Source organism: Stenotrophomonas sp. (assembly GCF_050737575.1).
Classification (GTDB): domain Bacteria; phylum Pseudomonadota; class Gammaproteobacteria; order Xanthomonadales; family Xanthomonadaceae; genus Stenotrophomonas.
Map to the genome: position 1 here is coordinate 630,574 of NZ_JBOHXW010000001.1, position 57,671 is coordinate 688,244.

Annotated in this window: 42 protein-coding genes and 1 pseudogene (1 of these 43 running past the window's edge); 26 read left to right on the plus strand and 17 right to left on the minus strand. The window is 64.0% G+C overall.

What is annotated here, in order from left to right; translation table 11 throughout:
• Positions 1-20 precede the first annotated feature (20 nt).
• Together ACREP4_RS02910 and ACREP4_RS02915 are read left to right on the plus strand one after the other, a co-directional pair.
• Entirely contained in the window at positions 21-917 is an 897-nt protein-coding gene (locus ACREP4_RS02910) for a tetratricopeptide repeat protein (RefSeq protein ID WP_431594686.1), read from the plus strand.
• A gap of 103 nt (positions 918-1,020) precedes the next feature.
• Positions 1,021-1,704 carry a pentapeptide repeat-containing protein gene (locus tag ACREP4_RS02915; protein ID WP_431594687.1) on the plus strand — a complete coding sequence of 228 codons (684 nt, stop codon included), beginning with the start codon at positions 1,021-1,023 and terminating at the stop codon, positions 1,702-1,704.
• A gap of 76 nt (positions 1,705-1,780) precedes the next feature.
• Here the strand turns inward: ACREP4_RS02915 and ACREP4_RS02920 are convergent, their stop codons facing one another.
• The gene (locus ACREP4_RS02920) at positions 1,781-3,112 is read right to left on the minus strand and encodes an alpha-hydroxy-acid oxidizing protein (protein WP_431594688.1); all 1,332 of its coding nucleotides are present in this window, start codon (positions 3,110-3,112) and stop codon (positions 1,781-1,783) included.
• A gap of 413 nt (positions 3,113-3,525) precedes the next feature.
• On the minus strand, positions 3,526-3,708 hold the full coding sequence (locus ACREP4_RS02925; protein ID WP_431594689.1) for a hypothetical protein: 183 nt from the start codon (positions 3,706-3,708) through the stop codon (positions 3,526-3,528).
• Between the two features lie 56 nt (positions 3,709-3,764).
• On the opposite strand from ACREP4_RS02925, the gene ACREP4_RS02930 reads away from it, so the two are divergent.
• Entirely contained in the window at positions 3,765-3,926 is a 162-nt protein-coding gene (locus tag ACREP4_RS02930) for a hypothetical protein (RefSeq protein ID WP_431594690.1), read from the plus strand.
• 100 nt (positions 3,927-4,026) lie between these two features.
• Here ACREP4_RS02930 and dapE read toward each other — a convergent pair whose 3' ends face one another.
• The 6 genes from dapE to ACREP4_RS02960 form a co-directional block, all read right to left on the minus strand.
• The gene (gene dapE / locus ACREP4_RS02935; protein WP_431594691.1) at positions 4,027-5,154 is read right to left on the minus strand and encodes a succinyl-diaminopimelate desuccinylase; all 1,128 of its coding nucleotides are present in this window, start codon (positions 5,152-5,154) and stop codon (positions 4,027-4,029) included.
• 84 nt (positions 5,155-5,238) lie between these two features.
• Positions 5,239-5,595: a Spx/MgsR family RNA polymerase-binding regulatory protein gene (locus ACREP4_RS02940; RefSeq protein ID WP_431594692.1), complete on the minus strand. Its 357-nt coding sequence runs from the start codon at positions 5,593-5,595 to the stop codon at positions 5,239-5,241.
• Positions 5,596-5,860: 265 nt separating this feature from the next.
• Complete coding sequence (dapD, locus tag ACREP4_RS02945; RefSeq protein WP_431594693.1) at positions 5,861-6,946, minus strand: 2,3,4,5-tetrahydropyridine-2,6-dicarboxylate N-succinyltransferase; 1,086 nt, start codon at positions 6,944-6,946, stop codon at positions 5,861-5,863.
• On the minus strand, positions 6,946-9,594 hold the full coding sequence (locus ACREP4_RS02950; protein ID WP_431594694.1) for a [protein-PII] uridylyltransferase: 2,649 nt from the start codon (positions 9,592-9,594) through the stop codon (positions 6,946-6,948). The genes dapD and ACREP4_RS02950 overlap by 1 nt, the downstream gene beginning before the upstream one ends.
• Positions 9,591-10,367 (minus strand): type I methionyl aminopeptidase, encoded by a 777-nt coding sequence (gene map, locus ACREP4_RS02955; protein WP_152982680.1) that lies wholly within the window; start codon positions 10,365-10,367, stop codon positions 9,591-9,593. Before map ends, ACREP4_RS02950 begins: the two co-directional genes overlap by 4 nt.
• The gene (locus ACREP4_RS02960; protein ID WP_431594695.1) at positions 10,352-10,633 is read right to left on the minus strand and encodes a hypothetical protein; all 282 of its coding nucleotides are present in this window, start codon (positions 10,631-10,633) and stop codon (positions 10,352-10,354) included. The genes map and ACREP4_RS02960 overlap by 16 nt, the downstream gene beginning before the upstream one ends.
• 95 nt (positions 10,634-10,728) lie before the next feature.
• On the opposite strand from ACREP4_RS02960, the gene ACREP4_RS02965 reads away from it, so the two are divergent.
• The 19 genes and pseudogenes from ACREP4_RS02965 to ACREP4_RS03055 all read left to right on the plus strand — a co-directional run.
• Complete coding sequence (locus ACREP4_RS02965) at positions 10,729-11,247, plus strand: Csu type fimbrial protein (RefSeq protein ID WP_431594696.1); 519 nt, start codon at positions 10,729-10,731, stop codon at positions 11,245-11,247.
• Between the two features lie 13 nt (positions 11,248-11,260).
• Positions 11,261-12,058, plus strand: coding sequence for a fimbrial biogenesis chaperone (locus ACREP4_RS02970; RefSeq protein WP_431594697.1), 798 nt, complete (start codon positions 11,261-11,263; stop codon positions 12,056-12,058).
• Positions 12,009-14,399, plus strand: coding sequence for a fimbria/pilus outer membrane usher protein (locus tag ACREP4_RS02975; protein WP_431594698.1), 2,391 nt, complete (start codon positions 12,009-12,011; stop codon positions 14,397-14,399). Before ACREP4_RS02970 ends, ACREP4_RS02975 begins: the two co-directional genes overlap by 50 nt.
• A 77-nt stretch (positions 14,400-14,476) precedes the next feature.
• Positions 14,477-15,427: a Csu type fimbrial protein gene (locus ACREP4_RS02980; RefSeq protein WP_431594699.1), complete on the plus strand. Its 951-nt coding sequence runs from the start codon at positions 14,477-14,479 to the stop codon at positions 15,425-15,427.
• A gap of 299 nt (positions 15,428-15,726) precedes the next feature.
• Complete coding sequence (gene rpsB / locus ACREP4_RS02985; RefSeq protein WP_431594700.1) at positions 15,727-16,536, plus strand: 30S ribosomal protein S2; 810 nt, start codon at positions 15,727-15,729, stop codon at positions 16,534-16,536.
• A 134-nt stretch (positions 16,537-16,670) separates the two neighbouring features.
• Positions 16,671-17,549 carry a translation elongation factor Ts gene (gene tsf, locus ACREP4_RS02990; RefSeq protein WP_431594701.1) on the plus strand — a complete coding sequence of 293 codons (879 nt, stop codon included), beginning with the start codon at positions 16,671-16,673 and terminating at the stop codon, positions 17,547-17,549.
• 178 nt (positions 17,550-17,727) lie between these two features.
• Positions 17,728-19,233 carry an HDOD domain-containing protein gene (locus tag ACREP4_RS02995; protein ID WP_431594702.1) on the plus strand — a complete coding sequence of 502 codons (1,506 nt, stop codon included), beginning with the start codon at positions 17,728-17,730 and terminating at the stop codon, positions 19,231-19,233.
• A 107-nt stretch (positions 19,234-19,340) separates the two neighbouring features.
• Positions 19,341-20,069: a UMP kinase gene (pyrH, locus tag ACREP4_RS03000; RefSeq protein ID WP_431594703.1), complete on the plus strand. Its 729-nt coding sequence runs from the start codon at positions 19,341-19,343 to the stop codon at positions 20,067-20,069.
• Positions 20,070-20,147: 78 nt separating this feature from the next.
• A complete protein-coding gene (frr, locus tag ACREP4_RS03005) occupies positions 20,148-20,705 on the plus strand; it encodes a ribosome recycling factor (RefSeq protein ID WP_431594704.1) in 558 nt (185 codons plus the stop codon).
• Between the two features lie 15 nt (positions 20,706-20,720).
• Positions 20,721-21,482: a polyprenyl diphosphate synthase gene (gene uppS / locus ACREP4_RS03010; RefSeq protein ID WP_431594705.1), complete on the plus strand. Its 762-nt coding sequence runs from the start codon at positions 20,721-20,723 to the stop codon at positions 21,480-21,482.
• A complete protein-coding gene (locus ACREP4_RS03015) occupies positions 21,479-22,300 on the plus strand; it encodes a phosphatidate cytidylyltransferase (protein ID WP_431594706.1) in 822 nt (273 codons plus the stop codon). Before uppS ends, ACREP4_RS03015 begins: the two co-directional genes overlap by 4 nt.
• A gap of 1 nt (position 22,301) precedes the next feature.
• Positions 22,302-23,498 (plus strand): 1-deoxy-D-xylulose-5-phosphate reductoisomerase, encoded by a 1,197-nt coding sequence (locus tag ACREP4_RS03020; protein ID WP_431594707.1) that lies wholly within the window; start codon positions 22,302-22,304, stop codon positions 23,496-23,498.
• Between the two features lie 26 nt (positions 23,499-23,524).
• Positions 23,525-24,883 (plus strand): RIP metalloprotease RseP, encoded by a 1,359-nt coding sequence (gene rseP, locus ACREP4_RS03025; protein ID WP_431594708.1) that lies wholly within the window; start codon positions 23,525-23,527, stop codon positions 24,881-24,883.
• Between the two features lie 71 nt (positions 24,884-24,954).
• Positions 24,955-27,420, plus strand: coding sequence for an outer membrane protein assembly factor BamA (gene bamA / locus ACREP4_RS03030; RefSeq protein ID WP_431594709.1), 2,466 nt, complete (start codon positions 24,955-24,957; stop codon positions 27,418-27,420).
• Between the two features lie 398 nt (positions 27,421-27,818).
• Positions 27,819-28,841: a UDP-3-O-(3-hydroxymyristoyl)glucosamine N-acyltransferase gene (gene lpxD / locus ACREP4_RS03035; RefSeq protein WP_431594710.1), complete on the plus strand. Its 1,023-nt coding sequence runs from the start codon at positions 27,819-27,821 to the stop codon at positions 28,839-28,841.
• A complete protein-coding gene (gene fabZ, locus ACREP4_RS03040; RefSeq protein WP_431594711.1) occupies positions 28,838-29,296 on the plus strand; it encodes a 3-hydroxyacyl-ACP dehydratase FabZ in 459 nt (152 codons plus the stop codon). Before lpxD ends, fabZ begins: the two co-directional genes overlap by 4 nt.
• Positions 29,297-29,313: 17 nt before the next feature.
• On the plus strand, positions 29,314-30,105 hold the full coding sequence (gene lpxA, locus ACREP4_RS03045; RefSeq protein WP_431594712.1) for an acyl-ACP--UDP-N-acetylglucosamine O-acyltransferase: 792 nt from the start codon (positions 29,314-29,316) through the stop codon (positions 30,103-30,105).
• Positions 30,102-31,403: a lipid-A-disaccharide synthase gene (gene lpxB / locus ACREP4_RS03050; RefSeq protein ID WP_431594713.1), complete on the plus strand. Its 1,302-nt coding sequence runs from the start codon at positions 30,102-30,104 to the stop codon at positions 31,401-31,403. Before lpxA ends, lpxB begins: the two co-directional genes overlap by 4 nt.
• A gap of 29 nt (positions 31,404-31,432) precedes the next feature.
• Positions 31,433-32,047: pseudogene (locus tag ACREP4_RS03055) on the plus strand (ribonuclease HII); the annotation flags it as partial.
• Between the two features lie 29 nt (positions 32,048-32,076).
• Here ACREP4_RS03055 and ACREP4_RS03060 read toward each other — a convergent pair.
• Both ACREP4_RS03060 and ACREP4_RS03065 read right to left on the minus strand, forming a co-directional pair.
• Positions 32,077-32,535, minus strand: a complete 459-nt coding sequence (locus tag ACREP4_RS03060; protein WP_431594714.1) for a hypothetical protein — start codon at positions 32,533-32,535, stop codon at positions 32,077-32,079.
• Positions 32,536-32,579: 44 nt separating this feature from the next.
• Positions 32,580-34,817 (minus strand): winged helix-turn-helix domain-containing protein, encoded by a 2,238-nt coding sequence (locus tag ACREP4_RS03065; protein WP_431594715.1) that lies wholly within the window; start codon positions 34,815-34,817, stop codon positions 32,580-32,582.
• A 150-nt stretch (positions 34,818-34,967) separates the two neighbouring features.
• Here ACREP4_RS03065 and ACREP4_RS03070 point away from each other — a divergent pair, with 150 nt between their 5' ends.
• From ACREP4_RS03070 to ACREP4_RS03080, 3 genes are all read left to right on the plus strand, one after another.
• Entirely contained in the window at positions 34,968-35,621 is a 654-nt protein-coding gene (locus ACREP4_RS03070) for a hypothetical protein (protein ID WP_431594716.1), read from the plus strand.
• Positions 35,622-35,832: 211 nt separating this feature from the next.
• A complete protein-coding gene (dnaE, locus tag ACREP4_RS03075) occupies positions 35,833-39,426 on the plus strand; it encodes a DNA polymerase III subunit alpha (protein WP_431594717.1) in 3,594 nt (1,197 codons plus the stop codon).
• 72 nt (positions 39,427-39,498) lie between these two features.
• Complete coding sequence (locus ACREP4_RS03080; RefSeq protein ID WP_431594718.1) at positions 39,499-40,458, plus strand: acetyl-CoA carboxylase carboxyltransferase subunit alpha; 960 nt, start codon at positions 39,499-39,501, stop codon at positions 40,456-40,458.
• 403 nt (positions 40,459-40,861) lie between these two features.
• Here ACREP4_RS03080 and ACREP4_RS03085 read toward each other — a convergent pair whose 3' ends face one another.
• From ACREP4_RS03085 to ACREP4_RS03105, 5 genes are all read right to left on the minus strand, one after another.
• Complete coding sequence (locus ACREP4_RS03085; RefSeq protein WP_431594719.1) at positions 40,862-42,115, minus strand: DUF819 domain-containing protein; 1,254 nt, start codon at positions 42,113-42,115, stop codon at positions 40,862-40,864.
• Positions 42,116-42,451: 336 nt separating this feature from the next.
• Positions 42,452-43,702, minus strand: coding sequence for a DUF819 domain-containing protein (locus ACREP4_RS03090; RefSeq protein WP_431594782.1), 1,251 nt, complete (start codon positions 43,700-43,702; stop codon positions 42,452-42,454).
• A gap of 197 nt (positions 43,703-43,899) precedes the next feature.
• A complete protein-coding gene (locus tag ACREP4_RS03095; protein ID WP_431594720.1) occupies positions 43,900-44,136 on the minus strand; it encodes an SHOCT domain-containing protein in 237 nt (78 codons plus the stop codon).
• A gap of 102 nt (positions 44,137-44,238) precedes the next feature.
• Complete coding sequence (locus ACREP4_RS03100) at positions 44,239-46,305, minus strand: prolyl oligopeptidase family serine peptidase (RefSeq protein WP_431594721.1); 2,067 nt, start codon at positions 46,303-46,305, stop codon at positions 44,239-44,241.
• A 557-nt stretch (positions 46,306-46,862) separates the two neighbouring features.
• Positions 46,863-48,854 (minus strand): OPT family oligopeptide transporter, encoded by a 1,992-nt coding sequence (locus ACREP4_RS03105; RefSeq protein WP_431594722.1) that lies wholly within the window; start codon positions 48,852-48,854, stop codon positions 46,863-46,865.
• A 213-nt stretch (positions 48,855-49,067) separates the two neighbouring features.
• Between ACREP4_RS03105 and ACREP4_RS03110 the strand changes: the two genes are divergently transcribed.
• The gene (locus ACREP4_RS03110; protein WP_431594723.1) at positions 49,068-50,831 is read left to right on the plus strand and encodes a peptide MFS transporter; all 1,764 of its coding nucleotides are present in this window, start codon (positions 49,068-49,070) and stop codon (positions 50,829-50,831) included.
• Positions 50,832-50,905: 74 nt separating this feature from the next.
• Here the strand turns inward: ACREP4_RS03110 and ACREP4_RS03115 are convergent, their stop codons facing one another.
• Together ACREP4_RS03115 and ACREP4_RS03120 are read right to left on the minus strand one after the other, a co-directional pair.
• Positions 50,906-51,925 (minus strand): OmpA family protein, encoded by a 1,020-nt coding sequence (locus tag ACREP4_RS03115; RefSeq protein WP_431594724.1) that lies wholly within the window; start codon positions 51,923-51,925, stop codon positions 50,906-50,908.
• Positions 51,926-51,936: 11 nt separating this feature from the next.
• Positions 51,937-57,671: the 3' portion of an SdrD B-like domain-containing protein gene (locus tag ACREP4_RS03120; protein ID WP_431594725.1), read on the minus strand. It continues 5,437 nt past the right edge of the window; the window shows 5,735 of its 11,172 coding nt (coding positions 5,438-11,172); its start codon lies off the right edge, out of view; it ends in the stop codon at positions 51,937-51,939.

A 57,671-nucleotide genomic window follows, 5' to 3' on the forward strand; every position in this document is an offset into this window, starting at 1 on the left:
TCCTCGCCCGGACCTCATGGATGACCCTCTTCTCACCCCGCGTGATGCTCTGCACCTTTTCCCTGTTCATCTTGACTGCCTGCGGCGCGACCGCGCCAACCCGGCCGATCAGTGACACCGAGCGCGATGCGCTGGCCGCAGCGGCGGATGGTCAGTTCGACTCGGCGATGCGCGTGGCCAGGATGTACCAGGCCTGGAACGACCCGCGTGCGCTGGACTGGTACGCGCGCGCCGCCGCGACCACGCCGCGCACCCACCACACCACCAGTGCCGAAGAACGGCTCGGCACCATTCTGGAACGCGGCCGTCTGGACAGCAGCGACGAGCCGCAGAAGCCCGAGGCCGTGGTGCTCAAGCCATCGCCGCGCAAGGCTTTCCGCTGGTACCAGAGCGCCGCGTACCACGGCTCGCCTTATGCGATGCACGACCTGGAGAAGTGGTACACGCGACAAGGCGACCTGGCGGGCGCATTGCGTTGGCGGTTGCGCTCGGCGGTGTACCAGCGCGAGTTGTACAAACTGGACGCACTGCGCACAGCAACCAGCGGTTCGGCCAAGGCAGGCAGCCCTATTGCGATCGCGCTGTCGTCGAACGCGGCCATCGCACGCATCCAGCGGCAAGCCGCGCGTGGTGACGCCGAAGCGCAGGTTGATCTGGGCGCACTGCATGAAGCCGGCATCGGCGTGGTCGAAAGCAAGGCCGAGGCGTTGCGCTGGTATCAGCGTTCCGGCGAGCAAGGCAATGTCTATGGCCAATACTTCAGCGGCCTGATCCTGGGCCGGGGCGGCAAGGGCATGGAGAAGGATGTGGATGCAGCGGCTGCATGGTTTGCGCGGGCCAACGCGCAGGAGTTCTATCTGGCGCAGGAATCGTATTGGCGCAACGCCATCGCGCCGCCGTTCTTCATCTTCGAGTAGTGGCGTTGCCTGCGCTGCACACACAATCGCGGCCGCAACAAGACTGCATCATCCGCTTGATGTCGCCCAGAATGGCGCGTCAACCGCAGCAGATTTCAGCACCATGAGTACTTCCACGTTCCGCAATGAAACCATCACCCGCGAGCGCATGCAGGCCATCGTCACCGCGCATCCGCGTGCGGCAGTGTTTGAATCCTGCATTCTGGACGGCGGCGATTTCTCGCGATTGGACATGGATGGCTTCCAGTTCAACCAGTGTTCGTTGGCCGGTGCACGCTGGCTGGCCGCGTCGCTGGAAGAAAGCCAGTGGAACAAATGCCGTGGTGGCCAGTGTGATTTCAGCTCGGCCCAACTCAGCGATTCGCGCTTCGACCATTGCGACCTCAACAACAGCTACTGGCGCCGCGCAACGCTCTCGTCGGTGCAGTTCAAGGACTGCAAACTGACCGGCGCGCATCTGCAGGAAGTGACCGGCTGGGCCTTGGAATTCCGCGATTGCCTGCTGGTCAGCGCCGATCTGCGCGGCTTGTCGTTCCGCAGAGCGCAGCTGGAAGGCATGGATTTTTCCGATGCCGATTTGTCCGGCTGCGACTTCCGCGACGCCGTCTTCAACGGCGGCAGCCTGCGCAACGCGCAAACCCGACTGACCCGCTTTGAAGGCGCCGACCTGCGCGACACCGACATCACCGGGCTCAACGTGATGGACGCCAAGCACTTCAAGAAAGCGGTGATCTCGCACCGGCAAGCGGCGGCCGCATTGGCTGCGTTCGGGTTGATTGTTGCTTAGATTAACCCGTGTTTCCGCGGCGTTTCATGCCGAAAGACCCGCTCGTGCCGCGCTTGTCGTGGCGGCACAAAAGTACTCAGGTGCGCAGATAGTCAGGCGATAGATCCTTGACTGACTTCGCCCCCGCCAGCAGCATCGCCACGCTGAGTTCGTCGCGCAGGTGTTCAAGCACGCTCTGCACGCCCTGCGGGCCACCAACGGCCAGGCCGAACAACACTGGCCGCCCGATCGCCACGGCATCGGCACCGAGTGCCAGCGCCCGGAACACATCAATGCCACGGCGAATGCCACTGTCGAAAATCACCGGCACGCGCCCGTCAACCACCTGCACGACCTCGCGCAGCACGCTGATCGCTGCAGGTAAACCATCAAGTTGCCGACCACCGTGGTTGGACACATGGATCGCCGCCGCTCCCCCCTTGATGGCCGTGTCCGCATCGCCCGCACGCAGGATGCCCTTGATGATGACCGGAAGCCCGGTCACCTCACGCACGAAGCCGATGTCCTCCGGTGTGAGGTCTATCTTCTGGCTGCGGAAATCCCCGCCGCCACCATGACGCGGATCGTGATTGCCGAAGGTAAACCCGGGTGGGAATGGCTTCCCGAGTTGAATGAAAGTTTCGTTGTTCCCTGGGCCGATTGCATCGGCGGTGATGATGATGGCGGAATAGCCGGCATCGCGGGCACGTTCAAGCAGGCTGCGGGTCACACCGACGTCCGTATTGAAATACAACTGGAACCATTTCGGCCCGAGCGTGGCGTTTGCAATCTCCTCCAGCGGCCTGGCCGATGCTCCCGACGATTGATACAGCGTGCCGGCCGCAGCCGTACCGGTGACAGTCGCCACTTCGCCATCGGGGTGAACCATGGTGTGTGCCCCGACCGGGGCCACGATGATCGGATACGGCAGCCGATGCCCCAACAGGTCGATCCCAAGATCGATATCGCTGGCGGCGATACCGGCCAACCGGTGCGTCAGGATCGGGAAATCATCAAAGGCACGGCGGTTCTCCCGCAACGTCCATTCGGCACCGGAGGCGCCTGCGACAAACGCATACGCGCCAGCGGTCATCACCAACCTTGCCTGCTCCTGGAGGAGATCCAGGTTGATGATGTCGAGCGAGCGGCTCACTACCGGAGCAACGGCAGCAGCGGTGATGGAAGCCGATGGCGCCTTGGCTTCGGCAAGTGAAGCCGGGGCAGCACGCGCGCCCATGGCGGCGGCCAGGCCTGCCACGGCCCCCTGCATCAGGTTGCGACGGGATATGTTCATGGTTTCCTCTCGTCTCAGACTCAGGAATGTCACCACTCGCCGCGACGACGGCTCAACACTCAGCGATACCTCTTCGGAATGCCGAAAATTTTCGGGTGCGCGGAGCGATCCATTTCCTCGTCGCACCATTGGCATTGCCGTTGTGATGGAACTGCCACCATGGCTGTCCGATCCGAGCAATGGACCGGTACGAATTGCTCTTCACCGGCTCCAATCGGCGCGATGTTCATGGGCTACGTTCGCCGACGGAGTTGGACTGGACTGCGAAAGCGTGCGCCCGTCGTTTGATCGAAAGCCGTATCGGCGTCTGCAGTCCTGGCCTACGGAGCCAACGTCCATCGGATCGCAAGCAGCAACGGTCGCGGAAGTAGCGGCGGCGTCATCACGATGCTTTTCCTTGACGACTCCGAGGATATTCCGAACCCAACAACCTGTCTGCTTCGTGGCGGAAACCCACTTTTCATGGCCACTGTCCCCAATCAGCCGCAGGTACAGTCACAGCAGGTGAATCAGCATGGCCGCCACATGGCCGCACTTTTGCCTGCTGCTCAGCCGGGCAAGCGCTTCTGCAGCCGCTGCGAGGTGAACAGGGCGCCGATTGCCAGCAACGTCAACAGCGCCGAAAGCGGTGCCAGCATCTGCAAGCCCTGATGATCGGCGATATAGCCGCCCATAGCCGATCCCAGCGAAATGCCGATGAAGATCGACGATGAGTTGAGCGCGATGATCATGCCGCGCCAGTCGGGTTCCAACGAAACCATGCGTCGCAGCTGCGAGGGAAATCGAAGTGCCCGGTTTCTCCATGTATGCAGCCTGGCACCCCCGCCACGACGCCGATGCGGCGCACCGCTGGTTGCGCGAGACGTTGCTTGCTTCTGCGGCAGCGGAAGCCGATACGAAGTTGATCGACACGCCACTGCGTGCGCCTTGGGAGCTGAGTGATCGTTGAGTGCGGACCGGCGGCTTCCCCGCCGCCGCATCAAGCTCCCCGGACAGGAATCATCACTTGAATCGCAGCGGCGTTTTCAGCAGCCTCGCACCGGCAGACTTCAGGCGAGCAGTTTTTCGATCAACTTGCGATACAGATCCGGCAGCAATTCAAGATCGGCCACCCGCACGTTTTCATCCACCTGATGAATGCTGGCATTCACCGGCCCCACTTCAATGCACTGCGCGCCCAACGGCGCGATGAAGCGGGCGTCGGACGTGCCGCCGCCGGTGCTTTCTTCCGGCGCGGCACCCGCGAATTCAGCCAGCACGTCGCGCGCGACGCTGCGCAGGCGCCCTTCCGGCGTGTAGAACGGCTCGCCGCTGCGGTGCCACTGCAGCTCGTAGTCCAGACCGTGGCGATCCAGCAGCGCGGTGATTTCCGCCTCCAACGTCTCGGCACTCCAATGCGGGTTGTAGCGCAGGTTGAACATCACCTGCAGCTCGCCCGGGATGACGTTGTTGGCGCCGGTGCCGGCATTGATGTTTGAAATCTGCAGACTGGTCGACGGGAAACTTTCGTAACCATCGTCCCAATGCCGCGCGGTGAGTTCGGCCAAGGCCGGCGCCGCCAGATGAATCGGATTGCGCGCCTTGTCCGGATACGCAACGTGGCCCTGCACGCCCTTGACCCGCAGCTTGGCCGACAGACTGCCGCGACGCCCCACGCGCAGCAGGTCGCCCAGTTTCGCAGTGGAGGACGGCTCGCCGGTGATGCACCAATCAATGCCCTGCCCGCGCTCACGGAACAACCTGGCGACGTGGCGCACGCCATCAATGGCATCGCCTTCTTCATCGCTGGTCAGCAACACCGCCAGCGTGCCCGGATGATCCGGATGTGCGGCAACAAACTGTTCGGCTGCAACCACGAATGCAGCGACGCTGCCTTTCATGTCGGCCGCACCGCGCCCGTACAGCACGCCATCGCGCACCTGCGGCTGGAAGGGATCGCTGGCCCAGGTGTCGACCGGGCCGGTCGGTACGACATCGGTATGTCCAAGCAACACCAGCACCGGTGCACCGGTGCCATGCGTGGCCCACAGGTTATCGACGTCACCCAGGCGCAGGTGCTCGCAGGTGAAGCCTGTCGCCGCCAGACGATCACCGATCAACTGCTGGCAGCCGGCGTCTTCCGGCGTCACCGAGGGGCGTGCGATCAGGTCGCAGGTCAGGTCGAATACGTCGCTCATGGGGGCCTTGATTGGGAGCGGCGAGGCTCCCTGGTTGATACGTTGTCAGTGGTTTTGCGCCTGAAGCCGCGCCTACCGGGGATGTCAGTCGATGTTGAAACGCTTCTTGAAACCGTTGTCGCTGAAGCCTTGGCTGAACTCACCATCGTCGGTGATGACGACGGGACGTCGGATCAACTGCGGGTACTCACGCAGCAACAGCTTCCATTCGGCATCGGTCGCGGCGCCCTTGCGGTTGTCCGGCAGTTGTCGCCATGTGGTCGACGACTTGTTGATCAGCGCTTCGAGCCCACCGGCGTTGCTCCCCCACTCGATCAAGGTTTCCGGAGTGGGCGTGTTGTCGCGGTAATCGACGAAGGTGTAAGCGACGTTGAAGCGGTCCAGCCACTTGGTGGCTTTCTTGCAGGTGTCGCAGTTCTTGAGTCCGTAGATCGTGGTCATTCTGAAATCCAAAGCTCGCAATGATGTACTCCCCTCTCCCGTTTAAGGGAGAGGGGCTGGGGGTGAGGGCGCCTTTAAAGCCCGTAGAGCAAAAGCATTCCCCTCATCCGCCCCTTCGGGGCACCTTCTCCCGCAAGCGGGAGAAGGAAAAAGAACAGAGCGCTGCGCCTTCGCCCGCCCCTTCGGGGCACCTTCCCCCGGAAAGGGGCTGCAGTCCCGCAAGCGGGAGAAGGAAAAACACAGGGCGCCGCACCTCCGGCAAGATTCAGTCCGCCAACCCACGCAACAGGTCATTCACGCTGGTCTTGCTGCGGGTACGCGCGTCCACCTGCTTGACGATGACCGCGCAGTACAGCGAATGCGTGCCGTCCTTGGACGGCAGCGAGCCGCTGACCACCACGCTGTACGGCGGCACATAGCCGTAAGTGACTTCGCCGGTAGCGCGGTTGTAGATGCGGGTGCTCTGACTCAGGAACACGCCCATGCCGATCACACTGTGGTGACCGACGACCACGCCTTCCACCACTTCCGAACGTGCGCCGATGAAGCAATGGTCTTCGATGATGGTCGGGCTGGCCTGCAGCGGCTCCAACACGCCGCCGATGCCGGCGCCGCCGGACAGGTGGCAATGCTTGCCAATCTGCGCGCAGGAACCGACCGTCGCCCAGGTATCGACCATGGTGCCTTCGCCCACATGCGCACCAATGTTGGTGAAGCTCGGCATCAGCACCACATCCTTGCCGAAGTGTGTGCCACGGCGTGCAATCGCACCGGGCACCACGCGCACGCCGGCCTGGCGGAAGCGGGTTTCGTCGTAGCCTTCAAAGCGCGACTCCACCTTGTCCCAGAACGGTGCCGGGCTGCCTTCCATCACGGTCATGTCGTTGACGCGGAAGTACAGCAGCACTGCCTTTTTCAACCATTCGTTGACCTTCCAGCCACCGTTGCCATCCGGCTCGGCGACGCGGAATTCACCGGACTCCAAACCATCGATCACGCGGTTCACCAGCGGACGGGTCGAGCCTTCGATCTCGTCCATCGTCAACATCGCGCGGCGCTCGAACGCGCTCTCGATGCTGAACTTCATTTCCGCTACGCCCGGTGCAGGCGGCTTGCGCAGGCTGCGTGCACCCAACGCTTCAGTAGCGGTCGGCTTGACCGCCTTCGGCTTGGCGGCAGCCGCCTTCTTCAGCGGCGCCTTGACCGGCTTGGCTGCGGGCTTCGCTGCGGCCTTGACCGGTGCCAGCGCCTTTTTGGCGACGACCTTTTTCACAACCGGCTTGGCAGCAGGCTTGGCGGTCGTGCTCTTCTTTGCGGCGGGCTTCTTGGCAGCAGGCTTCTTGGTGGCCATCAGTGGGGGTCTCCAGGCGTTCTATCGGGTTCCAGACAAGTCATCAACGCGTCGCGCAGTGCCTGCCTGGAGGTTTCAGTAAGGGGTTGATCGTGGCGATCAGTCAGTTGGAACTGATCCTCGGCGCGTTCGCCGAATGTGGCGATGCGCGCGTCCTGCACACGCAGCCGTTGGTCGCGCAGCACATGCGCCACGTCGGCTAGCAGACCAGGGCGATCAGGCGCTACCAGATTCAACACGGTGCGATCGCGTTGACTGGATTCAAGGAACTCGATGCGCGGCGCGAAGCGGAAGTGCTTCAGCTGCCGTGGCATCACCCGCCGCGCCGGGCGCAGGATCTGGATATTGCCGGCCAGCGCCTTGCGCAGCGCCGCTTCCAGCCGCGCGGTGTCGCCGTCGGCAAAGCTGCCGACCGGCGTGACTTCAAACGTATCGAAAATGGTGTCGTCCGGGCCGTCCAGCACGCGAGCGCGATGGATGCCGTAACCGGCGCGGTCCAGCGTCATCACGATGGCGGCGAACAAACCATCGCGATCCGGCGAATGCACGAACACTTCCAGCGCGTCACTTTCCGGGGTGATCCGGCGCACTTTCACCAGCGTGCCGCCCTTGCGGATCTCCACCAGCGACGCGGCCTGCCACACCAATTGCTCGGGACGGAAACGTACGAAGCTTTCATCCGGCATCGCCGCAAACTGGCGGTCGATCACCGCATCGGCGTAACCAAGCAGGTTCATTTGTTCGCGCACGTTGTCGCGCGCTTCCAGCACGCGTTCGGCTTCGGGCAAAGCGAACTCGACACCTTCGCGCAGCGCGCGGCGGGTAGCGAAATACAGGTCGGCCAGCAGCCGATCCTTCCATGCGTTCCAGAGTTTCGGACTGGTGCCGGCGATGTCGGCGCAGGTCAGCAGATACAGATAATCCAGGCGATCACGGTCGCCGACCAGTGCGGCAAAACGGTGGATCACATCCGGATCGGTGATGTCCTGCTTCTGTGCCGTCACCGACATGCGCAGGTGCTGCTCCACCAACCAGGCCACCAGCTCGGTGTCGGAACTGCTCACACCATTGGCGACGCAGAACTCGCGCGCATCCACCGCACCCAGTTCGGAATGATCACCACCGCGGCCCTTGGCGATGTCATGGAACAAGCCGGCCAACAGCAACAGTTCCGGCTTGCGCAGGCGCGGCCACACTTCATGGGCGATGGAAAAACGCTCGTCCGGACGCCCGGAGGAAAACAAGCCGATGTTCCGCAGCACCATCAGCGTGTGCTGATCGACGGTGTACACATGGAACAGATCGAACTGCATGCGCCCGGACACCTGCGCGAACGCCGGAATCCACTGCCCAAGCACGCCGAGGCGGGCCATGCGCGCCAAGGTATCGACCGCACGCGGGCCACGCAGCAGCGCCATGAACTGGTCGCGCACTACCTCGTCCACCTGCGTATAGGCAGGAATTTCATCCAGCATTTCTGCCAGGCCGCGCGCGGTCATCGAGTGCAGGCCGCGCACATCCGAGGTACGCGCCCAGCAGGCAAACAGCGCGAAGATGCTGCGCACATCGCCGTGCGGCCACAGCGGATCATCAGCCGACAAATAACCTCGTCGTAGCGAGAATCCATCGCCCACCGACTCCGGTGCTGCCTCGCCGTCGAACTGTTCTTCAAAGCGCTGCAGCAGGCGGTCGCTGATACGACGAATTACCGCCGCACTGCGATAGAAGCCCTGCATCATTTTTTCCACGCCCAGGCTTTCGACGTCGTCGCCGAAACCCATGCGCGCAGCCAACGTCTTCTGGTAGTCGAAACGCAGCCGCTCTTCAGCGCGCTGCGCCACCAGATGCAGGCCAAAGCGCAGCCGCGCGAGCACCAGTCGCTCGCGCTTGAGCGCGGCGGCTTCGTCCAGACCCAAGTGGCCCAGGCCGACCAGTGCGTCGATATTGCTCACGCCGAACGCGCGCAGCGCCATCCAGCCGAGCGTATTGAGATCACGCAGACCGCCGGGGCCATCCTTGATGTCTGGTTCCAGATTGTCGGCGGTGTCGCCAAAACGCTGATGGCGCTGCAACAGCTCATCGCGTTTGGCCAGAAAGAATTCGCGTGGCGGCCAGATCAGACTCGGCGACACAGCGCGCGCCAAGCCATGCTGCGCCGTCGCGTCAGCACACAACGGGCGCGCTTCAATCAGCGCGGTCAGCACGGTCTGGTCGGCGGCAGCCTGCGCGCATTGTGCCGCTGAACGCACCGCATGGCTGGCCGGCAAACCGGCGTCCCACAGCAACGCAAACAAGCGTGCGAGCGCCGCTTCGTGCGCCTGCTGGATCTCAGATTCGCCGAGCACCAGCAGGTCGATGTCCGAACGCGGGAACAACTCACCGCGTCCGTAGCCGCCCACTGCAAACAGCGCCAAGCCGGCATCGCCGGAAATGCAGCGCTGCCACGCTTCGCGGATCAGCTGATCGGCAGCGCGCGCGCGCACGCCAAGCAGGCGCTCGACGTTGTCGCCCTGCTCGAAGCGTTTACTCAAGCCAGCATCGGTGTGTGCGAGTGACTGCCGCGCCTGCGCGGCCCACTGTGCATCACCGGCAGAATCTGCCGGCGCGTCCGGTACGTTATCGACCAGGCCCGCCGGCAGTTGACTCATGCCTGCGCGGATTCGGCTGGCGACAGCGTCAGCACTTCCACACCGTCTTCGGTCACCGCGATCATGTGTTCCCACTGCGCCGAGAGCTTGCGGTCCTTGGTCACCACGGTCCAACCATCGGGCAGCACCTTGGTGTAACGGGTGCCTTCGTTGATCATCGGTTCGATGGTGAAGGTCATGCCGGCCTTGAGCACCAGGCCCTGGCCCGGACGGCCGTAATGCAGCACCTGCGGTTCGTCGTGATAGACCTTGCCGATGCCGTGGCCGCAGTACTCACGCACCACGGAAAAACGCTCGGACTCGGCGTATTCCTGGATGGCGTGGCCCACGTCTCCGAGCGTCGCGCCTGGCTTGACCGCACGGATGCCGCGCCACATCGCTTCCTTGGTGGTTTCCACCAAGCGCTTTGCCATCACCGACGGCGTGCCGACGTAGTACATGCGACTGGTGTCGCCGTGCCAACCGTCCTTGATGACGGTCACGTCGATGTTGACGATGTCCCCGTCCTTCAACACCTTGGCTTCGCTGGGAATGCCGTGGCAGATGACGTTGTTGACCGAGGCGCACACGGTCTTGGGGAACCCGCGGTAGCCCACGTTGGCCGGAATCGCACCTTGCACATTGATGATGTGGTCGTGGCAGATGCGGTCCAGCTCTTCGGTGGTCACACCGGGCTTGACGTGGGGGGCGACGATGTCGAGCACCTCGGCCGCCAGGCGGCCGGCGATGCGCATCTTTTCGATTTCTTCAGGGGTTTTCAGTTGGATTGCCATCTGCCGATTATCGCCCATTTGGAGGGGATCACTGAACCTTTCACATTATTGAACGGCTTGGCACGGGCCTGCACCCTGTCGCCCGGCCAGCGCTCCGGGCCAACGCGCCTGCCAGACCCTGCTAAATCTTCCATCAGCGGATTGCTATCAGGCCATTCCCAAACTGACAGTAGACCTGTCGGATCAACGCCTCTTTCGTGCACAAACATCACAAAAAAAGGCCATTGAGTCATATCTGAGCCGGCGATCCAGTCTTCAGGGGACACACTGAATCCCGCACCGGCTGCCGCGTCCTTGCCTTGCCAAGAGGGCTCGCCGACACGGCAGCCGGTGCTCTTCCCCTCACCGCTCAAGGATCACCATGAACGTCCGCACCACCTCCCTGCTCGCCGGCCTGCTGGCCGTTGCTCTGCTGCCGGGCGCGGCCCATGCCAAAACCGATGTCACCACCACCTTCCAGGTGAAGGTCAAGATCACCGAATCCTGCAACGTGACTACAGTCACCGCCACTGACGTCGATTTCGGCGAAGTTGCCCGCACCACCGACCCGGTCGCGATCGATGCAGACGGCGCATTGAACGTGAACTGCTCCAAGGGCACGCCTTACCAGATCGGCATGAATGCCGGGGCCAACTCCACCAGCGCCACCGCAAGTGCCAATAACCGCAGAATGGCTAGCGGATCCAGGCATGTTTCCTACGGCTTGTACGTCGATGCCGCAAGGAGCGAATTCTGGGATACCGCCGGCAGTACCAACACCGTCAGCGGCGTCGGCAACGGGGTCAACCAGCCCATCCCGGTTTACGGTCGTATCCAGGACGCTCCGAACGTTCCCGCCGGCGTTTACACCGACACCGTCACCGCCACCGTCACCTACTGAGCGGGCGCCCTTCATGCACACACGCCACCCGCTCAGGATGCGGGTGGCGAGCCTGTGCTGGCTCGCCACCGCGTTTTCGCTATTTCTCGCCGCGCCCTCAATCAGCCGCGCCGGCGGTCTGCAGGCGTCCCCCATCCTGCTGGAATTCGGCAATACCCAGAAATCGCAGACTCTCTGGCTGACCAATACCGGCGAGCACCCACTGCGCGCGCAGATCCGCGTGCAGCAATGGACCCAGTTCGACCAGGAAGATCGGTTGCAACCCTCCAACGCCCTGCTCGCCAGCCCGCCGCTGGTCGAAATTGCCGCCGGCCAGAAGCAGTTGGTGCGCGTGGTGCAGGCGGCCGCACCGGGAACCAATGCCAATGAAGCCGCCTTCCGCCTGATCGTGGACGAATTACCCGGCGGCGCCGAAACAGTGACGTCCGGCCTGCAGTTCTTGTTGAGTTACTCCATCCCGGCCTTCGTCCTGCCGCCCGGCAGCGTGCCGCAACTGGAACGACAAGGACCGTACATCCCCACCGACGCGCAGCTGCTGCAGGGCCATTGGAATGTGCAGGGCAAGAAAGCGACGTTGACCGTGCGCAACACCGGCAACCAACGCATCCGGATCAGCCAACTGAGCTGGGTCACAACGGCAGGTGAGCGGATGGACATCGCCCCCGGCCTGTTCGGCTACGTGCTGGCCGGCCAGCAGATGCGCTGGACGCACACCCTGCCTTCGCCCTTGCCCGCCAACGGCACTCTGAGCGCAAAACTCAATGACGACCCCGAACCGCAAGCACTGCCGCAGATCACCACTGGCCCATAGGCTCTGCCAGGCCATCGCGACGGCAGTCGCAGCCCTGATCCTGCCCGAGGGCAGCGCCAACGACGCCACCACCGTTGCTGCGGGCGAACAGGAGTTGTACCTGGAAGCCCGCGTCAACCAAGCCAGCAACGGCAAATTGGCGCGCTTCGTATTGCGCGGCGACACCTTGCTGGCCAGTGAGGCCACTTTATGGGAGCTGGGGCTGATACTGCCGGTCGAGGTTGCCGCCCAGCGGCTGATCGAACTCCCGTCGCTGGCAGGCCTCAGCGTGGAGTACGACGCGCCGCACCAGCGCATCAATCTGCAGGTGCCAGTGGACATGCTCGACCGCCCGCCAGTGCATATGGACCTCTCGCGCACCCAAGCCACCCTGCCAGACCCAAGCCAGCGCCTGCCTGGCGCAACGCTCAGCTACGACGTGTACGGCCAGCATGCTGACGGCCGCGGAAATCTAAGCGGCTTCAGCGAGCTGCGGGTGTTCGGCGTGGGCCGCGGCGTGTGGAGCAACACCCTCTCCAGTCGCTTCACGACAGGCAACACCCACCGCCGCGCCAGCAACACCCGACTGGACAGCAGCTGGCAACTGGACTTCCCCGTACCCATGCTCTCCCTGACCGTGGGCGACACCATGACCAGCAGCCAGGAATGGTCCCGCGCAACGCGCATCGGCGGCATCCGCTTGTCGCGCAATTTCGCCCTTCAGCCATACCGCACCATCACGCCATTGGCTTCGTTTGCGGGCGAGGCGGTGCTGCCTTCCACGGTTGACCTGTATATCGACGGCATCCGCCAGTCCAGCCAGCCGCTGCCGCCAGGGCGCTTCCAACTGGACAGCAGCCCCTCGCTCAGCGGCACCGGCCAGGCGCAACTGGTCATCACCGACCTCAACGGCCAGAGCCGCACGATTGGCTTCAGCCTGTACGGCACACCGCAACTGCTGCAGGCCGGATTGTCGGACTGGTCGGTGGAACTGGGTTCAATCCGCCGCGACTATGGCATCCGCTCTTTCAATTACGGCAACGACCCATTGGCCAGCGCCAGCCTGAGCTATGGCGTGAACAATCACCTCACCCTGCAGACCCACGCCGAAGGCAGCCACGGCATCCGTCAGGCCGGCGCCGGCGCGGTACTCCTGCTCGGCAAGCGCGGCGGCGTGCTGACCGGCTCCTGGGCCGGCAGCCGGGCCGGCACACTGACCGGCAATCAGCACGGGCTGGGCTATCAATGGAACTCCCCCCGATTTTCCGCCTCCGCCAGCACCCAGCGCCGCAGCGCGGGGTATCGCGACGTGGCGGCCGTGCACGAGGGCGCCACCTTGCCGCGACGGACCGAACAGGCCTTTCTGGGCGTGACTACCCCCGCCGGGCACATGGGCGTCAGCTATGTGACCCAGCACTACCTGGACTTTCCGCGCAGTCGCTATGCCAGCCTGAGCTGGTCGCACTCGCTGGCCGACAACATGCAACTCAGCCTCAGCTTCAACCGTGACCTCGCCAACCGCGACAGCGACAGCGCCTTTCTGTACTGGTCCATGCCGCTGGACCGGTACTTGACCACTTCCGCCTCCGCGCGCCATGACCGTGGCGGCAACGGCCTGTCCGTGGAAGCCAGCCGCAGCGCGGACCTGGACCAAGGCGGGCTGGGCTGGCGCGCACAAGCCACCACCCAAGGCAGCGACGACTTCGGCCTGCGTGCGGAGATCAGCCAGCATGGCCGGCACGGTCATATAAGTGCCGGCGTGGACCACGACAACGGCAGCCACCGCCGTACATCGACCTACGCGAGCGCCGGCGGCGGCCTGGCCTTGCTGGACGGTCGCCTGTATTCCATGCCGCGCGTCCACGACGCCTTCGCCCTGGTTTCCACCAGCGGCATCGCTGACGTACCCGTGCAACTGGAGAACCGCACCATCGGTGTCACCGACCAGCGCGGGCAGTTGCTGATCAACCACCTCAACGCCTGGCAACGCAACCAACTGTCCATTGATCCGCTGGACCTGCCCGCCGACATGGTGCTGGAGACCACCCGCAAGGACGTCGTGCCGGAAACCCGCAGCGGCGTCCAGGTGGATTTCCCGATGCGCCGCACCCTGGCCATGCAGTTCGGCGTGCGCGACCGCGACGGCCAGTGGCTGCCTGCCGGAAGCCACCTCACCGTCGAGGCACCGGACAACCCGCCGACCACCACGCTCGTCGGCCATGAAGGCAAGGTCTACCTGCTTGACCCACCCCCGCAGGCACGCTTGCACTTCCGTTCCGACAACGCGCAATGCACCGCGCCCCTTCCCGAAGCCCCCATTCGCGAAGGCCGCATCAATCTGGAGGACGTTGTATGCCAGTGACTTCCCGCCGGGCAAACCTCCCGCACCTCATACGGCATCTGCACGGACACGCAATACTGCCGCCCCTCATCGCACTGATGGCCCTGATGGCGCCGCTCGCAGCGCGCGCGACACCTTCCTGCAAGCCCACCCTTCACACATCGCTGAACTTCGGCGCCGTCCCCAGCGACGACTACAGGGATGCTGAAACCTTTGTTGAGTTCGAGTGCAACGGCCCTAGCGGCGTGTTCGCAAGCCAGGCCAACTTTAGAGCCTGCTTGTTCATCAATGAAGGATCCGATCCGCCAGGCGTCAACCCGCGGCGCATGAAAGACGGCCTGGGCAACTATCTGGACTACGACCTCTACTCCGACCGCCAGCGCTCCAGCTTGATCGGCCCCCTGGGCAGCAGCGCCCCCACCCACAGCGTTACCTTCGCAGTCCTTCCGAGAGATAACCGCTGGATGACCTTGCCTATTTATGGCCGCGTGCGCGCCGCGCAGAACCAACCTGCCACGTCCACCTACTCAGGTGTCCCGGGCGCCACGGTTGTCCGGTACAGCTATGCCTTCTTGAGCACACCTACCGAAGACGATTGCCGCAACGGCGTCGCACCATGGGGGGGCGGCAAAGGCAGCGTCAACATCGCCTGGGGCAGGGTCTACGTCAACGTCGAAAACGCCTGCAGCATCATCACGGCGACGGACATGGACTTCGGCACCGTTGGCACCGAGGCTGACGCGCAAGACCAGACATCACTGATCAAAGTGCAGTGCCCGACCGGCGCACCCTGGACCGTCACCCTGGACAATGGCGCCAACGCGACCGGCGACAAGCGCTTCATGGCCTCCGGCCAGAACCGCCTCGGCTATGAGCTGTACAGCGACGCCGCGCGCAGGAAACGCTGGGGCAACACGGCAACTACCGGGATCAAAGGCAGCGGCACCAATAAGCCGCACGACCTGACGGTATACGGGCGCATCCCCGACCTCTCCGAAGCGCCCCCGGGCAGCTACCAAGACCAGATCACAGTGACGCTGACCTATTAAGCGCCCTCTCCAGCGACCGGCCTGCCCACTCCGGACAGGCCCGCCTGCGCCACGATTTGCGGCCAAGCCCCCTGCCCCGCTATACTTCGCCGGCTTTGCTGGGCCAATGGCCTGTCAATCCCGCCCACACCGGGCGTCACCGGTGAATCCTCACCTGTCGCCCCCATCCGTGCCGGGGTGCCCTGTTCACCAGGGTTCGGCCACGGAGGCGCCAGGGAAGCCCAACCCCGGAACCTACCGCTTCGATGCGGATTCGCCCCTATTTCATGGCGACCGGTTCCCTGTCAGGAGTTTTTGCAATGCCCCAGATCACCATGCGTCAGATGTTGGAAGCCGGCGTCCATTTCGGTCACCAGACCCGTTACTGGAACCCCAAGATGGCTCCGTACATCTTCGGCGCCCGCGGCAAGATCCACATCATCAACCTGGAAAAGACCGTCCCGCTGTTCAACGATGCGATGAACTTCATCTCGTCCGTTGCCCAGAAGCGCGGCACCATCCTGTTCCTGGGCACCAAGCGCAGCGCACGCGAATCCATCAAGGAAGAAGCAGAGCGTTGCGGCATGCCGTTCATGAACCAGCGTTGGCTGGGCGGCACCCTGACCAACTTCGCCACGGTGAAGAAGTCGGTGGCTCGCCTGAAGGAACTGGAAGCCGGTGAAACCGACGGCAGCTTCGACCGTCTGGTCAAGCACGAAGTGCTGGGCCTGCGCCGCGAGCGCGACAAGCTGGAAGCCTCGCTGGGCGGCATCAAGGAAATGAACCGTCTGCCCGACGCCATCTTCGTCATCGACATCGGTCACGAAGACATCGCCATCAAGGAAGCCAAGAAGCTCGGCATCCCGGTGATCGCCGTGGTTGACACCAACTACAACCCGGAACTGGTTGATTACGCCATCCCGGGCAACGACGACGCCATCCGCGCTGTGCAGCTGTACGCCCGCGCTGCTGCTGACGCCGTGCTGGAAGGCAAGGCTGCTGCTCCGAACGCTGCCACCGTGCGCGAAGACGAGTTCGCTGGCGCCGTTGCTGCCGACGAAGCCAAGCCGGCTCGTCGCGCACCGGTCAAGAAGACCGCCGCCAAGACCGGCGACGAGGCTTCGGCCTGATGCACCGGGCGGGCACAGCCACTGTGCCCGCCTGCCCTGCTCCGGCCCCTTTCGGTGCCGGCATCTGACAGGGCCTCGTAACAAGGGCCGGCAATCATTGCCGGCCTACCCCTTTCTATTCGTGAGGAAATTCCATGGAAATCACTGCTTCCCTGGTCAAAGAACTGCGTGAGCGCACCGGCGCCGGCATGATGGAGTGCAAGAAGGCTCTGTCGGAAACCAACGGCGACATCGACGCAGCGGCGGAAGCCCTGCGCAAGTCTGGCGCTGCCAAGGCCGACAAGAAGTCCGACCGCGTCACCGCTGAAGGCCGTATCGGCGTCGCCGTGAACGGCGGCAAGGCTGTGCTGGTCGAAGTGAACTCGGAAACCGACTTCGTTGCCAACGACGTCAACTTCAAGGCGTTCGTGGACAGCGTCGCCGCTGCCGCCCTGGCCTCGGGCGCTGCCGATGCAGAAGCCCTGAAGTCGATCAAGCTGGAATCCGGCTCGACCGTCGAAGAAACCCGCGCCACCGCGATCCAGAAGCTGGGTGAAAACATCCAGATCCGTCGCCTGGTGCACGTTGACGGCAGCAACAACGTCGGCGCCTACGTGCATTCCAACGGCAAGATCGGCGTGCTGGTTGACCTGGCCGGCGGCAACGCCGAGCTGGCCAACGGCCTGGCCATGCACGTGGCTGCGATGAACCCGCCGCACAACAAGGCGGCCGATGTGCCGGCCGAGTTCGTTGCCAAGGAAAAGGAAATCGAGCTGGCCAAGATGACCGACAAGGACAAGGCCAAGCCGGCTGAAATCCTGGAAAAGATCATCAGCGGCAAGATCAACAAGATCATCAGCGAAGTGACCCTGTACGGTCAGAGCTACGTGCTGGACAGCGACAAGACCGTCGAGCAGGCCGTCAAGGCCGCCGGCGCTGATGTTGTCGGCTTCCACCGCCTGGCCGTTGGCGAAGGCATCGAGAAGGTGGTGGAAGACTACGCCGCCGAAGTTGCCAAGGCGATGCAGGTCTGATCCTGCCAGCGCACCGGTAACAAACAAAAGAAGCCGCGGATTTCCGCGGCTTCTTTTTTGGCTCCCGCACCCCACCGAACGCGACACAAACCACCGCCAATTCAAAGCAAACTGTGACGCCCCTTTTATATTCGGGACGTGCATGTATTCTTGGGCCACTGCCGCCCGCATCCCAGACATGTCCCCCGAGCTCACCGCTGCGTTGTCCCTCTGTCGAAACCTGCCCTCGCCGCCCGCCATTGCGTTGCGCTTGATTGAGTTGGCGCAGGACCCGGAAACAGACATCGCCAGCGCTGCCGACGTCATCTCGCTGGACATGGGCCTGAGCGCACGGATGATGCGCATCGCCAATTCCCCGCTTTACGCCAGCCGCCGCCGCATCGAGAACCTCGGTCAGGCGCTGACCATGCTCGGTTTGAATGCAACGCTGCAGCTGGCGCTGGGCTTCAGCCTGGCCCGCGCGCTGAACGACGACGAGCGCCACGCGCAGCTGCACAACGCTGTCTGGCGCCGCAGCATCCTCAGCGCATTGGCCGCACGCTACCTGGGCCTGTCCTGCGGCGCGCGGCGCGTCGAGGAACTGATGCTGGCGGGATTGCTGCAGGACATCGGCATCCTCACCCTGCTGCAGATCCGCTCGGATGACTATCCGCAACTGCTGGCCAGCTGCACCAGCAATGACGAACTGCTGGCGCGCGAACGCAGCAGCCTGGAATGCAGCCATGCCGACGTGGGCGCGAGCCTGTGCGAGCAATGGGGCCTGCCGCGCTTCCTGGTCGATGCCATCAGCCACAGCGAAGCACCGGCCGAAGCGGTCGATCTGTTTGAACGCTGCGTCGTTCTTTCCAGCCATGTCGCCAACATCTGGCTGGCCGACAATGCCGATGCCGCCCGCGAGGAGGCACTGCGCCTGGCGCACGAAAACCTGGGCATGGACAGCGCGCGCTTTGACCAGGTGCTGCAGCAGGTGAGCGAAATGCTGCCGGAAATCAGCGCGTTGTTTGACGTCCCCGTGCCCTCGCCCGCACGCGTCACCTACCTGCTGGATCACGCCAGCGAGTTGATCGCCTTGCGCAACCTGCGCGAATTGCAGGACGCATCAGCATGGGAACGCCGCGCCGATCATTACGAGCAAAAAGCCCGTCGGCTGGCCGAACAGGCACATCTGGACGCACTGACCGGCGTACTCAACCGGCGTCAGCTGGAAGTGGTGCTGGAGCAGGAATTCACCCACGCCAGCCACCCTGATCGCCCATTGTCGGTGGCCTTCATCGATCTGGACGATTTCAAGAAGATCAACGACCAGCACGGCCATCTGGTCGGCGATCAGGTATTGCAGGCCTTCGCCAGCCGCCTGCAGGCGCACCTGCGCGGCTCGGACACAGTTGCCCGCTTTGGTGGCGAAGAGTTTGTGGTGCTGTTCCCCGGCACCAATCAGCAGACGGCCGTGGATGTCATTCGCCGCGTGCTGGGCGCCATCGCGCACACGCCGATGGTCACCGTGGCCGATGCACCACTGCACATCACTTTCTCCGCAGGCGTCGCCACGCACGGCATCTACGAACGCTTCGCCGACATGCGCGACCTGCTCAAGGCCGCAGACGATGTGCTTTACCGTTCCAAAAGCCTTGGCCGCAACCGCGTGATTGCCCGCGCGCCGGAGTCGCAGCCCACCGCCTGCTGAACCAACGGTCGACAACAGCGTCTTTTGTTGCGGCATTGCAACAAAAGCTCTGACCGGGAACCGCCGCTTCCGTTAGACTTCCCGCGTTTCCAGCCATTGAGGTCGTCATGTCCAAACTCGCCTACCAACGCATCCTTCTGAAACTTTCCGGGGAGGCGCTGATGGGAGATGAGGACTACGGCATCGACCCCAAAATCATCAACCGTCTGGCCCGTGAAGTCATCGAGGCCCAGCAGGCAGGCGCCGAAGTGGCGCTGGTGATCGGCGGTGGCAACATCTTCCGCGGCGCGGGCCTGGCCGCAGGCGGCATGGACCGCGTCACCGGCGACCAGATGGGCATGCTGGCCACGGTCATCAATGCACTGGCCATGCAGGACGCACTGGAAAAGCTCGGCGCCAAGGCGCGCGTGATGAGCGCCATCAAGATCAACGACGTGTGCGAGGACTACATCCGCCGCCGCGCCATCCGCCATCTGGAAAAGGGCCGCCTGGTGATTTTTGCTGCCGGCGTCGGCAGCCCGTTCTTCACCACCGATTCGGGCGCCGCACTGCGCGCCATCGAAATTGGCGCCGACCTGCTGCTCAAGGCCACCAAGGTCGACGGCGTCTACGACAAGGACCCGAACAAGCACAACGACGCGGTCCGCTACGACAGCCTCACTTACGATCAGGTCATCAAGCAGGGCCTGGAAGTGATGGATACGGCCGCCTTCGCGCTGGCCCGTGACAGCGACCTGCCGATGCGCGTGTTCGACATGGGCCAGCCGGGCGAATTGCTGAAAATCCTGCACGGCGAGAACATCGGCACCCTGGTGCACGGCCGCGACAAACACTGACCTTCCCAGGTTCCGGCCCGGTGGAGAGGGCTCTTCGCCTATAATCGGCCGGTTCCAGCACCATCAAGGATTCCGGCGATGATCAACGACATCAAAAGCAATGCGCAGACGCGCATGGCAAAGAGCCTCGACGCTCTGCGCCACACCCTCACCACCATCCGTACCGGCCGCGCTTCTCCGGCGCTGCTGGACGGCATCAAGGTCAAGGCCTACGGCACTGACACGCCCCTGAACCAGGTGGCCAGCATCAGCGTCTCTGAAGGCCGCTCGCTGGTCATCACCCTGTTCGACAAGGGCATGATCAAGGAAGTGGAAAAGGCCATCTACGCCTCGGACATCGGCATCACGCCGACCACCGTGGGTACGGTGATCCGCCTGAACCTGCCGCCGCTCACTGAAGAGCGCCGCAAGGAACTGGCCAAGTCGGTGAGCAAAGAAGGCGAAGAGACCAAGGTCGGCATTCGCAACATCCGCCGTGACGCCAACCAGGAAGTAGCCAAGCTGCTCAAGGACAAGGCCATCACCGAGGATGACGACCGCCGCACGCAGGACGAGATCCAGAAGCTGACCGATAAGGCGATCAAGGACGTCGACGACATCGTGAAGCTGAAAGAACAGGAACTGATGGCGGTCTGACGGGTGCTGCCTGTCATGCCCAGCGGCACCACCGCACCGCGCCTGCCCGAGCACATTGCCATCATCATGGATGGCAATGGCCGGTGGGCGCAGCAACGCCGGAGGCCGCGCATGATCGGCCACCGTGCCGGCGCGCGTGCGGTCAACCGCACCATTGAGTTCTGTCTTGAACACGGCATCGGCACACTGACCCTGTTCGCCTTCTCCAGTGAAAACTGGGGTCGGCCACAGGAAGAAGTGGATTCACTGATGAAGCTGTTTCTCGGCGCACTCGACCGCGAGGTGGATGAACTCCACCGCCGCGGCGTTCGCGTGCGCTTCATCGGCGACCGCTCGCGTTTTTCCGCCAGCATCGTGCAGCGCATGCACAAGGCCGAGCAGCGAACCCAGGACAACCGCGCCATGACCCTGGCCATTGCCGCCAGCTATGGCGGACGTCAGGACATTGCACTGGCCGCGCGTGCGTTGGCCGAGCAGGTCGCTGCCGGTACGCTGAAGCCGGAGCAGATCGACGAAGCACTGCTCGGCAATCACGTCGCCCTGGCCGATCTGCCGCCACCGGACCTGTTCATCCGTACCGGCGGCGACACCCGCATCAGCAATTTTCTGCTGTGGCAGTTGGCCTACACCGAACTGTGGTTCACCGACGTGCTGTGGCCGGACTTCGATGCGGCCATCCTTCAACAGGCGCTGGACGACTTTGCCGGGCGCGAACGCCGCTTCGGCCTGACCAGTGCCCAGATCGCCACCCAGGCGAGTCCGAGCGCATCTCCATGACCAAAACCCGCGTGATTGCTGCGCTGATCATGGCCCCGGTGGCCATCTGCGCGATCCTCCTCCTGCCCACGCCCTGGCTGGCTGCCGCCGCAGCGCTGGTGTTCCTGATCGGCCTGTGGGAATGGCTCAAGCTCACTGGCGTGGATGGCGTGCCGCGCACCGTGCTGCTCGCCCTGAACCTGCTGCTGATGGTGCTGATGGTGTGGGCGTCCGGGAGCAGCCTGGTGTTGTTCCAACTGGCCACGCTGGTGGGCGTCGGTTTCTGGCTGTTGGCGTTGCTGTGGCTGCGTCACTTCAACTTTGGTGCTCACGACGAAACCAGCGCACGCATGCTCAAACTCGCCGCCGGCACCTTGGCCATTGTTCCAGCCTGGGCGGCGCTGGTGCTGCTGCACGCCGAGGAAAACAACGGTCACCTGTGGCTGTTGGCCGCGCTGATGCTGGTCTGGGCCGCCGATTCCGGCGCGTACTTCGCCGGCCGCGCCTTCGGCAAGCACAAGCTGGCGCCGCGCATCAGCCCCAACAAGACCATTGAAGGCGTGCTCGGCGGGCTGGTGGCTGGCCTGATCGTCGCTGGCGGGCTCGGCTGGCTGGCCGGCGTGCAGCTGTCCGACGTCGGCGGGCTGATGCTGGTCGCCGCCGTTGCGGTGCTGGCCTCGGTGCTCGGCGATCTGTTTGAAAGCCTGCTCAAGCGCCACGCCGGCGCCAAGGATTCGGGCCATATCATCCCGGGCCATGGCGGCGTGCTCGACCGTATCGACGGCGTACTCGCCGCATTGCCGGTGTTCGCACTGGGCAAGGAATTCTTCGGTTTCTGATATGTCCAGCTCTTCTCGCCAGCGTCAGGTCGCCGTCCTTGGCGCCACCGGCTCCATCGGCACCTCCACACTGGATGTCATCGCCCGCCATCCTGGGCAGATGCGCGCCAGCGTGCTGGCCGCGGGCAGCAATGTGGATGCGCTGATCGCGTTGTGTCGCACACATCGCCCCGACCACGCCGTCATTGCGGAAGAAACCCTGTTCGCGCGTCTGCGCGATGGGCTGGCCGATGCTGGGCTCAGCACCCAGCCGCACGCCGGGCACGCGGCCATCGACGCGTTGGCCGCCAGCGATCACTGCGACACCGTGGTGGCCGCCATCGTCGGCGCTGCCGGGCTGTCATCCACGCTCGCCGCTGCCCGTGCCGGCAAACGCCTGCTGCTGGCCAACAAGGAAGCGCTGGTGCTGGCGGGCGAACTGCTTACCCGCGAAGCCGCGGCGGCCGGCGCCGACATCATTCCGATCGACAGCGAACACAACGCCATCTTCCAGTGCCTGCGTTCACGCGACGCCAGCCTGGAAGCCGGGGTTCGCCGGATCATCCTGACCGCCTCCGGCGGCCCGTTCCGTGGCCGCAGCCGCGCCGAACTGGAAGCGGTGACCGTGGCCCAGGCCGTTGCCCACCCGAAGTGGTCGATGGGGCCGAAGATTTCGGTGGATTCGGCAACGTTGATGAACAAGGGGTTGGAGGTCATCGAGGCCCACCACCTGTTCAACGTGCCGGGTTCGCGCATCGACGTGCTGGTGCACCCGCAAAGCCTGGTGCACTCGCTGGTCGAGTTCATCGACGGCTCGACCCTGGCCCAGATGGGTTTGCCGGACATGCGCACCACCCTGGCCGTTGGCCTGGGCTGGCCGCAGCGCATTGAATCCGGCGTTTCCGGGCTGGATCTGCTCACCCAGGGCCGGCTCGATTTTGAAGCCCCCGACCTGGAAGCCTTCCCCTGTCTGCGCCTGGCGTGGCAGGCAATGGAGACCGGCGGCAGCGCACCGGCCATCCTCAACGCCGCCAATGAAGTCGCCGTTTCAGCGTTTCTTCAGGGCCGCATAGGCTTCCTGTCGATCCCGGCACTGGTGGAGCACACCTTGTCCACCCTGCCCCACGTGGCGGCCGATACACTGGACGCCCTGCTGGCGGCCGATGATCAGGCCCGCCACATCACCGAAACCGCCATTGCCCGCCTGCCGCATGCCTGAAGCCTCTCTTCAATCGAGTCCTGCCCGTGGCTGATTTCCTGGGCTCCGTGTGGTGGATGATCGTCAGCCTTGGCGTGCTGGTGACGTTTCATGAATTCGGCCATTACTGGGTCGCCCGCCGCTGCGGGGTAAAGGTGCTGCGCTTCTCAGTGGGCTTCGGCAAGCCATTATGGAGCCGCCGCGACCGCCACGGCACCGAATTCGCCATCGCCGCCATTCCGCTCGGCGGCTACGTGAAAATGCTCGACGAACGCGAGGCCGACGTACCGGTCGGCGAGCGCGGCCATGCCTTCAACAACAAGACCGTCTGGCAGCGCATCGCTATCGTCGCGGCCGGCCCCATCGCCAATCTGGTGCTGTGTATCGCCCTGTTGTGGGCGATGTTCGTCATCGGCCGGCAGGATTATTCGCCCAGCGTCGGCCGTGCCAGCGGTATGGCTGCCAGTGCCGGCTTCGCGGCCGGTGACCGCCTGCTCGCCGTTGATGGCCGCAACGTGGAAACCTGGGCCGAGGCCAGCATGGCCCTGACCACCGCGGCAATGGACCGCCAGGATGCCCATGTACGGGTCCGCGATGTGCTCGACAACGAGCGCACCCGGGTGCTGCCGCTGTCGCAGCTGCCAGCCGGCTTCGATGAACGCCAAGTGCCGGTGCAGGCAGGCTTCCTCTGGCAGTTCTGGCTGCAGCCGGCGTTGGTTGAAAAAATCACCAAGGATTCCCCGGTCGCGCATCTGCTTCAGCCCGGCGACCTGATTTTGGCCATCGACGGCCAGCGCGTGGACAGCGCCGACCGGGTGTACCCGCTGATTCAGGCGCTGGGCCAGCGCGGCGGGCCCGGAATGCTGGAAGTCGAGCGCGCTGGTGAACGGCTTGCACTGGAAGTCACTCCGCAACCCAGCAAAGATGCCAATGGCAAGCCGCGCTGGCTGATCGGCGTTGAATTCCCCACCGGCCAGTCCGCCGCCTACGACGCCCGCCAGCAGTACGGCGTGTTCGCCGCCCTGCCCGCCGCCGTGCGCGAAACCGGCAAATTGGCTTCAGATTCGCTGGGAATGATGCGCCGGATGCTCACCGGCCATGCCTCGCTGAAGAACGTTTCGGGCCCGATCACCATCGCCCGCGTCGCCAACGCCTCAGCTGAACGCGGCCTCGATTGGTTCCTGTATTTCCTGGCTTTGCTGTCGCTGAGCCTGTGCATCATCAACCTGTTGCCCATTCCTGTCTTGGACGGCGGGCACCTGCTGTATTACCTTATCGAGTTGGTCAAAGGCAGCCCGCTCAGCGAGCGTGCCATGGCGACTGGTCAATTCATCGGCCTGGCGCTGTTGGCCGGGCTGATGGGATTGGCGTTCTACAACGACATTCTTGGCCTGGTCCTGCGATGAACTTTTTTCTGCTGTCGTCGTCTTACGCCGGCACCCACGCAATATTGAAATCGACTCCAACCGGACGTGACATGACGCGACTTCCCAATCGCCGCCTGCTGGCCCTCGCCCTTGCTGCCGGTCTGGCCCTGCCTGCGCTCGCGCAGGCGGCCGCGCCCTTTACCGCCAGCGACATCCGCGTGGACGGCCTGCAGCGCATTTCCTCCGGCACCGTGTTCACCTACCTGCCGGTGGAACGCGGCGATACGGTCGACGATGCCAAGGTCGGCGACACCATTCGTGCGCTGTACAAGACCGGCTTCTTCGAAGACGTGCAGCTGGACCGCCAGGGCGACATTCTGGTCGTCACCGTCAAGGAACGCCCGGCGATCAACAAGTTGACCGTCACCGGCAACAAGGACATCAAGAGCGAGCAGCTGCTCAAGGGCCTGAGCGACATCGGCCTGAGCGAAGGCGGCACCTTTGACCGTCTGAGCCTGGACCGCGTGACCCAGGAACTCCGTCGTCAGTACAACGACCGCGGCAAATACAACGTGGAAATCACCCCGACGGTGAGCCCGCTGGACCGCAACCGCGTGGACGTGGCCATTGCCGTGAAGGAAGGCAAGGCCGCCAAGATCCGCCACGTCAACTTGGTCGGCACCGAGAAGTTCCCGGCCGAGGACATCCTGGAGCTGTGGGAATCCAAGGAGCACAACTGGGCGTCGTGGTACCGCCGCGATGACCAGTACTCCAAGGAAAAGCTGTCCGGCGATCTGGAAAAGCTGAACTCCTGGTACCTGGATCGCGGCTACGTCGATTTCAGCATCGATTCCACCCAGGTCTCGATCAGCCCCGACAAGCGCGACATGTTCATCACCGCCGGCGTGACCGAGGGTGAGCAGTTCAAGATTTCCGACATCAAGGTCACCGGCGACACGATCCTGCCGCAGGAAGATGTCGAGAAGATGGTCATCCAGAAATCGGGGGATACGTTCTCGCGCGCCCTGCTGGAGTTCAGTGCCGACGGCATCACCAACAGCTTGTCCAACATCGGTTATGCGTTCGCCAAGGTGAACCCGATCCCGACCAGCAACCGTGCCGAACGTACCGTCGCGGTGAACATGCAGGTCGTGCCGGGCCCGCGCGTGTCGGTGCGCCGCATCGTGTTCCAGGGCAACTCGCGTACCGCCGATGAGGTGTTGCGTCGTGAAATGCGCCAGTTCGAGAACAGCTGGTACTCGCAGGCCGCGATCGACCGTTCCAAGATCCGCCTGCAGCGCTTGGGTTACTTCGAGTCGGTTGACGTGGAGACCCAGCCGGTCACCGGCAGCAACGACCAGGTCGACGTGGTCTACAACGTCAAGGAAACCACCTCCGGCAGCTTCGTGTTCGGCCTGGGCTATTCGCAGTCCTACGGCATGACCACCTCGGTGCAGCTGTCGCAGAACAACTTCCTCGGCGGCGGCAACCGCGTGTCGGTGGAAGCATCGCGCAGCAGCTACCTGCAGCGTTATGCCTTCTCCTACACCAACCCGTACTTCACCGATGACGGCGTCTCGCTGGGCTACAACCTGTCGATGCGTGAGCTGGATTACTCCGACTTCAACACCGCGCAGTACAACAGCACCAATACCGCCGCGCAGATGGTGTTCGGCATTCCGATCACCGAGAACGATGCGTTCTCGCTGATGTTCGGCATCGACAGCAACCAGATCAAGGCTTATCAAGGCTATACGCCGCAGTCGATCATCGACTATATCGACGCGGTCGGTCAGAACACCTTCCACTCCTGGCGTACCGAGCTGGGCTGGGCCCGCGATACCCGCAATGACTACTTCATGCCGACGCGCGGTACCTACCAGCGCCTGGGTCTGGAAGCCACGCTGCCGGGTTCGACCGTTGAGTACTACAAGCTCAGCTACCAGTTCTCCAAGTACTGGCCGATCATCCCGTCGCTGGTCATCAACACCCGACTGGAACTGGGCTACGGCGATTCGTACGGCAAAGATATCGTTCGCGACATCTGCTGGAACGATATCCCGGGCACGCCGGGCACCCCGGCCAACGGCACCACGCCGGCCGTTCCGGGCACCTATCCGACCACTGAAGTTGTGGACTGCGGCACCAATCCCACCGCCAACCACCGTCAGGTCAAGGCAAGTGGTCTGCCGTTCTTCGAGAACTTCTATGCCGGCGGCACCAACTCGGTACGTGGCTTTGAAGACAACACGCTGGGCCCGCGCTCGGAAATCATGGGCGGCTATTACAACGGTCAGCCGCTGGGTGGTTCGCTGAAGACGGTCGGCTCGATTGAAGCCTACTTCCCGAGGCTGTTCGACAGCCCGTCGGCCCGCGTCTCGGCGTTCATCGACTTCGGTAACGTCTACAACGGCATCGACAACTTCAAGGCCAATGAGCTGCGCGCTTCGGCCGGTGTCGCCCTGTTGTGGCGCGCCCCGGTCGGCCCGATTTCGATCAGCTACGCCATTCCGTTGAAGAAGGAAGACGGCGACGAGATCGAGCGCCTGCAGTTCACCTTCGGTGGGCAGTTCTGACGAGTCGGCTCGTTTTGCCGGGGCACTGCCCCGGTAGCCTGATGTTCTGTCGTGACGGAACATCAGGCGAGCGCTCCGGCGCTTTGATTCCCGTGCCTGGAAGCAAGCCCCCTCTCAGAGGGGGCGATCCACCCGAACCCACACCGCCCCGCCCGGTACAACCACGTACCGAAGCGTGCAGTGCATCAGTGAATCTCCGATTCCAGCCCCGATGGGCTTGCGGCAGGCAGAGGTCGGAACAACCTGCATGACGCTGACGCAGGAACTCCAGCGCAGCCATGCCGTCACCTGCAATCCAGCCGTCACGCTCCGGCAATCCCCCTGACTGCCCCTTGGGCGCCAGACCAGACAAGGCACGCCCGCATGACCGTCACCTGCTCACACGCTAAACTCGCCGCGTGAATACTCCTACCTATACCGCACAGGAACTTGCTGACCGCTTCGGTCTGCAGGTACACGGCGACGCAGCCGCCACCATCCAGGGCGTGGCCACGCTGGCGCATGCCGGCCCGGGGCAGCTGACGTTCCTGGCCAATCCGCGTTATCGCGCGCAGTTGGCCGACAGCCAGGCCTCCATCGTGGTGCTGCGCGCCGACGATGCCGAGTCGGCGCCGGGCACGGCCTTGGTCGCCAAGGATCCGTACACCGCCTTCGCCAAGATCGGGGCCTTGTTTGAAACGGTGCCGCTGCGCGAACCGGGCATCCATGCCAGCGCGGACATCGATCCCAGCGCGCAGGTCGCCGCCACCGCGCATATCGGCGCGTTTGTCAGCATTGGCGCGCGCAGTGTGATTGGCGAAGGTTGCATCATCGGCCCCGGCAGCGTCATCGGTGACGACTGCACGCTGGATTCGGGTTGCGAACTATTGGCTCGCGTCACCTTGGTTGCCCGGGTCAAGTTGGGCAAGCGCGTGCGCATCCATCCCGGTGCCGTGCTCGGTGGCGAAGGCTTTGGGCTGGCAATGGATGGCGGGCGCTGGGTCAAGGTGCCACAGCTGGGCGGCGTGCGTATTGGCGACGACTGCGAGATCGGCTGCAACAGCTGCGTGGACCGCGGAGCGCTGGAAGACACCGTGCTCGACGAAGACGTGCGCGTGGACAACCTGGTGCAGATCGCCCACAACGTGCAGATCGGCGCGCACAGCGCCATCGCCGGTTCCACCGGCATTGCCGGCAGCGCCAAGATCGGCCGCTACTGCCTGCTGGGCGGCGCGGTCGGTGTCGTTGGCCACCTGGAAATCTGCGACCACGTCGTCATCACCGGCAAATCGGTGGTGCGCAATTCGATTACCGAGCCGGGCGAATACTCGTCTGGCACCCCATTGACTGACAACCGCACGTGGCGCAAAAACGCCGCGCGTTTCAAGCAGCTCGATTCGCTGGCAAGGCGCATCCTGGCTGTGAGCAAGGAGAAAGAATGAACGCACCACTGCAGATGCCCATCGACGTCAACACCATCCAGACGTTGATCCCGCACCGCTACCCGTTCCTGCTGGTCGACAAAGTCGTCGAGCTTGATGTGGAAGGCAAGCGCATCGTCGCGCACAAGAACGTGACCATCAACGAGCCCTACTTCCAGGGTCACTTCCCGGGCCAGCCGATCATGCCGGGCGTGCTGATCATCGAAGCACTGGCGCAGGCCGGTGGCGTGCTGACCCAGCTCAGCCTGGGCCGTGACGCGCAATCCAAGTTGTTCTACCTGGTCAAGGTCGACAACGTGCGCTTCATGAAACAAGTGGTGCCCGGCGATGTGCTGGAACTGCATGTGAAGGTCAAGCGCATGATCCGCAACATGGCGGTCTACTACGGCGAAGCCAAGGTGGATGGTGAAGTGGTGGCGCACGCCGAAGTGCTGTGCGCCGGCACCCGCGAATAATCTGCCTGGAGCAAACGATGAGCGATAGCGCCCCTCTGATCCACCCAACTGCTGTCATTGATCCTTCGGCCAAGCTCGGCGAAGGCGTGCGCGTGGGTGCGTTCACCCTGATCGGCGCCGATGTCGAAATCGGTGACGGCACTGAAGTGGGTCCGCATTGCAGCATCCACGGCCCGACCCGCATCGGCCGCGAAAACCGCTTCATCGGCCACGTTGCCGTGGGCGGTGAGCCGCAGGACAAGAAGTTCGCAGGCGAACGCACCGAGCTGGTGATTGGCGACCGCAATGTGTTCCGCGAGTTCGTCACGCTCAGCCGTGGCACCGCAGGTGGCGGTGGCATCACCACCATCGGCAATGACAACTGGATGCTGGCCTACACGCACATCGCGCATGACTGCCATGTCGCCGACCACTGCGTGTTCTCCAACAACACTACGTTGGCCGGGCATGTGAGCGTGGGCAACTGGGTGATCATCAGCGGCTTCGCCGGTGCCCACCAGTTCTGCCGCATCGGCGACCACGCCTTCCTCGGCATGGGCTCGCTGGTGACCGGCGACATCCCGCCGTTCACCATGGTCGGCATCGACGGCCACGGCCGTCCGCGCGGCATCAACAGTGAAGGTTTGAAGCGCCGCGGTTTTGATGCCGAACGCATCACCGCGATCAAGCGTGCCTACCGCACGATCTACGTTGCCGGCCTGCCGCTGGCCGAAGCCAAACTGCAACTGGCCGAACAGGCGCAGGGCAGCGCTGACGTCAAGCAGCTGCTGGACTTCATCGAAAGCGCCGAGCGCCCGCTGCAGCGATGAACAGCGGGAGCATCAGCGGGACCAGGGAACCGGGCACCGGGAATGCGCTGCCGACAGCGCTGTCCCCTTCCCTCCCCGATTCCCCGCTCCCCGTTCCCCGTCGCAAAGTCCGTATCGCGCTGGTCGCCGGTGAAGCCTCCGGCGACGGACTCGGCGCGGGCTTGATCCGCGCCCTGCGCGAACGTTTCCCCGATGCCGAATTTGCCGGCATCGGTGGCGATGCGATGCGCAATGCCGGCTGCGAAACCTGGTTTGATGCCAGCGAACTGGCCTTGATGGGCCTGGCCGAAATCCTGCGCCATCTGCCGCGCCTGCTGAAGCTGCGCAAGGAATTCCGCCAGCGCGTGCTCGATTGGCAGCCGGATGTGTTCATCGGCATCGACGCACCGGACTTCAATCTGGGCGTTGAAAAATGGCTCAAGCAGCGCGGCCTGCGCACCGTGCATTACGTCAGTCCGTCGGTCTGGGCGTGGCGTGAAAAACGCGCGGAGAAGATTGGCGCCAGCGCCGATCTGGTGCTGTGTCTGTTCCCGATGGAACCGCCGATCTACGCGCGCCACGGCATCGATGCACGCTTTGTCGGCCATCCCATGGCCGATGAAATTCCGCTGCACAGTGATCGCCCGCAAGCGCGTGCCGCGTTGGATATTCCCGCGCAGGTGCCGCTGCTTGCGGTGTTGCCGGGTAGTCGTCTGGGCGAAGTCAGCCGGCTCGGCCCGCCGTTCTTCGCAGCGGTCTGGCAACTGTGCGAAGACAAGCGCGACCTGCATATCGTGGTGCCCGCCGCCAACGCCAAATGCAAGGCCATGATCGTCGAACAGATGCGTGCCGCCGCGCTGCCCAGCGCGCGCGTGCATCTGCTGGACGGACACGCGCGCGATGCAATGATTGCCGCCGACGTGGTGATGCTGGCCTCCGGCACCGCCACACTGGAAACCATGCTGGTCAAGCGGCCGATGGTGGTCGGTTACCGCGTCGCCGAACTCACCTATCGCATCGTCAGCGCGCTGGGCCTGATCAAGGTCAACCGCTTCGCGCTGCCCAATGTGCTGGCCGGCAAGGACCTCGCACCGGAGCTGATCCAGCACGATTGCAGCCCGGAGAATCTGGCCGCCGCGGTGACGCAGTGGTTTGAGCATCCGGACTGCGTTGCCGGGCTGCAGGACGACTACCTGCGGCTGCACGAACAGCTGCGTCAGGACGCTTCCGCGCGTGCCGCAGATGCCGTCGCCGGGTTGTTGCTTGACCGCCGGGAATCGGGAACGGGGAACCGGGAATCGAAGGCGCGCTTGCCGTGAAGCGCTCCCGTCCTGCGGATGGGCAGCCGTTGATCGAACAACCCTCGCTGTTCCCATCCTCTCCAATCGTCGTTGCCGACACCCTGCTCCACGCCGGTGTCGACGAAGCCGGGCGCGGCCCGCTGGCTGGCCCGGTCGCCGTGGCAGCGGTCGTGTTCTGCCCGGATCGGCCGCGCTTGAACGGGCTGGATGATTCCAAAGCGCTCACCGCTGCCAAGCGCGAGCTGTTGTACGACCGCATCATCGAGCGCGCCCTGGCCTACAGCATCGTCATGGTCGACGTGGAACAGATCGACAGCCTCAATATCTTCCAGGCCACGATGCAGGGCATGCGTCAGGCCGTGGAAGGCGTGGCGCATGTGGCTCAATTCGCCCGCATCGACGGCAACAAGATTCCCAAGGGCCTGCCCTGCCCGGCCGAGGCATTGGTCGGCGGCGATGCGCTTGACCGCGCGATCATGGCTGCCTCGATCCTGGCCAAGGTCAGCCGCGACCGCTACATGCTGGAGCTGCACCAGCAGCATCCGGAATACGGTTTCGACCAGCACAAAGGCTATGGCACGCCGTTCCACCTGGCCGCGCTGCGGGCGCACGGCCCCTGCCCGGAACATCGGCGGAGTTTCGCCCCGGTCCGTGCCTGCCTGCCGGCCAGCTGACCCGCAGCCAGCGCGCGTCAACGCGGCATGATCTTGATCCCGGGATCAACATGGAGTGGGCCGATAGCCACGTCATAGGTGATCAGGTTTTCGCTGGTCACGGGCTTGGCGATGATCTGCACCTCCTGCCGCCGGCCCATGCGCTGAGAGTTGAAGTTTTTCTGCGCGGCCTTGTCCGACATACGCAGATTGGCCGATGCAACCGGCGATTCAGCGAAGGCCAGCGCAAACGGATCCTGCACGTCCAGCGCCGTCCGCCACACCACCTGCGTTCCGCTGCGCACCACGCACAGCTCCGGACTGACGACCGGTCCATTCTGGCCCGGCGCTACATCGACGTACACCAGTTTGACGATCCGTATCGGCAACTGCGCTGTGCATGCCACGCCATCGTCGGGAGACGGTAAGGGCTGCTGCGCAGCGCAAGCCACGCTGCCAATGGAAACGGCAACGTACAACCACACTCTGTTGTTCATGGTGACAACTCCTCGGTGGAGTCCGCCGCCTCGGACGGGAAAAATCACATTGACTGCAACGGTGTTGCCTTGGCCGCAGGGGCGTGACGCTGCAACAACAACGCATCGATGCGCTGTTGCGGAACGCCCTGTTGCAACGCGTTTTCAATGCAGCGATGTGCGCCGGTCTGGTCGCCCAGCAAGCTCAACGTCTGCGCACACCACAGTGCGATTTCCGCAGGCTGCGTGCCCAGCGCGCGCGCCGCGCGCAGGTCGGCCAACGCACGCTCGCGTTCCCCCAGATTGGCGCGGTACCAGGACAACAGCGCCAATGCATACGCGTCGTCCTTGCGCACATCCACATACTGCTGGGCCAGCGATGCCGCACGCTGGTAGGGCACCTGCGCCTGCGCGGCGGTGCTCGGCGCCGCCGCCAGTGCATCGGCCAGATTGCCCCAGTGCAGATAGTCCTCCGGCTCCAGCACCGTTGCCTGTCGGAACAGCCCTGCGGCAACGTCATATTCGCCACCGTCGAATTTCATCGTGCCCAGGTTGGTCAACGCACCGGCATTGGGTTCGATCGACAAGGACATGTTGAACGCGTGCCCGGCCTGCACGGTGTCGCCCTGGGCCAGATACAGCCCGCCCAGACTGCCCCACAGACGACTGTCCTCCGGCTGCAGCACCGTCGCGGTGACAAACGCGTCGATGGCCTTGGGCAGGTCGCCGCGCAACCAATGGTGATAGCCCAGCAGACGGTATATCTGCGCATCGCTGGGCCGCGCTTCGATGGCCTGCTGGAAATAATCCAGCGCCCGATCCTCCTGACCCAGCGCTCCGTAGGTGCGTGCCAGCCCGAGCAGGCCGTCTGCACGCAGCGCGGGATCATCGATGACCTGCTGGTAGAGCACCAGCGCCTGTTCGCTCTGGCCACTGACGCGTGCGATGTCCGCCATTGCCAGGCTCACCTCACGCAGACCGGGGCTCATCTCCTGCGCACGCGCACAGGCCTGCCGCGCGCGGTCGAACGCAACTGCATCGCTGACGCCTTCCAGGCGTGCGATCTGCGCGCGGCAGAGTCCCGCCTGGGCGCGGGCGAACTGTGGGTCGATCGCCAACGCCTGCGTAAACGCCTCCATGGCCCGCTCATTGCCGCTCTCTCCCACCGGGCGCTGCAGCAACGCCAATCCGCGTAGGTAGGCGTCGTAGGCATTGACGTCGTGCGTCGGGGTCAGCCGCCGCGCCACCCCGGATGCGCTCCCGGGCATATGTCCCAGCAAGGCATGGACCACCTTGCTCGCGATCTCCCCCTGCAGCGCGAACACATCCTGGTTCTCACGGTCGTAGGTCTCCGCCCACAAAGTGAAGCCGGTGCGGGTGTCGGACAGGCGCGCACTGATCCTCACCCGCCCGCCTTCCCGGCGCACGCTGGCATCGAGCAGGGTCGCCACGCCCAGTCGGCGCCCGATCTGGCGCACGTCATCGCCTTCACTCGCCGACTCCCCCAGCGCGGCCAACTGCCGAGCGGCCACGTTCAGGCCGGGAACATTGGCCAACGCATCATGCATCTCCACCGCCAGACCGTCGGCGAAGTAGCGGTCGGCCGCCGTGTCGCTGAGGCTGCTGAATGGCATCACCGCGATGGACGCATCCGCCACCGCCGGGCGCATTCCCGGCCCCTGCACCCACCACCACACGCCCGCACCCAGCGTCAGCAGTGCCAGCCCCAGCCCGATCAACCGCATCCGCGAGCGCATCCACAACGAAAGCGGTGCATTGGCCGCCGGTTCCCCCGCGGTCCAGCGCGACGCTGGCATCGGCATGGGCTCCGGCAACGCCGGCGCTTCTGCATCCGCACTGCCATCGGAGCAAGCTCCGCCCATTTCCAGCCCGGCTTCCGTCCCTGAATCAGGCACCTGCTCCACGGTCGTGGTGGTCGAATGCGGGACCTCCGGCGGCAACAGCTTGCCAATGAAGCGGTAACCCAGACCGTGCTGGGTCTGGATGTAGCGCGGCTCATGCGAATGGTCGTCCAGCGCCGAACGCAACTGGGCAATGGCGCGGGTCAGCACGCCCGGGGTTACATGGCGGTGGCCCCACACTGCATCGAGCAATTGGTCGCGCACCAGCAATTCATCGGCGTGCCGCAGCAACAGCAACAGCACGGCGAACGCTTTGGGCTCCAGCGATTGGAACTGGCCGTCTCGGCAAACCGTATGCGCCACCGCGTCCACCACGATGCCGTCAAAACGATAGCGCTGGATCACTTGCCCAGTGTCAGCAGGGTCTTGGATGGAACCCATCGGCAGAACCTCACGAATTCCTCAGAAACCAGCGCAATCACTGTCTGAAGGCTCCGCCTGCCATCGCGACCCATGCTACGCCCAAGCGGATGCTGGCGCTGCGTCCTTCCCTTCACGGGCGCGCCCCCACCGCCTCGCAGGAGCTTCATCATGTACACCTTCGCCCCCGCCTCCCGCCTGCCGCTGCCGCTGCCGCAGGTTCTTGACCAATCCGCTCCCGGGCTGCTCCACCGCCGCAATCATGTGAACGACTTCGCGCTGGTGCCGCGCGAGATGGCCCACTTCAATGCGTTGCTGGCCCGCCTTGGCCGCACCCAGCCGCCGTTGGAGTCCGACCAGTTGGCCACCGCCGCCCGCACCCTGAACGACGCGGCCCGTGACGACGACTCACCCTGCATCCTGCAGCGGATGCAGCATGCCTCCCTGCTGGAGCAGCTGCTGCAGGATGCTGACTGGGAGCCCGCCGCCAATGTGGCTGCCAAGCTCCGCCTGGTGGTGGCCTATCTTCACGAGAGCCGTCAGCTGATTCCCGACACGGTTCGCGGGGTCGGCCATCTGGACCAGGCCATCGTGATCGACACCGCCTGGCCGAAGCTGGCCGACGAAGTTGCCAGCTTCGTGGATTACCAGCGGCTGCGTCGCATCGAGGCCGAGCGCCAGGGCCGCAGCTACGAGGAGATCGCGTTCAACCGTCACAACTGGCTTGAACTGCGGGAAATCGAAGCCCGCCTGCATGAACACCAGCGCCGGGTCCGCGAAAGCAGCTATGCACCTGAACCGATGAGCTACTTCCGCGTCCATTGACCGCAACCAGAACAGGCCCCCGCCCGAACCTGCCGGTTTTGGCCGGGGCCACCGCTGCGGCTCCTTCGCCGCGCTGACGCTACTGCCTGAAGCATCTGCCCGGGCATACCTGCCATGTACGGTCCTGAAGCTGGAAACCGTAAGAAACATGTCAAGCCTTGTCCGTACCGCGCCCCGTCGCTACCCTGCTCCGGCACACTTCTGGCTCGGCATGTCTACTTCTTCCCGCTTCGTACATCTTCACGTCCACACCGAATACTCGATGGTGGATTCCACCATCCGTGTCCCGGCCAAACCCGATCAGGCCGATCCCAAGAAAGCCAAACAAGCCAACCTGCTCAGCCGCTCGGTCGAGATGAAGGCACCGGCGCTGGCCGTCACCGACCTGAACAACCTGTTCGCGCTGGTGAAGTTCTACAAGGCCGCCGAAGGCGTGGGCATCAAGCCGATTGCCGGCGCCGACGTACTGATCGCCGAGGAAGGCCAGGACCCGTGGCGGATGACGCTGCTGTGTCGCGACCGTGAGGGCTACCTGAGCCTGTCGCGATTGCTGACCCGCGCCTGGATGGAAGGCCATCGCAACGAAGGCGGCGTCGCCGTACATCCGCAGTGGTTGAAAGACGGTTGCCAGAATCTGTTTGCACTGGCCGGCCGCCAAAGCCTGGCCGGACGCCTGGCCAGTGAAGGCCGCCACGATCTGGCCGAGCAGCAGCTCGCCGATTGGCAACGCGTGTTCGGCGATGGCCTGCACCTGGAATTGACCCGCACCAAGCGCGACGGCGAAGAAGCGTTCAACCAATTCGCACTGATGGCCGCTGGCCAGCGCGGCCTGCCGGTGGTGGCGACCAACGATGTGCGCTTCCTGTCGCCGGATGATTTCGACGCGCACGAAGCGCGCGTCTGCATTTCCACCGGCCGCGTGCTGGACGATCCCAAGCGCCCGCGCGAGTACAGCCGCGAGCAGTACCTGAAGACGCCGGAGGAGATGTGCGAACTGTTCGCCGACATCCCCGACGCCATCGACAACACGCGGGCGCTGGCACAGCGCTGCAACGTCGAAATGCGGCTGGGCACCTACTTCCTGCCCAACTATCCAGTGCCCGACGACCAGACGCTGGACACCTGGATCCAGAAGATCTCCCGCGACGGTCTGGAAGAACGTCTGCAGAAGAATCCGCTGGCGCCGGGCATGAGCCGCGAGGATTACTTCGAGCGGCTGGAGTTCGAGCTCAACACCATCATCAAGATGGGGTTCCCGGGCTACTTCCTGATCGTGGCCGACTTCATCCAGTGGGGTAAGAACCAGGGCATTCCGATCGGCCCGGGCCGTGGTTCCGGTGCCGGTTCGCTGGTGGCGTGGGCGCTGAAGATCACCGATCTCGATCCGCTGCCGTACAACCTGCTGTTCGAGCGCTTCCTCAACCCGGAACGCGTGTCGATGCCCGACTTCGACATCGACTTCTGCATGGACCGCCGCGATGAAGTGATCGACTACGTCGCGCGCAAGTACGGCCGCGAGCGCGTCAGCCAGATCATCACCTACGGCACCATGGCCGCCAAAGCCGTGGTGCGCGATACCGGCCGCGTGCTGGGTTTCCCGTACGGTCTGGTGGACGGCGTTTCCAAGCTGATTCCCAACATCCTCGGCATCCATTTGAAGGATGCGCTGGGCAAGGGCAAGGAAGGCACCAGTTCGGAAATGGCTTCGGCCGAGTTGATCTCGCGTTATGAAAGCGAAGACGACGTCCGTGATCTGATCGACCTTGCACTGCAGCTGGAAGACCTCACCCGTAACGCTGGCAAGCATGCCGGTGGCGTGGTGATCGGGCCCGAGCCACTGAGCGAATTCTGCCCGCTGTACGCCGAACATGACGACGGCGGTATCGGCAAGAACCCGGTCACCCAGTTCGACAAGAACGACGTGGAAGAAGTCGGTCTGGTGAAGTTCGACTTCCTCGGCCTGCGCACGCTGACCATCATTGATTGGGCGGTCAAGGCGATCAACCAGCGCCACGAACGCGCCGGCATTCCGCCCGTGGACATCACCCAGATTCCGCTGGACGACACGCCCACCTACAAGGACATCTTCGCCAACGGCAACACCGGCGCGGTGTTCCAGTTTGAATCCTCGGGCATGCGCCGCCTGCTGAAAGACGCGCGCCCTGACCGTTTTGAAGATCTGATCGCGCTGGTGTCGTTGTACCGCCCCGGCCCGATGGATCTGATTCCCTCCTTCAACGCGCGTAAGCACGGCCAGGAAGAAATCATCTATCCCGATCCGCGCACCGAAGCCATCCTCAAGGACACCTACGGCATCATGGTGTACCAGGAGCAGGTGATGCAGATGGCGCAGATCGTCGGCGGTTACTCGCTGGGCGGCGCCGATCTGTTGCGCCGTGCGATGGGCAAGAAGGTGCCGGCGGAAATGGCCAAGCACCGCGAAATTTTCCGCGAAGGTGCCGCCAAAGACGGCGTCAACGAAGCCAAGGCCGACGCCATCTTCGACTTGATGGAAAAGTTTGCCGGCTACGGCTTCAACAAGTCGCACGCCGCTGCCTATGCGTTGGTCAGCTACCAGACCGCGTGGCTCAAGCGTCATTACCCGGCCGAGTTCATGGCCGCGACGCTGTCCTCGGACATGGACAACACCGACAAGGTGGTGGGCTTCCTCGCTGAAGTGCGCAACCTCGGTTTGACCGTGTTGCCGCCGCGCGTGAACGACTCCAGCTACATGTTTGAAGCGGCCAACGCCGACACCATCCGCTACGGGCTTGGCGCCATCAAGGGCGTTGGTCAGGGCGCATGCGAAGCGGTGGTCGAAGAACGTGTGCGCGGCGGCGAGTACGCTTCGCTGCTGGATTTCTGCACGCGCATCGAGTCGGGCAAGCTCAACCGCCGCACGCTGGAAGCCATGATCAACTGCGGCGCGCTCGATGGTCTGGGCAAGAACCGCGCAACCTTGATGCTGCAGTTACCGGAAGTGCTCAAGGCCACCGACCAGATGGCGCGCGAAAAGGCGTCCGGCCAGAACTCGTTGTTCGGCGCACCCGATGCCGCCAGCACCGCGCGCCAGTTGGATCTTCCCGAGAGCAAGGAATGGCCGCTGGCCCAGTTGCTCAACGGCGAACGCGAAACGCTGGGCTTCTATCTCAGCGGCCATCCGTTCGATCCGTATGCCGAGGACGTCAAGGAACTGGTCGGCACCGATCTGGGCGGACTGGACAAGCTCATCGCCCCGGCCTTCCCGTCCAAGGACGGCGAGAAGCGCGCCTGGCGCCAGGAGTCGCCGGTGATTCTGGCCGGCATGGTGGTCGGCGTTCGCCGCAAGGGCGACAGCCAGGTCTTCATGCAGCTGGAAGACGGCAAGGGCCGCGTGGAATGCAGCGCCTTCACCGATGGCCTGGCCGAGTTCGGCCACTTGATGACCAAGGACCGCATCCTCGTGGTCAAGGGCGGCCTGCGCGAAGACGAATTCAACGGCGGCTATGCACTGCGCATCCGCCAGTGCTGGGATTACGAACAACTCTGCGCCGACCACGCGCTGCGCCTGTCGCTGCGTGTGGATGGCCGTGACGGCCCGATCTGGCAGCGCATCGATGCGCTGCTCGCCAGCGCGCGCCCCGGCCGCACCCCGCTGCGACTGGACCTGCTGCTCAACGGCCAGCCCAGCGGCAGCATCGCCGGCATGCTCGATCTGGGCGGCCCCGGCGCGGTGCGGGTCAGCAAACAACTGCTCGATGCCCTGCGCGAAGACCCCGCCGTGCGCCGGGTCAAGGTCAAGTACAGCCCGCCCTGGGCCAACTGACCGAACGGACGCGTACGGGTTGGCCTGGCGCGTTCGGCTACACTTCCCCTCTTTAATTCTTGACGGTTTCCGATGAATCCGAACTACCTCGACTTCGAGCAACCCATCGCTGATCTGGAAACCAAGATCAAGGACCTGCGCAGTGCCAGCGCCGGGCCGGCGGTCAATGTCGATGCCGAGGTGAAGGCGCTGGAAGGCAAGCTGCGCCTGCGTACCGCGCAGATCTTCCGCAACCTTTCCTCTTGGCAGGTGCTGCAGGTGGCCCGCCACCCGTCGCGCCCGTACCCGTTGGACTACATCCGCATCTTCTGCGATGAATTCCAGGAACTGGCCGGCGACCGCGCCTTCTCCGACGACAAAGCCATCGTTGGCGGCCTGGCCCGCATCGGCGGCCGCTCGGTGATGCTGATCGGTCACCAGAAGGGCCGCGACACCAAGGAAAAAGTCCGTCGCAACTTCGGCATGCCCAAGCCTGAGGGTTACCGCAAGGCGCTGCGCCTGATGAAGATGGCCGAGCGCTTCGGCCTGCCGGTGCTGACCCTGATCGACACCGCTGGCGCATGGCCGGGCATCGACGCCGAAGAGCGCGGCCAGTCCGAAGCCATCGCCCGCAACCTGATGGAAATGGCCGAGCTGAAAGTGCCGGTGATCTGCACCGTGATCGGCGAAGGCGGCTCTGGCGGCGCACTGGCACTGGGCGTGGGCGACCGCACCTTGATGCTGGAATACAGCGTCTACTCGACCATCAGCCCGGAAGGCTGCGCCTCCATCCTGTGGAAGGACGCTGGCAAGGCCAAGGATGCTGCCGAGCAACTGGGCATGACCGCCCCGCGTCTGAAGAGCCTGGGCCTGATCGACAAGATGATCCGCGAACCGATCGGCGGCGCGCACCGCAACCCCACGCAGATGGGCAAGCGCTTGAAGGCCGTGCTGCTCAACGAGTTGGACGCGCTGGAGAAGCTGAGCGTGGAAGAACTGCTGGCCCAGCGTTACAAGCGCCTGCGCAGCTATGGTGCTTACGAAGCGGCGTAAAGCCTGCTGCGGAGTAGTGAAACAAAAGGCCGGCATTGCCGGCCTTTTTGTTTGGTTTGACCCGTCCTGAAATGCGTTGGCACTTTTCACGCGGGGAAAGGAATGTTCAATGAAACCGGTCAAACCGCCTCCCCCGAGCGGCAGATCAAAGCGCTGCGGGTGTGCAGCTGTCGCAAAACCACCGTGCGGACCACCCTGATCAGCTAGCTACTGAAGAGAGCGTCCCCACCCATCGCTGAAAATGCGGACACCCGACGCAGTGCGTCGGGTGTCCCTGGCCAAAAGAGAGGCCAGGCTATCTGCCACAAGCAGGACGAGGCACATAGTGCCGAGCTGTGCTCGGCAGAAGCATTGCCGATATCAACGCAGCATGGCTGCGCTCTACCAAGTCATCCGCCCTCTCTCACGCACCGGCCATCCACTTCAGCATCAGGCCGGTGATGTACGCCAGCACCGTGCCGGTGGCATAGCCCACCGTGCCCAGCAGCACGCCCACCGGCGCCAAGCTGGGGTGGAACGCCGCCGCCACTACCGGCGCCGACGCCGCCGCGCCCACGTTGCCCTGCGAGCCGATGGCCAGGAAGAACATCGGCGCCTTGAGCAGACGACCGACCACGTACAGCAGCAGCACGTGGGTGCCCATCCAGATCACGCCCAGCAAGAACAACCATGGCCGCTCCAGCAGCGAGAGCAGATCCATCTGCATGCCGATGCAGGCAATGAGGAAATACAGGAACAATGTGCCCACCTTGGACGCACCGGCCGCTTCCAGATTGCGCACCTTGGTGAAGCTCAGTGCCAGGCCCGCGAAGGTAGACAGCATCACCACCCACACGAACTGGTTGTCCAGCGATGCCTGCTTGGCAAAGCCCAGGTTCTGCCCGCACCAACTGGCCAGCGGCTCGGCCAGCGCATGGGCCGCACCGACGATGCCCAGCCCCACGCCGACGATGATCATCAGGTCGGTCAGGGTCGGAATGCGTGCGCTCTTGGCCTCGTAATCGGCGATACGGCGCTTCATGTCGTCGATGGCCGAGGTATCGGCACCGTTGCGTGCATCGATGCCCTGCGCGCGACCAGCCAACCAGATCAGTGCCGGCATCAGCAGGATGCTGGCGCACACCACATCCACCACCGCGAACTGGCCGAAAGTGGTGGCATCGACATTGAAGGTCTCGCGCATGGCGGCCATGTTGGCGCCGCCACCGATCCAGCTGCCGGCCAATGCCGCCATGCCGGCCCAGGTGTCGCCGGTCACCGTCGCCGGGTGGATCAGTTTCATCACCTGGAACGACACCACCGCACCCAGCATGATGCCCACCGTGCCGGTGACGAACATGATCAGCAGCTTCGGGCCGAGCTTGATGATGCCTTTCAGGTCGATCGACAAGGTGAGCAGCACCAGCGCCGCCGGCAGCAGCACGTCACGGGCGACCGGGTTGTAGAGCTTGGTGGTGTGGCCATCAATCAGCCCGGTGGTGTTGTAGATGGCCGGGATGAAGTAGCACAGCAGCAACGCCGGCACCCAGCTGAAGACTTTTTTCCAGAACGGGGTTGGCCCGCTGGACAACCAGAAGATCAAGGCCAGCGTGGCGGCGATGAGGCCAAGTCCGACGATGTCATTGGTGATGAGTGCGGGCGTATTTTCGGTCGGCATAAAGCCTGTTTCCTGTCGATCGAAGGGAAATAAAAACGCCACGTTGGGTGACGTGGCGTGGGGAGGCAGAGCCTAGCATGGTGTGGGGATTAATGAGGCGGCGTTTTAGCCTCCCCCTCTCCCCAACCCCTCTCCCGCGAGGGGAGAGGGGCTCGGATCACTTCAAGTTGAAGCATTTCTCGCAACTGCAGCGTTAAAGCCCCTCTCCCCTTGCGGGACGAAGAGGAGCGTTTGCGAACCATTGGTTCGCGATCCGATGAGTGCCCTTGCGTCAACGCAAGGGCCGGGGCGCGGAGCGGGGGTTGGGGAGAGGGGGAAAGCTACCTACCCCCACTCTCACCCCGCCCCAGCCATCGCCCTCAGCGCAATCCCGACTACATACGCCGCACCAGTACCCACCGCGTACCCCAGCGTCCCCAGCAATACGCCCACGGGCGCCAATGCCGGATGAAATGCCGTCGCCAACACTGGAGCCGATGCGGGGCCACCGATATTGCTCTGCGAGGCGATGGCGAAATAGAAGAACGGCACGCGCAGCAGCTTGCCGACAAACCACAGCAGCACGATGTGCACGCCTATCCAGATCACGCCCAGCGCGAACAACCACGGCTTCTGCAGCAGCGCCAGCAAATCCATCTGCATGCCGATGCAGGCAATCAGGAAGTACAGAAACATCGAGCCCCATTTCGACGCGCCCACGCCTTCCAACTCACGCGCGCGGGTGAAGCTCAGGCCCAGCCCGATGAAAGTCGCCAACAGCACCACCCAGACGAACGGCTTGTCCATGCTCACCGATGAAGACCAGCTCACGTTGGCGGCGAACCAGCCGGCAATCGGGCTGGCCAGACCATGCGCCAACGCGACCGTGCCGAACGCCACGCCGCCCATCACCATCATGTCGCCCAAGCCGGGAATACGTGCGTGCTGGGCCTGATAGCTGGCCACACGATCACGCAGATCATCCAGCGCGGTGGTATCGGCGCCGCTGCGCTTATCCATGGCCGGTGCACGCGACGCAAAGAAAATCAGCACCGCCATCCACACATAACCAACGCCGACATCGACCACCGCGAACTGGCCGAAAGTGGTCGCGTCGACCTCGAATATCTCCTTCATCGCCAGCATGTTGGCGCCGCCGCCAATCCAGCTGCCGGCCAACGCGGCCATGCCGCCCCAGGTGCTACCCGCCACGGTTTCCGGGTGAAACCACGACATCAACTGGAATGCCACCAGCGCGCCGAGCATGATGCTCAACACGGCGGCCACATACATGGCGAGCATCTTCCAGCCCAAGCCGATGATGCCTTTCAGGTCGATGGACAGGGTCAGCAACACCAGCGCGGCGGGCAGAAACACGTCGCGCGCGATCGGGTTGTAGAGCTTGGTGGTTTCACCGTCGATCAAACCGAAGGTGTTGTAGATGCCGGGAATGAAGTAGCACAGCAACAATGCCGGCACGAAGCTGTAGAACTTTTTCAGCAGCGGCTGGCTGCTGCCGGATGTCCAGAAAATAACGCCCAATGTGGCGGCGATCAGGCCGAACACGATGATGTCATTGCTGATGAGTGCGCCGGTTGCGGCTGCGATCATCGTTGATCCCCTTGGCTGCCTAAAAGCGAGCGCATCGGCGCCCGCAAGGAAAAACCTGCAGCAGCACCGCTCCACGACGGAAGACAGAAATAGCGCAGGAACGACCTACTGCGGCGACTCCCTCGCCTATGCCCTGCCACCCACGACCGGGATAACCCCACTACTTCCCCAGCCCCGGTCAGGGCATGGATGCACTAGATGCCGGAGACAATCGCAGCACGCTGCTGCGCGTATTCGGCCTCACTGATCAGGCCCTTTGTCTTCAACACTTCCAACTGCTGCAGACGGCTTTCCGTCGTGCTCGACGCCGCTGGACGCGGCGATGACTTCGCTGCACGGCTGACAAGCCAGACGATCCCCCCAATGCCACCGACCAACACCGCAAACAGGAACAACAGAACCAACCAATGCCAGATGCTGAAAGTACCCATGGCAAAACCTCCATGTAATTGTTGACAGGAAGATTGGCAGTCACTTCGCCGCCAACCCTGAAACAAGAAGGAGGCGCGTTCACCACGCGCCTCCCCACTGCATTACTGACCGATGTGCTGCTTCAACCAGTCATTGACCGTGTCGTGCCACTGCACGCTGTTGTTGGGCTTGAGCACCCAATGGTTCTCATCCGGGAAGTACAGGAACTTGGACTCGATGCCCTTCCGCTGCAGCGCGGTGAACGTGGCCAGGCCCTGCTCCACCGGGATGCGGTAATCCAGCTGGCCCTGCACCACCAGCATCGGCTTCTTCCAGTTGCTGACGTGGTTGACCGGGTTGAACTTCTCATAGTTCTGCGGGACATCGTACGGCGTGCCGCCCTGCTCCCACTCGGTGAACCACAGCTCCTCGGTGGCGTAGCCCATGGCGCGCTGGTCGAACACACCGTCGTGGTTCACCAGGCACTTCCACGGCTCATTCCAGTTGCCGGCAATCCAATTGACCATGAAGCCGCCGTAGCTGGCGCCCAGCGCACAGGCCTTCTGCCCATTGAGGAAGCTGTATTCCTGCTGCACCGCAGCCCAGCCCTTCTGCAGGTCTTCCAGCGGGCGGTCGCCCCAATGCTGGCTGATGGAATCGGTGAACGCCTGGCCGTAGCCGGTGGAACCGTGGAAGTCGATCATCACCACCGCGTAGCCCTGGCCCGCGTAAGTCTGCGGGTTCCAGCGGTAGCTCCAGCCATTGCCGAAGCTGCCCTGCGGGCCGCCGTGGATCAGGAACGCGACCGGGTACTTCTTGCCTTCCTGGTAGTTGTGCGGCTTGACCACATAACCGTGCACGGTTTCGTTGTTCCAGCCCTCGAACGAGAACTGCTCGAACCCACCGAAGTTCACGTCCGGCAGCATCTCGGCGGCGCTTTGGGTGATGGCGCGCAGCGGTGCATCGGCAACGGTCGTGCCGGTGAACACCTGGTCGCCACTGACCAGCGAATTGCGGCTGATGGCCAACGTGTCGCCAGCGATGTCGAAAGACGAAATGCTGCCGTCGCCGACCACCTTGCTGACCGAACCGTCGGACACCTTCACCGCAAACAACGGGTGTTCGCCCATGTCCTGCGCGGTGGTGTAGATGGTGCTGCCATCTGCGGACAGCGTGATGCCGTCGGCCGAACGATCCCACTGCGGTGCGATCTCGCGGACCTTGCCGTTGGTCAGGTCACGCGCCATCAATGCAAAGCGGTCGGCCTCGAAGCCCGGGCGCTTCATCGCGCGGTAGAACAAGGTCTTGCCGTCAGCGCTGAACACCGGGCCGGCGTCCCAGGCCGGGTTGGCGGCCGTCAGGTTGACCGCCGGCTTCTTGCCGGCCAGGTCGAGCCGGTACAGATCGAAGTTGGTCGACCACGGTTCCTTCTTGCCCTGCACGCGGATGCTGGCCACCACCGAGGTGCCGTCCGGCGACCAGGCGAAATCATCATTGCCGCCAAACGGCTTGGACGGCGCATCGCCGGCCAGCGACGCGCTGATTGCCGTTGCGCCCTTCGCTGCGGCGCCGTTTCCGGACGGCAGCGTTGCCACGAACAGCGTGTTGCGGCGGCCATCGGCCCAGGTGTCCCAATGACGCACGAACATGCTGTCGTACACCTGGCCACTGATCTTGCTGGCCTTTTCTGCTTCCAGACGCTTGCTGGTGCATTCCAGGTCCGAACCGCAGTCCTGGAACACGTTGGCGCTGAACACCACGCGGTCGCCCTGCGGCGAGACGTGGTAGCTGTCCACATCGGCGGCGAAATCGGTCAGCTGCTGCGGCGCGCCGCCAGTCAGCGGCATCGCGTACAGCTGCTGGCTACCGTTCTTGGCACTGAGGAAATACACACGCTGGCCATTGGCCGACAGCGAGGCGGAGTTGACGTTCCAGCCTTCCGGCGTGAACTGACGCGGCGGCGCGATGTCGCGGGTCCGCAGATCGCGAATCCACAGACTGCTGCTGGCCTTCAGGTCGGCATCGACCACGCGCTTGGCAAACAGCACCTGGCCACCATTGGCAGCCAGCAGCGGCGCGGATACGCGGTCCAGCTTGACCATGTCGCGGACTTCAAAACCGCGCGCATTGGCCAGCGACGGCAGGGCCGCCAACAGGCACAGCGGCAACAGGGCGTGACGGAGCTTCATGGGCATCTTCCCGGATAAAGGCAAACCCCGATGGTAGGCGGCGAGCTCACCCTGTGGCAAAGGCTTGAAGTCATGCCAGGGAAACCGCCGGAAACCGCAAAGCCGCTTGAATAGGGCTTTGCCAGTGGAATGCTTCATTGGGGTTGGTTGCGGCGTTCTCCCACCTACGGAAGGCGGTTGGTGAGAGGCAGCTCAGCCTTCGTAGGCTGGGATGAAATCCCAGCAGAGCGTTATGCAAAACAGTAAGCCGGAGCAAAAGCTCCCCTCTTCCGCCCCTTCGGGCACCTTCCCCCAAGAAGGGGGCTGCTGTCCCGCAAGGGGAGAAGGGAAACGGCAGAAACAACAAAGCCGCCCGAAGGCGGCTTTGTTGCTTTGCTTCTTAGCCCCTCTCCCTTTACGGGAGAGGGGTTGGGGAGAGGGCGCTTTGGCTTTGGCTTTGGCTTTAGCTTTGGCTTTGGCCGTCACTCGCGCCAAACCAAAGCCCCCCATCCGCCCCTGCGGGGCACCTTCCCCCGCAAGCGGGAGAAGGGACAGCAGGGTCACCAGCCGAGTCGGCTTTAAGCCTTCGCCGCCGGCTCGCCCTTCTTGCCGATGCGATACAGCATCAAGCCGACCAGGAACAACACGAACAAGCCGACCCAGGACGACAGCACGGCCCAGGTATCGGTGAAGCCGCCCAGCGGCAACGCCAGGATGTCGCCCTGGCCGCTGACCACGATCGGCACCGCGATGGCGATGCCCATCAACGCTTCACCGGTGATCAGGCCAGCGGCGAACAGCACGCCCGGGCGGTGCACGCGGTCACGGCCTTCTTCATCGTCGGCACGCAGCTTGTGGAAACGCTCGACCAGGTGGGCCAGCAGGCCGCCCAGGAAGATCGGCACCATCAGTTCCAGCGGCAGGTAAATACCGATGGCAGCGGCCAGCACCGGCACGCGGAAACGCTTGCCGGTCTTCTTCAGCCACTCGTCGATGGCAATGATCACTGCACCAACGCCTGCGCCCAGCGCGATCATCGTCCACGGCAGTTCACCGCCGAACAGACCACGCGCCACCGACGCCATCAGGTTGGCCTGCGGTGCCGCCAGCGAGTTCGGATGCTCAGCGGTCGGGGCGCCGATGCCGTAGGCATGGGCCAGCAGGTTCAGCACAGGGGCCATGATCAGTGCGCAGGAGAACGCGCCGATGCCCAGCATCAACTGCTGCTTCCACGGCGTCGCACCGACCAGGTAACCGGCCTTGAGGTCCTGCAGGTTGTCACCACCGACGGCGGCGGCACAGCACACCACCGCGCCGATCATGATCGCGGCCACTGCGCCCAGCGGAGCACCGCCGATGCCGACCGGGGTCAGGCCGTCCTTGCCCAGCAGCAGCACCAGCACCACCGAGGCAAACAGGATGGTGGAGATGGTGATGCCCGAGACCGGGTTGTTGGACGAACCAATCAGGCCGGCCAGGTAGGCCGACACCGACACGAACAGGAAGCCGGCGACGATCATGATGATGGTCATCGGGATCGACACATGCCACTGGCCGACGATGGCCTGGTACAGGCCCAGCAGCGGCAGGGTGAAGGCGATCAGCGCGATCAGCATCCACTTCATCGGCAGGTCGCGTTCGGTCTCGGCCAGCGCCGGGCCACTGCTCTTGCGGGCAGCGGCAAAACCACTCTTGACGCCGTTGAACAAGGACTTGCGCAGCGAGAACAGGGTCCAGACGCCGCCGATCAGCATGGCGCCGACGCCCAGGTAACGGATCTGCGAACCCCAGATGGCGAACGCTGCATCGGCCGAGCCGGCATTGGCCAGCGAGGCGGCCAGGTCCGGGTTGCCGCCCAGGAAGAACGCCTGATACAGCGGGATGGCAATGTGCCAGGACAGGATCGAGCCGGACAGCACCACGATGCCGACATTCAGGCCGACGATGTAGCCCACGCCCAGCAGCGCCGGCGACAGATTGGTGCCGATGAAGGCGGTGATCTTGGAGCTGCCGATGTAGGCCGACTGTGCCCAGGCATCGGGGAAGATGCGCAGGCCCGACGCGGCGGCCAGTTTGACCAGGCCACCAATGGCCGCCGAGATGCCGAGGATCTTCATGCCCGGGCCCGGGTTTTCACCGGCCTTGAGCACTTCCGCAGCTGCCTTGCCTTCCGGGAAGGGAAGCGGATCTTCGACGATCATCGAGCGCCGCAGCGGCACCGAGAACAGCACGCCCAGCAGGCCGCCGAGGCCGGCGATACCCAGCACCCACCAGTACTTGAAGTCCGGCCAGTACCCCATGATCACCAGCGCCGGGATCGTGAAGATCACACCGGCGGCAATCGACGAGCCGGCCGAGGCGCCGGTCTGGACGATGTTGTTTTCAAGAATGGTGCCGCCGCCCAGCAGACGCAGCACGCCCATCGAGACGACGGCGGCCGGAATGGCGGTGGCGATGGTCAGGCCGGCAAACAGGCCCAGGTAAGCATTGGCAGCGGACAGCACCACAGCCAGCACGATGGCAAGAACCACCGCGCGGAATGTGAGCTGCGCAGGCGCAGCGTTGTTCATGTAAAGCCCTTGGATGGCAAAAAAACCGTTGCCACGCTAACGCTCGCTTAACAGCAAGTCCAGTCGGGATGGCGCATCACGCGGGGCAAAGTACATCCGGGGCCCGGATTGGGCACAGCGCACGGCACCAACACAGCACCTTGCCGCAGTGCCGCAAAGCTGACCCGCCCTCGCCCCTATACTCGCCGGCTCGCTTTGTTCTGGCCGCTGCCCATGTCTTCCGCTTCGCTTCCCGTGACCGGCACTGACGATTTCCTGGGCCATCCCAAGGGCGTCTACGTCTGTTTCTTCACCGAGATGTGGGAGCGTTTTTCCTTCTATGGAATGAAGGCGCTGCTGTTGCTGTACCTCACCAAGTACCACCTGTTCGGCGACAAGGCCGGGCTCGACCTGTTGGGTGCGTACGGCGGCTTGGTGTACTGCATTCCGGTGTTCGGCGGCATGCTCGCCGACCGTTGGCTGGGCATGCGCAAGGCGGTGGTGTTCGGCGGCATCCTGTTGGTGCTGGGCCATGCCGGCATGGCGTTCGAGGGCCACGAAGCGCATCGCGTTGCCGGTGAAGTGGTTCGCGACGAAGCCGCGCTCGGCGTCACCTATCTATCGCTGGCGTTGATCATCATGGGCGTGGGTTTCCTCAAGCCCAACATCTCCACCATCGTCGGCAAGCTGTACCCGGACAACGACCCGCGCCGGGATTCGGGCTTCTCACTGTTCTATGCCGGCATCAATCTGGGCGCACTGTTCGCCTCGCTGGTCTGCGGCTTTCTCGGCGAAGCCTATGGCTGGAAATACGGTTTCGGCGCGGCCGGCATCGGCATGCTGGTCGGACTGGGCATGTTTTTGTGGGGCCAGAAATACCTGCACGGCCATGCCGAACCCGCACAGCCGGCGACGCTGCGTGAGCGCGTGTTGGGCATGCCGCGCGAGTGGCTGATCTACGCCGTGGCGGTGATCGCCATCGTGCCGGTGGCGGCCTTGATGTGGGCGGCGGCCAATGGCGCGTTCGCACTCGGCGGCGAAATCAGCCTGGCGTTGATGCTGATGATCGTGGTGCTGGGCGGCGTGCTGTTGTGGTTTGCCTGGTTCACCGGCACGCAGTGCACGCCGGAACAGCGTCAACAGATGATCGCGCTGATGGTGCTGATCTTCATGGCGCTGGTGTTCTTCACGTTGTACGAGCAGACCTATGGATCGTGGGTCACCTTCACCGACCGTTTGTTGACCAAGGATCTGGTGCCATCGCTGGTCGTGCGCGAAGGCACGCCGTTGCCGTGGTCGATGGTGTCGCTGCTGCTGGCGCCGCTGGGTTTCGTGGTGGCGGCGCGGTTGTCCGAGCGCAATCCCGCCTCCAAAGCACCGCGCACGCTGTTCGCCGTGATCGTGCTGGCCATGCTGGTGTTGTTGGTGCGCGACTGTCTGGTGCTGCCGCAGACCGCCGGTTCGCTCACCTATCTCGGCGCGTTGTTCCTGGTGCTGCTGGCGCCGTTGTTTGCCGCGTTGTGGGCATGGCTGGACAAGCGCCGGCTGGACCCTTCCAAGCCGATCAAATCCTCCTTCGGTCTGGTGTTCGCCGCGCTGTCCTTCGTGCCGCTGGCAATGGCTGCACAACAGGTCGGCCTCACCGGGCAGATGGCCAGCGTGTGGTGGTTGGTGCTGGCCTATCTGATTCTCGAAATCGGCGAGATGTGTCTGTCGCCGGTGGGCTTATCGGCGGTCACCCAGTTGGCGGCGCCGCGCGTGGTCAGCCTGATGATGGGCACCTGGTTCCTGGCAACGGCATTTTCCGAGACGCTTGCCGCCCTGTTCGGCAAGCTCGCCGCCATTGATGTGCCCGAAGGCGAGGTGATGAACATCACCGATGCGGCAGCGCGCTACGAACACCTGTTCTGGCTGCTGATGTGGATTGGGCTGGGCTGCGCGGTGGTCGCGTTCTTGGTGTCGCCGTTGCTGAAGCGGATGATGCACGGGGTGCGTTGAAGCCGCACCTGTAGAGCGGAGCCGTGCTCCGCTGGGGGTTTATCGGTGAGGCCCCCGCCGAGCGTGGCTCAGCACTACGGTCGCGGCGGTGCTGCGCGTTCTACCTGGAACTTCACTTCGACGCGGCGGTTGGGTAACAGGCATTCCCTCAGCTTTTCGCCGCGCATGCCGTCGCAGGCCTGCACTTGCTCGCGGTCGCCGCGCCATTCGTAGTGAATGTTGTCGGCGGCGATGCCCTTGCTGATCAGGTATTCGCGCGCGGTTTGCGCGCGGCGCTCGGACAGGCCCTGGTTGTATTGGTCGTTCGGGCCCTTCAGGCGATCGGCGTGGCCCACCAGCTGCACGTTGACGATGCGCAGCTTCTCTTCAGCGATACGCCGCAGTGCTTCATCCGCGCCACGCACAGACTCCTCGCGCATGTGTTTGCGGCTGTCGCGATCGAAGTCGAACAGCACGTTGGCGGTGAGCGTCATGTTCTGCGGCGCCGGGGGCACGCATTGGCGTGCCAAGGCTTCGGCCTGATTGGTTAGATCCTCGGCCATCTGGATGTACGGCTTGGAATGACGCCACTGCTGCTGGTTGAACTCGTTGCCGGCGTGCACCAGTTCCACTTCGCCGCAGGCCACTTTCTGCTGCGCGCACTCAAACCCCGGTGTGCCGTGGATGAGCTTCAGCCGTTGCCACAAATCGGCGCGCAGGTATTTGGCGTCGTTCACCAACGGCGTGTCGGTCGGCATCGGCGTGACGCCACGTTCCATGCCGTCGATCAGCTTCACCGATTCGTCCAGCGCCGCCTGCGGAAAATCGCTGCGGTCGTTGCGGCTGTATTCGTGGAAGGACACGTCCAGCCAGCATTGCGCCTTGGACAGGTGATAGTCCCGCACCGGGCGGCCGCCATCGTTCAATGCCTGGATGCGGTCCTGCGTGGCTTGGTAACGCGAGTGATCCGCGTACAGCGCCTCGTCGGTGATGCGCTGCTTCTGCGGGTGCAACTCGGTGCGTTGCCCGGCGGCCTCCTGCTGCGCCCACGAGGGCGCGGCACAGGCGGTGGCCAACATCAAAGCCGTGATCAATCGCGTGCGGCGAAATGTCATGTCCGGTGTCCTCATTGCTGCGCCGGCTTGCGGTAACGGTGGTCGTCGCGACGGAACAAGTCTTCGTCAAACTTGAACCGCAGACGGATGAAAGCGCCTTCGTCGGTGTACTCGTAGCCGGCCAGATCCGGGTCGGCGGCGAAGCCGACAAAGTTGTAGCCCGCCGACAGCCACAGGTTCTGTCGCAGCAGCCGTCCGAGTTCCATGCCGTAGGCGTATTGGTTGGCGCCGTAGTCACCGCGGAAGGTGGTGCCGAGTACGCCGATGTCCCAGTTTTCGGTGATGTCGTAGACCACGCGACCCGAGATCAGCACGCCGCGGAAGCTGTCATTCACCCGATCACCGTCGGCATAGGCAAAGCGATCCTTCTGCCACTTGGCCGCGATGCGTCCGGTCAGCCACCACGGCCGCGACGGATGCCAGTCGGCATGCGTGGAGACGATATGCGCGGCGGTGCGGATGTCCTGCCCGATGTCCTGGGTGGGCGCACCGTTGATGCCCATGCCGCTCTTGTCCGACTCCAGCTTGTACTCGTAGCGCGCCAAGGCATTGATGCGGTTGCGGTCGGTATCGCGGTAGGCAACGCCCAACTGGAAGCGGTCCTGCATGACATCGCCGCGTGCCTTGTAGTCGGTGGACAGCAGGTAGTTGCGGGCCAACAAGGTCCAGTCGCGGTTGAGCTTGCGTGCCCACATCAGCTGGAACAACGTGGTGTTGAACTCCTCGTTGGTATCGAGCGTGCCGTCGACGTCACCGGAGATGCGGTACTCCAACCGCATCGCGCCGCGCCACAGCGGGTTGGCGCTGTAGTCCAGGCCCAGGGCCAATGCGGTGGCGTCGCCAGTGTTGCCGTCGTAGATCTTGACGTGCTCGGCGGCGGTGCTCAGGCGCAGGCCTTCGGTGACATTCCAGTCGTTGCGGATACCCGACGCCATCTGCACATCGCGACCGGCGATGGCATCACGCAGGCGGTACTCGCTGAACACCTGGGTGTCCTTCAAGTAGGTGCTGTCCACACCGAACACCAGTGCATCGCTTTCGCGGTCGGTGGTGGTGATGCCGTACGCACTTGTCAGGCCGGTCTGCTTTTCGTAACGGCCATACAGGCGGTTGCGTTCGCGCAGGCGGTAATCGGCGCCGAGGGCAAAGCGGTTGCGGTCCTCGCCGTTGACGTCCTGTTCGTACTCGCCACCCAGCACCAGTTTGTCGCTGAGCTTGTAACCGGCGCCGACATGCACGCTGTCCGACTCCAACTCGGTGCCCACCGGCAGGCTGGAGTTGGGCACGGTGCCTTCGCTGCGGATGATCGGCAGCCCGGTCAGCGGATCCAGCGGTTGCTGGCCGTAGCCCAGCGCACCACCGGCCGAGCCAGTCGCAAAGCCGCCACTGAGGCCACCGCTGTTGCCGAACGGCGGTGATATCGACCACGGCGAGTACGCACCGACCGTCTCGCGAATCGCACGCACACCCAGGTCCAAGGTGAGGCGTTGGGTCGCGTCGATGCGCACACCGGCACCGGCCGCGTTGCGGTCGCCGCCTTGCGGATTGCGGTCTTCACTGCGCATCGCTTCCACGTAAATCTGGAAGCGCTCGTTGACCGCCCAGTTCAACTCCAGGTCGTACTCGCCGCGCCCGCCATACAGCGGCGAGGACGGGTTGTTGAACGCCGGATCGCTGCGGCCGGCAAACACCCGTGCATCGAATTGCTTGCCGTCGTGTGCGAACTCCAACCGGTACGCATCACCGGCCACATCGCCGCTGAGGTTCTGCAGCCCCGGGGTGGCGTACTGGTTGATCGAGTTGGTGTTGACCTCGCTTTCGGTACGCGCACCTTCCAGCACCATCCAGGTGTTCGGCCCGAAGCGGAAGCCCACGTTGGCGCTGCCCATCTTGAACGGTGCAAACGGGTTTTCATCGTTCACATACGCGCCGCCGACCTCGATGTACTTGTTGACGCGGAACTGCGCGTCCACGCCGTACACCCAGAACTTCTCCGTGCCCTGATCCAACTCGTAGGTGACGCGCAGCGAGACCGGATTCAACTCGCTGTCGAAGCCCGGCAGGAAGCTGTTGAGCAGGATGCGACCGGAGAACGGCTCGAAGCTGTAATCCACCAATCGGCCCAACGCACGCACGTTGATGATGCGGCTGGGTTGGTTGCGGTCGCGGGTAATGACTTCCACCCGCTCGCTGCCTTCCAGCACCGCGTTGTTGCTCAGCGCATACGGGCCGCTGCCCTGACTGGGGAATTCGTCGATCACCTGACGCAGCGAATCCTCCATGGCGAACACATTGCCGCGCACGCGCTTGCCCTCGAAGTGCCAACCGAAGCCGGTCGCGGTGCGGTTGTACGTGCCCAGACTGCGCATCACGGCCTTGCCGCTGGCGGTGATGCCGGTCTGCGTGGTCAGCGTGTCGCCGGTCTGGAAATCGCCGTACATCAGGTAGCTGCGGTTCTTGTCGATGCGCACGTACAGGCGCTCGGCGGAGCGGGCGTCGAAGCCACGCAGCGACGAGTCACCGTAGACCGGATAGAACTCTTCCGGCTGGATGTCGCGCAGCAACCGGCCTCGCACTTCCTTGTCCGAGTCATACGCGGCCGTCAGCAGGTACTCGCCCTTGATCTTGCCCTTGACGAAGAATGCGGTGCGCGCGGCGGCGTTGGCTTTGCCGTTGTTGAAATCACGCTCCCAACGGCGGATGTCGCGATCAAAGCCGTCGTCGCGGCGGGCGGTTTCCAATGCCGCGCCGTTGCGGAAGTTGACGATGCCTTCGACCAGGCCGGTCGCCAGCAGCTCGCGCATTTCCGGCAGGAAGCTGACCGTGTTTTCCGCCGCCACGCCGCCGGAGGTAATGCGCAGCAGCACATCCTGCGGCACGTCCGGTGCGAGCAGATCGAACTCGGCACGGCCGTTCTCCACCGGCAATTGAATGCCCGGCGTGCCACGGTCGGCATCCAACCTGCCCGGCCCGAACTCGTCGGTGCCGCCACCGGTCAGACGCACGCGCCCGCCGCTGTATTCGACGGTGGCAAAACGCTTGCCTGGCAACGGCTTTTCGTCGGCGCCGAGCAGCTGCACCACCACATGCACCGGCGACTGGCCGTCGGCCGGCACGCCGTCGCGGTCCACGTTGACGCGCACCAGTTCAACGTCGGTGTTGACGCTGTAATCCACGGTGCCGGATTGCACATTGATCGCCTGTGGCGAGGCATTGGTCGATGCCGGCGATTGCGGGATGGCCGGCACGTTCGAGCCGAGCACCGCGTCGAAGCGACGGTCGTCGGCCTGCATCGCGACGTTGCTGCCCTGCTCGGCTGCGGACACACCGCTGCCCAACACTGGCAAGCCATTACTCGTCACCGCATTGGAGGGCAGCGCATCACCGCTTGCCGACGCAACCGTCGTCGTCACGCCATTCACCGTGGTGCCCACGCCCTGCATCGGCACGCCCGTGCTGCTCACCGATGCCGGTTCCGGCCGCAACGTGCCACGCGGGGCGACGATGCTTGGTTGCTGGTTTGCCGAATCCGTTGCACCGGTCGGCGCCATCAGCGGCTGCGCCTGGAAGCTCAACGGCAGGCCCTGCAGCTCACGTTCCGGCGCACTGATTTCACCCTGCGTGCGGCGGGCCTTGACCTGCTCCAGCACCTCGTTGGAACCACTGCCTTCGATGAAGTCGGCACGGTGCAGCTCGCCATTCTTCAAGTCGATGAACAGGCTGTCGGCATCGCCAAGGTTGCGGTTGCTGCTGGTGATCAGGCGTGCGCCGTGCGGCAAGGTGCTGTTGTCCACCTTCAAAGTGTGGCTCTTCGGCGGCAGGCCGCAGTAGCTGTACTTGCCTTCGGAGTCGGACACCATCCAGGTGCCGTCGTTGAAGTAGAAGCGCACGCCCGGGATGCCGATTTCCTCGCGGTCCTGGAGGTGGTTGTTGTTGCTGTCCACGAAGATCTTGCCCAGCACGCAGGCCTCATCGGTGAACACGCCACCGGTGACACGCACGCGGTACTGCGCCGGGTTGGACGGCACACCGCCCGGGTAGGGATACAAGGTGCCCGGGTCAACGCAGCCACCATCGGTGGAACAGCCGTGCGCCTGCGCGCGGTTGATGCCGTCGCCCTGCATCGCGCCGACGCCGATGCGCACGCGGTAGTTCAGCAGGATCTGCTGACCCTGACGGATCGGGCCGACGTTGAACACCAAGCGCGGGCCCGGCTTGCCGAAGGGATCGTCGATGCCACGGCCATCGGCACGCGCGGTGCCGTTGATGTAGGTGAAGCCCGGCGGCAGGTTGTCGATGACGTTGACCGTGTTCAACGGCTCGCCAGCGGTCTGGCGGATGCTGATGGTGTAGAGCATCGTGTCGCCGACTTCGACCACCTGTTTGTCACCGGTCTTGCTGATCACCAGGCCCGGCGACACGGCCGGATCCAACGGCAAGTGGTTGTGCACGATGTTGGCCGTGCCCGAGCCGGCAAACAGTGCCAGGAAGTACTGCGTCGCCGTGCCCACCGGCGCGGTCGGCGCGGAGGCTTGCGGCTGCACACTGAAGGTGGTGCCCGATGCACCCGGCGGCGACAAGCTGCTGGCTTCCGGCGGGATGATCACCGACTTGAAGGTGTAGCCGCCCGGCGGCGTCACCGTCAGCGTGAACTCGCAACGGCTGGGCGCAGCCGGCCCCAGCAGGAACTGGTAATAGCCATCGCTGCCCACCGTCATCGAGATGCGGTCGCCGTCGATGCTGTAACCGCCCTGCCCGCCGTTGAGCACCGAAGTGGCCGGGTCATAACCGGCGCACATGCCGTTGGGGGCAAAGGTGACAATCGCGCCCTGCACCGGGTTGCGGGTGACCGCGTCATAGACCACACCACTCGGGTCCACCGGCAGACTCTGCTGCGGCAGGTTGTCGCCCGAACGCAGCACCACTTCCAACTGGGTGATGCCGTCGGCATCGACGCGGCAGGTACTGGCGGTGCCATTGGCGATGGCGGCATCCGAATCGCAGGGCGCGGCCGGGCCGGAGGCGGTTTCACCGGTCACCGGGAAGCCCCACAACACACCACTTTGCGGATGACGGAAGCGCACTTCAAAGCGCGTGCCCGGCAACAGGTCATTGAAACGATAGCTGCCATCCGCACCGGTGCTGGCGGTACGGACAACCGTGTTGGTGAGCTTGTCGAACAACTCCACGGTCCAGTTCTGCAGGCGCACGTCACCGCCGTCGAGCAGTGCGTCATCGCTGCCGATGTCGAACCAGACCGTGCCAGACAGCGATGCGGCGGCCTGCACTTCGGTCTGCACGCGGCACGCATTCTGGGTGATGGCCGGGTCGCATATCGGCAACTGGGTGACATCGCCATCAAATGCGCCCTGCTCGGCCACCGACGGCATGTGGTCGGTATCTTCGCCGCCACCGCGCACGATCACCGCGTTGTGGATCGGCGATGCGGCCGCCGCTGCGGCACCCACCGCAACATTCACGGTGATTGCATCGGGCAGCGTCGCACCGCTGGCAATGACGGCGCTGTGGGTGCAGCTGAAGCGATCTGCACCCGGCGCACCACTGCAGGTCCAGCCGTTACCGGTCGGCGTTGCACTCAAGGTCACGCCGGTCGGCAGACGATCATCCACTTGATAACTGCCAATGCTCGGCTGCGGCCCGATGTTGCGCACGCGCACCGTGTAACTGGCGGGATTGTTGACGGTGAAACGCGTCGGGTCGGCACTCTTGCTGACCACCAGGTCCG

What these genes read in the sequence shown, in the direction of transcription:
- ACREP4_RS02910 (WP_431594686.1), top strand. Translation starts at nt 21, where the DNA reads ATGACCCTCTTCTCACCCCGCGTGATGCTCTGCACCTTTTCCCTGTTC.
- ACREP4_RS02915 (WP_431594687.1), top strand. Translation starts at nt 1,021, where the DNA reads ATGAGTACTTCCACGTTCCGCAATGAAACCATCACCCGCGAGCGCATG.
- ACREP4_RS02920 (WP_431594688.1), bottom strand. Translation starts at nt 3,112, where the DNA reads ATGCCAATGGTGCGACGAGGAAATGGATCGCTCCGCGCACCCGAAAAT.
- ACREP4_RS02925 (WP_431594689.1), bottom strand. Translation starts at nt 3,708, where the DNA reads ATGATCATCGCGCTCAACTCATCGTCGATCTTCATCGGCATTTCGCTG.
- dapE (WP_431594691.1), bottom strand. Translation starts at nt 5,154, where the DNA reads ATGAGCGACGTATTCGACCTGACCTGCGACCTGATCGCACGCCCCTCG.
- ACREP4_RS02940 (WP_431594692.1), bottom strand. Translation starts at nt 5,595, where the DNA reads ATGACCACGATCTACGGACTCAAGAACTGCGACACCTGCAAGAAAGCC.
- dapD (WP_431594693.1), bottom strand. Translation starts at nt 6,946, where the DNA reads ATGGCCACCAAGAAGCCTGCTGCCAAGAAGCCCGCCGCAAAGAAGAGC.
- ACREP4_RS02950 (WP_431594694.1), bottom strand. Translation starts at nt 9,594, where the DNA reads ATGAGTCAACTGCCGGCGGGCCTGGTCGATAACGTACCGGACGCGCCG.
- map (WP_152982680.1), bottom strand. Translation starts at nt 10,367, where the DNA reads ATGGCAATCCAACTGAAAACCCCTGAAGAAATCGAAAAGATGCGCATC.
- ACREP4_RS02965 (WP_431594696.1), top strand. Translation starts at nt 10,729, where the DNA reads ATGAACGTCCGCACCACCTCCCTGCTCGCCGGCCTGCTGGCCGTTGCT.
- ACREP4_RS02970 (WP_431594697.1), top strand. Translation starts at nt 11,261, where the DNA reads ATGCACACACGCCACCCGCTCAGGATGCGGGTGGCGAGCCTGTGCTGG.
- ACREP4_RS02975 (WP_431594698.1), top strand. Translation starts at nt 12,009, where the DNA reads ATGACGACCCCGAACCGCAAGCACTGCCGCAGATCACCACTGGCCCAT.
- ACREP4_RS02980 (WP_431594699.1), top strand. Translation starts at nt 14,477, where the DNA reads ATGGCCCTGATGGCGCCGCTCGCAGCGCGCGCGACACCTTCCTGCAAG.
- rpsB (WP_431594700.1), top strand. Translation starts at nt 15,727, where the DNA reads ATGCCCCAGATCACCATGCGTCAGATGTTGGAAGCCGGCGTCCATTTC.
- tsf (WP_431594701.1), top strand. Translation starts at nt 16,671, where the DNA reads ATGGAAATCACTGCTTCCCTGGTCAAAGAACTGCGTGAGCGCACCGGC.
- ACREP4_RS02995 (WP_431594702.1), top strand. Translation starts at nt 17,728, where the DNA reads ATGTCCCCCGAGCTCACCGCTGCGTTGTCCCTCTGTCGAAACCTGCCC.
- pyrH (WP_431594703.1), top strand. Translation starts at nt 19,341, where the DNA reads ATGTCCAAACTCGCCTACCAACGCATCCTTCTGAAACTTTCCGGGGAG.
- frr (WP_431594704.1), top strand. Translation starts at nt 20,148, where the DNA reads ATGATCAACGACATCAAAAGCAATGCGCAGACGCGCATGGCAAAGAGC.
- uppS (WP_431594705.1), top strand. Translation starts at nt 20,721, where the DNA reads ATGCCCAGCGGCACCACCGCACCGCGCCTGCCCGAGCACATTGCCATC.
- ACREP4_RS03015 (WP_431594706.1), top strand. Translation starts at nt 21,479, where the DNA reads ATGACCAAAACCCGCGTGATTGCTGCGCTGATCATGGCCCCGGTGGCC.
- ACREP4_RS03020 (WP_431594707.1), top strand. Translation starts at nt 22,302, where the DNA reads ATGTCCAGCTCTTCTCGCCAGCGTCAGGTCGCCGTCCTTGGCGCCACC.
- bamA (WP_431594709.1), top strand. Translation starts at nt 24,955, where the DNA reads ATGACGCGACTTCCCAATCGCCGCCTGCTGGCCCTCGCCCTTGCTGCC.
- fabZ (WP_431594711.1), top strand. Translation starts at nt 28,838, where the DNA reads ATGAACGCACCACTGCAGATGCCCATCGACGTCAACACCATCCAGACG.
- lpxA (WP_431594712.1), top strand. Translation starts at nt 29,314, where the DNA reads ATGAGCGATAGCGCCCCTCTGATCCACCCAACTGCTGTCATTGATCCT.
- lpxB (WP_431594713.1), top strand. Translation starts at nt 30,102, where the DNA reads ATGAACAGCGGGAGCATCAGCGGGACCAGGGAACCGGGCACCGGGAAT.
- ACREP4_RS03060 (WP_431594714.1), bottom strand. Translation starts at nt 32,535, where the DNA reads ATGAACAACAGAGTGTGGTTGTACGTTGCCGTTTCCATTGGCAGCGTG.
- ACREP4_RS03065 (WP_431594715.1), bottom strand. Translation starts at nt 34,817, where the DNA reads ATGGGTTCCATCCAAGACCCTGCTGACACTGGGCAAGTGATCCAGCGC.
- ACREP4_RS03070 (WP_431594716.1), top strand. Translation starts at nt 34,968, where the DNA reads ATGTACACCTTCGCCCCCGCCTCCCGCCTGCCGCTGCCGCTGCCGCAG.
- dnaE (WP_431594717.1), top strand. Translation starts at nt 35,833, where the DNA reads ATGTCTACTTCTTCCCGCTTCGTACATCTTCACGTCCACACCGAATAC.
- ACREP4_RS03080 (WP_431594718.1), top strand. Translation starts at nt 39,499, where the DNA reads ATGAATCCGAACTACCTCGACTTCGAGCAACCCATCGCTGATCTGGAA.
- ACREP4_RS03085 (WP_431594719.1), bottom strand. Translation starts at nt 42,115, where the DNA reads ATGCCGACCGAAAATACGCCCGCACTCATCACCAATGACATCGTCGGA.
- ACREP4_RS03095 (WP_431594720.1), bottom strand. Translation starts at nt 44,136, where the DNA reads ATGGGTACTTTCAGCATCTGGCATTGGTTGGTTCTGTTGTTCCTGTTT.
- ACREP4_RS03100 (WP_431594721.1), bottom strand. Translation starts at nt 46,305, where the DNA reads ATGAAGCTCCGTCACGCCCTGTTGCCGCTGTGCCTGTTGGCGGCCCTG.
- ACREP4_RS03105 (WP_431594722.1), bottom strand. Translation starts at nt 48,854, where the DNA reads ATGAACAACGCTGCGCCTGCGCAGCTCACATTCCGCGCGGTGGTTCTT.
- ACREP4_RS03110 (WP_431594723.1), top strand. Translation starts at nt 49,068, where the DNA reads ATGTCTTCCGCTTCGCTTCCCGTGACCGGCACTGACGATTTCCTGGGC.
- ACREP4_RS03115 (WP_431594724.1), bottom strand. Translation starts at nt 51,925, where the DNA reads ATGACATTTCGCCGCACGCGATTGATCACGGCTTTGATGTTGGCCACC.